Origin of the sequence: Demequina salsinemoris (assembly GCF_000974805.1) — a bacterium.
GTDB classification, from domain to species: Bacteria; Actinomycetota; Actinomycetes; order Actinomycetales; family Demequinaceae; genus Demequina; species Demequina salsinemoris.
The window spans coordinates 655,969-713,639 of sequence record NZ_BBQZ01000001.1; the positions used below are offsets into that span (position 1 = coordinate 655,969).

Here is a 57,671-nt window from a genome sequence, read left to right on the forward strand (position 1 = left end):
TATTGATGCGACCTGCGCGGCTAAGCACCCCTCGTTCCGCGCATCGTTGCGAAGCCGTGACAAAAACTGAGTTGCATTCGGAATTGAAATGATTCACACTTGCGGAGCCGGCGCGACATGAGTGTCCGGTCGACGACACTGAAGTCAGGAACCACAGGAGGACAAAGATGTCTCACAGTGCCCGTATCCGCCGTGGCTCGGCCGCGACGGCAGGCCTGGTCGCGGGAGCGCTGCTGCTCGCGGCCTGCTCAGGATCAACCACCGCCGACACCTCGGCCAGCTCGTCCGGGGAAGGCTCGGCCGAGGCCGCCGGCGCGGTCTCGACGCTGAAGGTCGGCCTTGACTTCGACAGTGCGACGTACGGCTACGACCCTCACACGCTCGCCTCGGGTCTGCGGTTCTTCTACGAGGGCCTCTACGACTCGCTGTTCACCCTCGATGAGGACGGCAACATCGTCCCAGGCCTGGTGACCGACTACTCGTACTCCGAGGACGGCATGTCGATGACGCTCGACCTCGACTCCTCCGCCACGTTCACCGATGGCAGCACCCTGACTGCGGAGCTCGTCAAGGCGAACCTCGACGCCCGAGACGATGCAGAGCTCACCGCGCTGTCGCAGTTCGCCGAGGGCGGGTCCACGGAGATCACGGATGTCGTGGTCGTCGACGAGGACACCGTCACCCTGGAGTTCGCCGAGGCGCAGTCGGGCTTCGAGGGCAACCTCGTGATGCCGAGCGGCGCCATCATCGGCGCCGACGCCATCGCGGACCGTTCCCTGCTGGCCGACCAGGCCGACGGCTCGGGCCCGCTCACGATCGACGAGGCCGCGACGGTCAAGGGCACGTCCTACGTGATGGTGACCAAGGAGGGGCGGGAGGGCGAGCTTCCCTTCGCCTCCTACGAGATGATCCCGATGCTCGACCCCCAGGCCCGCATCAACTCGCTCGCGTCGGGCGACCTCGACGTGGCCGGCATCGAGACGAGCGCCGCTGAGCAGGCAGCCTCGCTCGGAGTGGACCTCGTCCAGAACGGCGGCTCCGTGCAGGAGATGTTCGTGTTCGACAAGACGGGCGCCACCGTCGAGGCCTTCGGGGACCTGCGCGTGCGCCAGGCCCTCATGATGTCGCTCGACCGCCAGGCGATCGTGGACGCGCTCTCGCCTGGCTCGCACGCCACGGCCAACGCGCTCCCGATGGACTCGCCCGGCTACGACACGGCGATCGACGAGCAGTACGCGTACGACCCCGAGGCGGCGAAGGCGCTCCTCGAGGAGGCGGGCTACGGGGACGGCTTCGAGTTCGAGATGATCTCGAACGGCGACGTCCAGACGATCCTCGAGCTCATGCAGGCCTACTGGGCCGAGATCGGCGTCACCATGACGCTCAAGAACGCTTCCTCGACCGAGGAGATCTTCGCTGCGGTCCAGACCATGCCCCTCGGCTCGCCGACCATCACGACGTGGACCAACCCCGCGGGCTTCGTCTTCGGCGCGATGTTCGGCTTCATGAACCCGCACGGCGCGGAGAACCCCGAGCTCGAGGCCGCCGCCGGCGCGCTCGGTGCCGCCGAGACGGATGAGGACGCGGCCGCCGCTCTGCTCGCCCTCAACCACGCGATCACCGACAACGTGTGGCTCATGCCGCTCTACGAGGAGCTCGTCACCTGGGGCTACAGCTCGGACGCCGTCGCCGAGTTCGGATTCCCGGGCATCGAGTCCACGCCTCGCCTGCAGGACATCGAACCCGCAGTCTGACCATTCCTCCCTGTCCCCCAGCAACCACGGCGCTGGGGTCGCTGCAAGGCGGCCCCAGCGCCCGGATGGAGCACGTCCCATGCTGACGTTCATCGTGAAACGGATCGGCTTCGCCGCAGTGACGCTTCTCGTCGCCTCAGGACTCGTCTTCCTGCTCATGCATCTGTCGCCCACCACGCCCGGCGTCGTGGCGCTCGGCACGGGCGGCACCCCCGAGACGATCCAGGAGTACAACGAGAGCATCGGCTGGTACGACCCGTTGTTCGTCCAGTATCTGCGGTGGCTCGCGGACCTCGTGCAGGGCGACCTCGGAACGTCCCTGACGGACGGACGCGACATCGCGACCGACATCGGGAAGCGACTGCCGGTGACGGCCGCGGTCGCGGCCGGGGCCGTCCTCCTCAGCTCGATCGTCGGCATCGCGCTCGGCGTCACCGCCGCCGTCCGGCGCGGGATCGCCGACCGCATGGTCACCGCGATGTCAGGCATCTTCATCTCGATACCGCAGTTCTGGCTGGGCATCGTGCTCGTCTTCGTCTTCGCGGTCCAGCTCGGCCTGCTGCCCGCCTCCGGATTCACGCGCCTCGAGGATGACCCGGCCGCCTGGTTCAGGTCGCTCCTGCTGCCCGTGCTGACGCTGTCCGTCGGATCGGTCGGCTTCATCGCCCGCCAGACGCGCGCCTCGATGGTCGAGGCCCTGACCCAGGAGCACATCCGCACCCTGCGCGCGGTCGGCACCCCGACCTGGCGCATCCTCTACGTCCACGCGCTCCGCTACGCGAGCCTGCCGATCGTGGCGGGCATCTCCATCCAGTTCATCGGACTGTTCGGCGGGTCCGTCATCATCGAGCAGCTCTTCAACCTGCCCGGCGTCGGCCTCGCGATGCAGCAGGCGGTGGGCTACACCGACGTGCCGTTCGTCCAGGCGCTCGTCGTCGTCGCGACTCTCGTGGTCGTGATCGTCAACCTGCTGCTGGAGATCTCCAACAAGCTCCTCGACCCGAAGCTGCGTGCCTCATGACCGCTCAGAAGACCTCCCGCCGGCCCGCCAAGCACGCGGCGCCTGGAGCGATCCGCACGATCGTCAGATCCCCGTGGGGCCTCGCGGCCGCCATCTGGATCCTCGGGCTCCTCATCGCCTCGCTCACGTCCTCCCTGTGGCTTCCCTATGACGTGCTCGAGCAGGACCTCAGCGCCATCCAGCAGGGGCCCTCCGTCGAGCACTGGCTCGGAACCGATCAGCTTGGTCGCGACATCCTCAGCCGCATCGTCCATTCCGCTGCCTCGACCATCGGTCTCGGCGCGATCACAGCCGCGGTCGGGCTGTCCGTGGCGCTCCCCGCAGCGCTCCTCTCGGCCCGCAACGCTCGCGCCGAGACCATGGTCAACCGCGTCTCCGAGGTCATGATGTCGATCCCCGGCATGACCGTGATCCTCGCCTTCATCGCCGTGGTCGGCACCAACATGCCGCTCGTGATGATGCTGCTCGGGCTCCTCATCTCGGCCGGCATCTACCGCATCATCCTCGGCCAGGCGAAGTCCATCCAGACGCAGCTGTTCATCGAGGCCGCCGAGGTCGACGGCCTGCGCAAGAGCTCGATCAGCTTTCGGCACGTGCTGCCCAACATGATGACCACGATCACGGTGCAGGCGATGCTCCTGCTCGCGATGGGAATCATGACCCAGGCGGGCCTGGCGTTCATCGGCTTCGGCCCGCAGCCGCCCGAGCCCACCTGGGGTGGCCTGATCCAGGACGCCTCGAAGTACCTCTACACGTTCCCCTGGATGATGGTGCCGACCGGCCTCGTGCTCGCGCTCACCGTGATCGCGTTCAACAGCCTTGGCGACCTCCTGTCGCAGGGACAGGCCTCGCCGCCTCCGCTCGTGCAGCTTCGCCAGCGGGTCTCGCGCGCTGCCAAGGCGCACCGTCGCGAGAGCCTGGCCCAGGCATCGTCCGGTGAGCGCGCGAGCGCCGCGAACGTCCTCGAGGTCCGCGACCTCGTCGTCGGTGTCGAGGACGGGCCGGACATCGTCACCGGTGCATCTCTGAGGGTCGAGCCGGGTCGTGTGATGGCGCTCGTGGGCGAGTCCGGCTGCGGAAAGTCGGTCACCTCCTTCGCGCTGCTGGGTCTGCTCGCGCCGGGACTCGAGGTGCGTGGCGGCTCCGCGACGTGGAACGGCATGAACATCGCGGCCTCGACCGACGCGGAGATGGCCACGATCCGTGGACGTGAGATCGCCTTCATCTCCCAGGAGCCGATGCGGGCCCTGGACCCCATGTTCACGATCAGCTCCCAGCTCACCCAGGTGATCCGGCGGCTGCGGGGCGTCGACAGGGCCGCCTCGAAGCGGATCGCGGCCGAGCTGCTCGAGCAGGTCGGAATCGTCGACGTGCCGCGCGTGCTGAAGTCCTACCCTCACCAGATCTCGGGAGGGATGGCCCAGCGCATCGCCATCGCGCTCGCGCTGGCCGGAGAGCCGCGCCTGATCGTCGCGGACGAGCCGACCACAGCCCTCGACGTCACCGTCCAGGCCGAGATCCTCGGTCTGCTCAAGCACCTGGTCGACGAGACCGGGATGTCCATGGTCCTCGTGACCCACGACCTCGGCGTCGTCGCCGACATCGCCGACGACGTGTCGGTCATGTATGCGGGACAGATCGTCGAGGTCGGTTCCGCGGAGGCGGTGCTCGTCTCCCCGGAGCACCCGTACACGATGGCGCTGCTCGCAGCGGACCCGCACCTGACGGTGGTGTCGGACGGCAGGGACCGCCTGGCATCGATCCCCGGCCAGGTGCCGACGCCCGAGGCATGGTCGACGGGCTGCCGCTTCGCGGAAAGGTGCCTCTTCGCCACCGACTCGTGCCGGAAGCCGGTCGAGCTGTCCGAGCGCGCCAAGGACGAAGGGCTGGTGAGGTGCGTCCACCGCGACGCCGTCGCCGGTCGCCAGAACGCGTGGCGTGAGCCGGCCGTGGTCGGCTCCGTCGTTGAGGAGGCATGATGAGCGCCATTCCGCTGCAGGAGAACGCCGCACCCGCCCAGGCTGAGGCCGGGACCCCGATGCTCGAGGTGGAGAACCTGACCCTCCAGTACTCGCGCAAGGGTCCGGTCATCGTCGACGACGTGTCCTTCTCGGTCGCGCCCGGCGAGACCGTGGGCCTCGTGGGAGAGTCCGGCTCGGGCAAGACCACGATCGGCCGCTCCGTCCTGGGGCTGCTCGGCGCCAGGTCCGGTGCCATCCGCTTCCAGGGCGAGGACATCACGCACCTGTCGCCGCGTGCCCGGCGCAAGCTGCAGGGCGAGCTGCGTGCGGTGTTCCAGGACCCGTACTCCTCGCTCAACCCGCGTCGCACGGTCGGCGAGTCGCTCGCCGAGCCGCTCAAGGTCGCGAAGGTGCCCTCGGAGCAGATCGGTCCGAAGATCGCTGCGACGCTTGAGGCCGTGGGGCTCCCCGCGAACGCGGCGGGCCGATTCCCGCGGCAGTTCTCGGGAGGCCAGCGTCAGCGCATCGCGATCGCGCGCGCCCTCATCACCGACCCGCAGCTCGTGGTCTGCGACGAGGCGGTGAGCGCGCTCGACCTGTCCACCCAGGCGCAGGTGCTGAACCTGCTCGCGGACCTGCGCGAGGAGCGCGGGCTGAGCTACCTGTTCATCGCGCACGACATCTCAGTGGTGGAGTTCCTGGCCCAGCGAGTCGTCGTGCTCTACCGGGGACAGGTGATGGAGTCCGGGCCGTCGTCGGAGGTGGTGCGCAACCCGCGGCACCCGTTCACCAAGGTGTTGATCGCGGCCTCTCCCGTGCCGAACCCGGCCACGCAGAAGGAGCGACGCGCGCAGTGGTCGAGCCTCAAGGCGGCGTCCGCGGGCGCCGCGCCGGCGGACGCGGGCGGCTGCCCGTTCGCCGCACGGTGCCCGCTCGCGACCGACCTGTGCCGCAGCGTGCGGCCGAAGCCTCGTCGGCTAGGCGAGGCCGACGTCGCCTGTCACTTCGCGGAGGAGTGAGCAGGGCGAAGACCTGACAACCAGGCAACGGCTTCCGGCGTCTCTCCTCAGGGGCGTCGGGGGAGCGGGGTCCGGCGTCTCTCCTCAGGGGCGTCGGACCCCGGGCATCGCGCTATTCCTGAGGGGCGCTGAAACTCTTCGACGACAAAGGAATTTCTCGGGCGTTGGTGTTCACAGCTCCACGGTGAGGAACTGCTGCATGTGCAGGCGGGCGCCCTCGGCCATGTCGATCTCGTTGAAGCCCGACAGCCACAGCAGCTGAAGGCCCTCAGTCTGGGCGATCGAGCTGAGCGCAGCGTCACGGGGCGTCACGCCCTCCTTGAGGAGCCCGAGCTCGGCGGCCTGGGCGAAGGCCTGCTCGGTCCCCGACACCACGCGGTCGAACCGTCGCTGGAAATGCGCGTGCGCGGGGTGGTCGGGGTTCGTCGCCTCGGCAGCGATCACGGTGTAGAGCCTGATCAGGTCGCGCTTCTCGTGATTCCTGCGCGAGATCTCCACCAGTCCGCGCAGGAACTCGAGGTCCCGGCGGCCGGAGAGGATGTCGAGGGCCACCTGGTCGCGACGTTCGAAGACGGCCTCGAGCATCGCGAGCTTGCCGTCGTAGTGGTGAAGCAGGCCCGGCTGGCTCATGCCGACCTCGCGGGCGATCTCGCTCACGGTGGCGCCGGTGAAGCCGGAGCGCGAGAACACGGTGAAGGCGGCGTCGAGGATCTCCTCGCGCCGCTTCGCGCTCTTGGCGTACTCGCCTCGTTGGCCTGCCACGGGAGGAGCGTATCAGAATCGTGATCTAAAATCTTTGCAGGTTAAGATTTTGCGTGTTAGCGTCATCGCAGCGTCAAAGTTGACGTCACCTGAGGAAAGGGAAGCAACGATGCTCCGCACTGCCAAGTTCGGCGCCCTTGTCGGCGTCGCCGCACTCGCCCTCGCGGCCTGTTCGTCGGGAGGGACCGACGATTCGACCGCCTCATCCGACTCGTCATCGTCGGCCACCGCCGCCGAAGGTCGGGCCGAGCAGCTCACGATCGGCGCGGTCGTCGACGTCAGCACCTGGTCCGCGCAGGACGCAGCCTGGGGCAACACGGCGACCTACATGATGGCCGTCTACGACACGCTCCTGCGGCAGAACGCCGACGGCACGATCGAGGCGGGGCTCGCGACCGACTGGTCGTACGACGACTCGATGACGGTCCTCACGCTCACCCTGCGGGACGACGTCACCTTCACGGACGGCTCGGCGCTCGACGCCGACCTCGTGGTCGAGAACCTCACCCGCTTCCAGAACGGTGCCTCGGAGAACAGCGGCAACCTGTCCTCGATCGACTCCGTCACCGCGGTCGACGCCACGACGGTCGAGATCGCGCTGTCGGCACCGGACCCGGCGCTGCTGAGCTACCTGGCCCAGAACTCGGGCCTGATCGAGGCCGAGTCCGCCTTCGACTCCGCGGACATCCAGACGGTCCCTGTGGGCTCCGGCCCGTACGTGCTCGACGCCGACTCGTCCACGATCGGCTCGTCGTACACCTTCACGGCGAACGACGACTACTGGGACCCGGACAGCCAGCACTACGACACCATCGTGATCAACTACTACGCCGACGCGAACGCGCTGCTCAACGCGCTGCGTGACAGCCAGGTGGACATCGCGAACCTGAACTCGACCTCGCAGATCCCCGACGCCGAGTCCGCGGGCTACACGATCAACACCCAGACCCTGAACTGGAAGGGCCTCATCCTGGCCGACCGCTGGGGTGTCGTGGACGAGGCGCTCGCCGACGTCCGCGTGCGTCAGGCGATCAACTACGCGCTCGACCGCGAGGGGCTCCTCGCGGGCATCGAGTCCGGCTACGGCGAGGTGACGACCCAGATCTTCGGTACCGGCACCACCGCGTACGAGGAGGACCTCGACAGCTACTACACGTACGACGTCGACAAGGCGAAGGAGCTGCTGACCGAGGCCGGCTACCCCGACGGCATCACCATCACGATGCCGCTGTCAAGCTTCGTGCCCGAGTCCGAGGCGCAGCTCATCGCGGGCAACCTGGCCGAGGCCGGGATCACGGTCAACTACGAGACCGCGGGCGAGTCCTTCATCTCCGACCTCCTCGGCGGCAAGTGGGCGGCCTTCGAGTTCGGCCTCAACCAGGAGTCCGAGTCCTGGGCCACCTACAAGCTCTCCGTCTCGGTCGACTCCGCGTGGAACATCTACCACCAGAGCACCGACGAACTCGACGCGTTGGCCGACCGCATGCGCATGGGTGGAGAGGACGGCGACGCCGCGGCCCAGGAGATGAACGAGTACCTGGTCGAGAACGCCTGGTTCGCCCCGTTCTACCGCGTCGAGGGCGTGATCGTCACCAACGACGCCACCTCGGTCACCCTCAAGAACGGCCAGGCCGTGTCCAACCTCTGGGACATCGTCCCGACCGCCTGACCCTGATCACCGCCGGCGGGGCGGGGAGTCCTCGCCCCGCCGGCACCACCACCCCGCAGCTACCCCCAAGCAAGGAGAGCCATCGTGCTCCGATTCATCGGAAGGCGCATCGTCACGGGAGTCGGCCTCATCGCGACGCTGGCGACTCTGACGTTCTTCCTGCTGCAGTTCGGCAGCACGGACACCGCGCGCCGCATCGCCGGACAGTCGGCCACCGAGGACGCGGTCCAGGTGGTCGAGGAGAGGCTCGGCCTCGACCAGCCCGTCCTCGTGAGGTTCTGGGACTGGGTCGTCGCGGCGCTCCACGGAGACTTCGGCCTCTCATGGTTCTCGGGCCAGGACGTGCTCGAGGCCGTGACGACGCGCATGCAGGTGACCGTCACCCTCGCCGTGGGGTCGGTCTTCCTCACCGCCATCATCGCCATCGTGCTCGGCGCGTACGCCGCCACGAGGCGCGGCTGGCCCGACCGTGCCGTGCAGATCCTCTCCGTCATCGGCCAGGCCATCCCCGGCTTCCTGGTGGCGCTGGTCCTGGTGCTCGTCTTCGCGATCCAGCTGGACTGGTTCCCCGCGACGGGCTACACCAAGCCGTCCGACTCCGTGCCCGAGTGGCTGCTGAGCATCACGCTGCCGGTCATCGCGCTCACGATCGGCTCGATCGGCGGCGTGGCGCAGCAGGTCCGCGGCTCGATGCTCGACGCATTCGAGCGCGACTACGTCCGCACCCTGCGCAGCCGTGGGCTCGCGCATCGCAGCGTCGTCTACAAGCACGTGCTCCGCAACGCCGCGGGCCCCGCGCTCAGCATCCTGGGGCTTCAGTTCGTGATCCTCCTCGGCGGTGCCGTCATCGTCGAGACGCTCTTCTCGATCCCTGGCCTCGGCCCGCTCGCCCTGTCGAGCACGTCCAATGGCGACATCCCTGTCGTCATGGGCATCGTCGTCATCACCGGCGTGATCGTCATCATCGTCAACACCCTCGTCGACGTCGCGCAGGCGTGGGTCAACCCGAAGGTCCGACTCTCATGAGCTCCGCATCCGCACCCTCCGCCGCGGACACCCGTGCGCCGCGCGCGGGCCTGCTCCGGCGACTGGTCACGCACCCGCTCGGCGGGATCTCGATCGTCTTCCTGACCCTGATCGCGATCATCGCGATCATCGGCCCCTTCATCGCGCCGTTCGACCCGACCGCGACCGACCTCAAGATGATCTTCGCGGCTCCCGGCGACGGCCACCTGCTCGGCGGCGACTCCGCGGGTCGTGACATCTTCTCGCGGCTCCTCGTCGCGACGGGACTGTCGCTCGCCGGTGGTCTGCTCGTCGCCGCGGTCGGCACCATCATCGGCGTCAGCGCCGGCCTCGTCGCCGGCTACTACGGCGGCTGGATCGACACGATGGGCTCGTGGTTCACGGCCCTGACCATGTCGATCCCGTCGATCATCGTCCTCATCGCCGCGCGTTCCGTGATGGGTCCGTCCATGTGGTGGACGATGGCGATCTTCGGCGTCTTCATCTCTCCCGTGTACTACCGCGTCGTCTACAACTCGGTCAGGTCGGTTCGGGGCGAGCTCTACGTCGACGCGGCGCGCACCTCGGGTCTGGGAGACGGCCGCATCATCGGTCGCCACGTCCTCATGGCGGTGCGCGCGCCGGTCATCCTGCTCACCGCGGGCACGATCGCCGCCGGTATCGGGATGCAGGCCGGCTTCGACTTCCTCGGACTCGGTGATCCCGAGAACCCGACATGGGGCCAGATGCTCAACGAGGGCTTCTACAACATCACCCGCGCCGGACAGCTCGTCCTGTGGCCCGCGCTCGCGCTCGGCCTCACGATGATCTTCCTCACGCTGCTCGGCACGGCGCTTCGCGACGAGCTCGAGGGCACGTCGGACCTCAAGAAGGTCAAGGGCCAGGCGCCCTGGGCCCTCGAGTCCCCGGCGCCGGAGATCATGCGTCACGAGGACGATGCGGCCGCCGAGGTGCTCCTCGAGGTCAAGGACCTCGCGGTCGCGTACCCCGCGGGGACCGAGTGGGCCACGGTCGTCAAGGGTGCGAGCCTCGAGGTCCGCAAGGGCGAGACCCACGGCCTCATCGGGGAGTCCGGCTCGGGCAAGACCCAGACCGCCTTCTCGGTGCTCGGCCTGCTGCCCCAGGGTGGCAGGGTGATGGCCGGTTCGATCGTCTTCGAGGGTGAGGACATCACCGGCGCGAACGACGCGATCATGAACAGGTACCGGGGCAGCAGGATCGCCTACGTCCCGCAGGAGCCGATGTCCAACCTCGACCCCGCGTTCACGGTCGGCTCGCAGCTCACGGAGCCGCTGCGCTCGGTGCTGGGGATGTCCAAGGCTGAGGCGCGCGAGCGGGCCATCTCGCTGCTCGAGAGGGTCGGCATCCCCGACCCTCAGCGGACCTTCGACTCGTACCCGCATCAGCTCTCGGGAGGCATGGCCCAGCGTGTGCTCATCGCTGGAGCCGTCGCCTCGCACCCCGCGCTGCTCATCGCGGACGAGCCGACGACCGCCCTCGACGTCACCGTCCAGGCCGAGGTGCTCGACCTGCTGCGGGACCTGCAGGCGGAGCTCGGCATGGCGGTGCTCATCGTCACCCACAACTTCGGCGTGGTCGCCGACATCTGCGATCGCGTCTCGGTGATGCGTCGGGGCGTGATCGTCGAGAACGGCCCCACGCAGTCCGTCTTCGACGATCCTCGCCACGAGTACACGCAGGCGCTGTTCTCCGCGATCCCGACGGGGGCGCCGCGCGTGCCTCTGCCCGGGGCCGCGAACACCGGCACCCTCGGAATGGAGAAGCTGTCATGACCGAGTCCCTGCTCAAGGTCGACGACCTCGTCGTCGAGTACCCCGGTCGCGGGATGCGAGCCAAGCCCATCCGCGTCGTCCACGGGGTCGACTTCGACATCAAGCCCGGCGAGACCGTCGGACTGGTGGGGGAGTCCGGCTCGGGCAAGACGACGATCGGCCGCGCGATCCTCGGACTCGCCCCGGTGGCCGGAGGCGCCATCACCTTCGACGGCGAGGACATCAGCCACCCGACGAAGAAGCGTCGCCGCGAGCTCACCCGCGACATCCAGGTGGTCTACCAGGACCCCTACTCGTCGCTCAACCCGTCGCTCACGATCGGCGACTCGCTGACGGAGCCGATGATCATCCGCAACACGTCGAAGACGGAGGCCGCCGCGCGCGTGAAGGAGCTGCTCGACACCGTCGGGCTTCCCTCCGACGCCGCGGATCGCATGCCGCGCGAGTTCTCGGGTGGCCAGCGCCAGCGCATCGCCATCGCCCGGGCGCTCGCCCTCGACCCGAGGCTGATCATCTGCGACGAGCCCGTCTCGGCGCTCGACCTGTCCACGCAGGCCCGCGTGCTCGAGCTGTTCCTGGAGATCCAGGAGCGTACCGGCGTCGCCTACCTGTTCATCTCGCACGACCTCGCGGTCGTGCGCGAGATGTCCCACCGGGTCGCCGTCCTGTACCACGGCGAGCTCGTGGAGTGGGGGGACGGCGACACCGTCACCTCCGCCCCCGAGCACCCCTACACGCAGCGCCTGCTGCTCGCCTCGCCCGTTCCCGACCCGCTCGCTCAGGAGCAGCGCCGCGCGGACCGGCTGAGGCTCAAGGAGATCCAGGCGCAGCAGCAGGAGCAGGCCGGAGCGGCCTGACCCCGCGCATCGATGTCGGCGCCGACCTGCTCGGCGCCACGGAAGGAGCACCACCCATGACGAGCGCACGCCTGCCCGAGGACTTCCTGTGGGGAGTCGCGGTCTCCGGTCACCAGACCGATGGAGGCGACACCACGTCCGACACCTCGTTCCTCGAGAACGTCCAGCCGACGGTCTTCGCCGAGCCCTCGGGCACGGCGTGCGGCAGCTGGGAGCGCTGGGAGGAGGACCTGGACCTCACCGAGGCGATGGGTCTCAACGCCTACCGCTTCTCGATCGAATGGAGCCGCGTGGAGCCCGAGCAGGGCACGATCGACGAGTCCGCGCTCGACCACTACGAGGCGGTCGTCGACGGCTGCCTCGCCCGGGGCCTCGCTCCGGTCGTGACCTTCAGCCACTTCACCTCGCCGCACTGGTTCGGGGCCCGCGGCTCGTGGCTCGCCGAGGAGGCCGCCGACGACTTCGCGCGCTTCTGCGGCGTCGTGATGGACCGCATCGGAGACCGCATCGCGGTCGCGGTGACCCTCAACGAGCCCAATCTCCAGCGCCAGCTCGCGGGGGGCTTCCTGCCTCCGCAGGCATGGGAGGGTCACAAGGCGACCCTCGAGGCCGCGTCGAAGGCCGCCGGGGTCGAGCGCTACCGCGCGGGCAACGTGCAGCGCCTCGACGAGCTCGACGCCTTCGAGGAGGGCTTCGAGAAGGCGCACCTCGCCGCGAAGGCCGCCATCAAGGCGCGCCGCGCCGATCTCCCCGTCGGATTGTCGCTCGCGGTCGCCGACGACGTCGCGCTTCCCGGCGGCGAGGCGGCTCGCGACCAGGTGCGCGAGGACTGCTACGGCCGCTGGCTGCGGCTCGTCAAGGACGACGACTTCGTCGGCGTCCAGAACTACGAGCAGCTCCTCTACGGTCCCGAGGGACGCGTGGACACGCACGCAGGCGAGCAGGAGATCGAGCCGCGCTCGCTCGGTGGCGCGGTCCGCTACTGCTACGAGGCCTCGGGCGTGCCGGTGCTCGTGAGCGAGCACGGCCTCAACACCCAGGACGACGAGGAGCGCTGTGCGTTCCTGCCCGCCGCGCTCGCGAGCCTCGACGAGGCCATCGCGGACGGCGTGCCCGTCCTCGGATACTGCCACTGGTCCCTCTTGGACAACTACGAATGGATCTTCGCGTTCGGGCCCCGCTTCGGTCTGCATTCCGTCGACCGTGCGACCCTTGAGCGCACCCCCAAGGCCTCCGCGAGCGTGTTCGCTACCGAGGTCGCCAAGCGAGCCACCGTGGAGGTGCCGGCATGAATCAGACAGCCATCGCAGCGAAAGCCGCGCTCTTCGACCTCGACGGCGTGATCGTCGACACCGCCAAGCACCACTTCATCGCGTGGCGGGCGATGGCCGCCGGTCTGGGCTTCGAGCTCGCCGACGAGGACGAGGAGCTGCTCAAGGGCGTCGGCCGCATGGACGCGCTCCGCATCGTCTTGAGGGTAGGTGGGGTGGAGGTCTCCGAGGAGGAGGCCGTGCGCCTCGCGACCGAGAAGAACGCGCAGTACGTCGAGGCGATCTCGACGCTCGCGCCCGAGGACATGCTCCCCGGCGCGCTCGCGTTCCTGCAGGACCTCCAGCGCCGCGGCGTTCCCACGGCGCTCGGCTCCGCGAGCCGCAACGCGCCGCTGATCCTGGACCGCCTCGGCATCCGCGACCTGTTCGACGCGATCATCGACGGCTCCATCGTGACCCAGGCCAAGCCCGACCCTGCGGTGTTCCTCGCGGGAGCCGAGGCGCTCGGCGTCGACCCGGCGGACTGCGTCGTCTTCGAGGACGCGATCGCCGGCGTTCAGGCGGCTCATGGCGGCGGCATGACGGCGGTCGGCATCGGCGACCCTGCCGTGCTCGGCGAGGCTGACACCGTCATCCCCGGACTTCACGCCGTAGGCTCGCTCGCCGAGCAGGGCATCATCTTCGTGGGGTCACCCGCAACCGGCTCCAAGGAGGAGACCATGTCCGACACCGCTCCCGTGCGCCTCGATCAGGCGCCGTTCCACCTGGATGCCGACGCCGAGGCGTGGGTCGTCGCGACGCGCGACGCGATGTCGGTCGAGGACAAGGTCGGTCAGCTGTTCTTCCTCATGGCGAACGACCCCGCCGGCGTGGACGCCGATATCGCGGTGAGCCAGCCCGGCGGCTTCATGCGTCGTGGCGCGCCGATCGACGAGGCCGTGAGCCTCAACCGCTACCTTCACGAGGCGAGCTCGGTGCCGCCGCTGATCGCGGGCAACCTGGAGAACGGCGCCGATGGCGCGAGCTTCATGGCCACGCAGGTCGGCACTCCGTTGCAGGCCGCCGCGACGGGCGACGACTCGTGCGCGTACCGCATGGGCGAGGTCGCCGCGGTCGAGGGACGCGCCCTGGGCGTGACGTGGGACTTCGCGCCGATCATCGACATCCAGGTCAACCCGCGCAACCCGATCGTCCTCAACCGCGCGTTCGGCTCGGACCCCGAGCGCGTGGCGCGCATGGGCGTCGAGTTCGTGAAGGGCCTGCAGGATCACGGAGTCGCCGCGTCCATCAAGCACTGGCCCGGGGACGGCGTCGACGACCGCGACCAGCACCTGGTCACGACCGTGAACACGCTGAGCGTCGAGGAGTGGGAGGAGACCTTCGGGGCCGCCTACCGCGCATCGATCGATGCGGGCGCGCTGTCGGTCATGGCCGCGCACATCGCGCTGCCTGCCTACACCCGCGCGCTGCGCCCGGGCATCAAGGACGAGGACATCATGCCTGCGTCGCTCGCGCCGGAGCTGACCACCGAGCTGCTGCGCGAGCACCTGGGCTTCAACGGTGTCGTCATCACCGACGCCTCGCTCATGGGCGGCATGCTCATGAAGATGCCCCGCGCCGAGCTCGTGCCCGCCGCGGTCGCGGCCGGCTGCGACATGTTCCTCTTCACCCCTGACTACGCGGTCGATCACGCGCACATGCTCGCGGGCGTGCGCGAGGGCGTAATCTCCGAGGCTCGCCTCGACCAGGCGGTTACCCGCGTCCTCGCCCTCAAGGCGGCGCTCGGCCTCCACGCGGGACAGTCTCCCGAGGAGATCGTCCCTGGCCTCGACGGCATCGACACCGCCAAGCACCGCGCCTGGTCTCGCGAGCAGGCCGACGCGGGCATCACCCTGGTCAAGGACAAGGAGGCCGGCCTCCTGCCGCTGGATGTGGAGCGTCACAAGCGCGTGCTCGTCTACTCGCTGCGGGGGCTGCTGTCCTTCACCGGTCCCGCCGAGCGCTTCACCGCGCAGCTGAACGAGCGTGGCTTCGCCGCGACGCTGTTCGAGGACGGACCTCCCGGATCGACGATGTTCAAGCGCGTGGGCGTCGACGGCGGCGTCAACGGCGCCGACCTGCTCGACAGCTACGACGCGGTGATCTACGTGGCCGACGTGCAGCCGCGCTCGAACGAGACTGTCGCGCGTATCCACTGGGCGACCTTCACTGCGGGCAACCTGCCGCGCCACCTCACCGAGCTCCCGACGCTGTTCGTGTCGCTCGGCAGCCCTTACCACCTGCAGGACGTGCCGTTCGCGCGCACCTATGTCAACGCGTACGCCGCCAACAACGAGACGGTCGATGCGGTCGTCGCCAAGCTCACGGGCGAGGACGACTTCCGTGGCGTCAGCCCCGTCGACCCGTTCATGGGATACGAGGACGCCCGCTGGTGATGTCAGTCCCGGGTGAGAAGGTGACGGGGTGAGCGCGACCCCGATACTGCCCGGATTCCACCCCGACCCGTCGATCTGCCGGGTCGGGGAGGAGTATCTGATCGCGACCTCGACGTTCGAGTACGTTCCCGGCGTCCCGATCCACCGGTCCACGGACCTCGTGACGTGGGAGCTCGTCGGGCACGTCCTGGCGGATCCCGAGGTCGTCAACGCCGCGCCCGGAGCGGCCGGCGCGAGCCAGGGCATCTTCGCCCCGACGCTGCGCCACCGCGACGGACTGCTGTGGATGACGACCACGAGCATCCGCGACGTGGGCGCCGGCCAGCTGATCACGCACGCCGAAAGGCCCGAGGGGCCGTGGTCGGAGCCCGTGCGCGTGCCTGGCACGCTCGGCATCGATCCCGACCTCGCGTGGGACGACGACGGCGCGTGCCTGCTCACGTGGCGCGGCTTCGCGCCCCCAGGCATCCACCAGGTGCCGATCGACCCGGCGACGGGGGAGCGGCTGGGCGAGGAGGTCGTCGTCTGGCAGGGAAGCGGGCTCGCCGACACCGAGGGGCCGCACCTGATCCGGCGCGGCGACTGGTGGTACCTGATCGTCGCCGAGGGCGGCACCCACCTGGGACACGGGGTCTCGGTCGCGCGTTCGCGCTCGCCGCGGGGTCCGTTCGAGTCCCACCCGTCCAACCCGTTCTTCACCCACAGGTCCACGGACGATGCGGTACAGGCGGTCGGGCATGCCGACCTGGTCGAGCTCGCGGACGGGTCCTGGGCGATGGTGCACCTCGGCATCCGCCAGGCGGGCTCGCACCCGGGCTTCCACGTGCTCGGACGCGAGACCTTCCTCGCGGGCGTCGACTGGGTCGACGACTGGCCGGTCGTGGTCCAGGACCGCTTCGAGGTTGCCGAGGCCGATCGGTCATGGTCCGACGACTTCGCAGCGACGATGCTCCACCCTCGCTGGGTCGCGCCGTCCGTGACCCCGTCGTCGTTCGCGACGCCGGGAGACGGCCTCGCGCTCGGGCATGGCCGAGGACCGAGCGAGGCCGAGCAGAGCAGCGTCCTGTGCGCCCGCATCGGCGACCGCTCCTGGGACGCGAGCGCGAGCATCGTCCAGGGAGACGCCTGCCTGTCCGTCCGCCTGGACGCGGGCCGCTGGTACGGAGTCGAGCGCGTCGGCGATGTCGCGCGGGCGCGCGCCGTGAGCGCGCCGTTCGACCAGGTGATGGGCGAGGCGGCGCTGGGTCCGGACGATGCGCTCGCGATCAGGGTGCGCGCGGCCGAGCCCAGGCTGGGCGAGAGCAGCGGACCCGACCTCGTGTCGCTCGGGCTCGCGCGTGACGGCGAGTTCGTGGAGATCGCGACGCTCGATGGGCGGTACCTCTCGACGGAGGTCGCCGGTGGGTTCACGGGCCGGATGCTCGGCCTCGAGGCGCTCGGCGCTCCCGCGCGCATCGCTCGCGTCGCCTACCGCGCGTGCGACGCGGGGAGCGCTCAGTCGTGAGGTGCCCTCGGGGGCATGAAGCGGGTGGCCCGCGCCGACAGTAGGCTGGAACCCATGCGCATTCTGGTGACGGTCAAGTTCACGCCGGACCTGCAGTCGCAGCGGTCCTTCACCGACGGCTCGGTGACGCGTACCGCGGACGACGGCTCCATGAACGAGCTCGATGAGAACGCGGTCGAGGCCGCGCTGCAGCTCGTCGAGGCGGCAGGGGAGGGCGAGGTCTACGCCCTCACGGTCGGCGGTCCCGACGCGGTCGCGGCCGTCCGTAAGGCGCTCCAGCTCGGGGCGCATCACGCGATCCACGTCTCGGACGCCGAGATCGCGGGAGCCGACGTGTTCGGCACCGCCAAGGTGCTGGCCGCCGCGATCCGCAAGGTGCACGACGAGCAGCCGCTCGACCTCGTGATCACGGGCATGGCGGCCCTCGACGGCCTGACGTCGATGCTCCCCACGGCGCTCGCGGCCGACCTCGGGTGGGCGCAGCTCACGCTCGCGTCGTCGCTGAGCGTCGCCGACGGCACGGCGACGATCGTGCGCCACATGCCCGACGCTCACGAGACGATGTCGGCCCCGCTGCCCGCCGTCGTGTCCGTGACGGATGAGGCGAACACGCCGCGCTATCCCAACTTCAAGCTCATCATGGCCGCCCGCAAGGCGCCCGTGACGCAGTGGTCGCTCGCCGATCTCGGCGTCGACGGCGCGTCCGTCGGAGCGATCGCCGCGCGCACCGAGGTGGTCGATGCGTCGGAGGTCCCCCCGCGCGAGGGACGCCAGGTCGTGACCGACACGGGCGACGGTGGAGTCGTCCTCGCCGACTTCCTGATCGAGAGGGGCCTCGCATGAGCGCCATGACGGTGGCGGTGCTCGTCGAGCACCGGGACGGACAGGTCGCGGGCCCGACGCTCGAGAACCTGACGCTGGCGCGGAGCCTCGGGCGCCCGGTCGCCGTGTGGATCGGCGAGGAGCCCGCGGACGATGCGGTCGCCTCCCTGGGTGCGCACGGCGCCGAGGAGGTCCGCTGGGTCGAGCTCGGCGGTACCGCACGTCTGCCCAAGGTGCGCTCCGCGGCGCTCGCCGCCGCGACCACCGACACCCGCATCGTCCTGCTGACGTCCACGTTCCTGAACAAGGAGCTCGCGGCCCTGCTCGCGCTCGCCACCGGTGCCGGAGTCGTCGTCGACGCCTCTGGCGCCCGGATCGTCGACGGCCGCGTCGAGACCGAGCAGACGGTCTTCGCGGCGACGTGGAACGTGACGACGCGCATCGTCGCGGAGGACGCGATCGTCGCGCTTCGTCCCAACACGACACAGGCCGTCGCGCTCGACGCGCCCGCCACGGCGGTGCTTGAGAAGGTGGCGTTCGAGGCGCCCGAGACTCCCGAGAGCCTCGTCCACGTCGACCCCGTGGAGCGCGGCGAGGGGGTCCCGCTCTCGGAGGCCCGCGTCGTCGTGTCCGGCGGCCGTGGCACCAACGGTGACTACACGCTCGTGCGTGACCTGGCGGAGGTGCTCGGCGGCGCGGTGGGCGCGACCCGCGACGCGACCGACGAGGGCTGGATCTCGCACGAGCACATGGTCGGCCAGACCGGCACCACCGTGACGCCCGCGCTGTACGTGGGATGCGGCATCTCGGGTGCGGTCCACCACCGCGGAGGCATGCAGGCCTCGGGCACGATCGTCGCCGTGAACCTCGACCCCGACGCCCCGATCTTCGAGATCGCGGACCTCGGCATCGTGGGCGACCTCAACGACGTGCTGCCTCAGGCGATCGAGCGGCTCAGGGAGCACAAGGGCGCCTGAGCCGTCCCCGCCGCATCGGCGTACCCTGAAGAGGTGAGGACCGCGCGCGGCCTCGGACCCCGCTGAGGCTGTGCGGCAGCACCGGAGCGATGATGGCGTCGCCCCGGGGGAGGCGAGGGTGTCATGCAGAAGGAACAGGTCTACACCGACGAATGGGCCCGTTTCGGGCCATGGATCGATCCGGTCGAGACGCCCGAGGACGTCCCCCGGCTCTTCCGCGACCATCCCCTGGACCTCGATGCGGCGAGGCTCGTGCTCAAGGTGCCTCGCGACATCGCCCATCGCGACGCGAAGCCCGGCATGGACCTCTATGACCACCTCGTCGTGGTCAACGACGACGCGGTGACCGTGCTGACCCGTCGCGGCGCGGAGGGCGGCCACGCTGACATCACTCACGGCTACTCCGAGGACCGGATCGCGCTCGACGACCTTGTCGCGATCCACGACTCCGTGAACCTTCTGCACGGCCGGGTCGCGCTGCACGCGCGCGACGGTCAGGTCATCTCGATGCGCCACTCGGGATCGCCGCGCGGCGGCGTCGGGAGGCTCGTCGAGGAGCTGCGTCCTGAGTTCCAGGCCCGTGAGCCCGGGATGTGGGGCGCGTCGGTGCTCGAGGCGACGCGAGGGCGCGAGGTGGACCTCGCCGCCGTCGAGCAGGGCATCGCGAGCGAGCTTCAGGAGCTGCGCGCCGTGCACCGCGAGGTCAAGGCGTGGGCGTGCCACGGGCGCAGGCGGCTCTGGCCGGACGCGTCGGGCCTCGATGGTGCGGTCGTGCGCATGCGGCACGTGCTCTCGCCCGTGAGGCTGAGCGGCGGGATCCTCGCCGGGGATGACCGCGTGCTCGAGCTGCTGGGGCGCCACGCGTGGCTCATCCAGGGCACGACCCCCACGCTGTCGTCGTCGCGGCTCACGATGCCGCTCGCGGCAGTGGACGGTGTCGAGAGCGCGCCGCATCCCCTCTATCCGGACGCGGTGAACCTGACGATCGTCGCGGGGAGGTGCAGGCTTCCCCTCGTCGTGCCTCGCGATGCGTCGATGGTGGGCCTTATCTCCTGATCTGACCGAATTCGCCCCATCGTCAGGTTTGCTCTCTCGTAAAGGTTTTGCAGGAACATTTCACGCAATGTTCATTTGATCGACATCTTCGCGGCACCGCGTGACCCTAGGTTGTTATGCGTCCATGGAGGACGCCAACTGCCACTCTCACGACGGGGGAACCACCCATGCGTGCACGCGCATTGCTGTCCGTCGGCCTGCTGACCATGGGGGGACTGGCGGCTGTCGCCGTCCCAGCCACGGCAGCGACCGGCGACCCAATCACCGATCTGCTGATCACCGAGTATCTCGAGGGATCGAGCAGCAACAAGGGCTACGAGATCTACAACGGCACCGCTGACAGCGTCGACCTGTCCGGCTACACCGTCGAGATGTACTCGAACGCCAACACGTCAGCGACGACGCAGGCGCTGTCGGGCACCCTCGCCTCGGGCGAGACGCTGGTCGTGCGCCACTCGAGCGAGGCCCTCGGCCTCAGCTCGCTCGGCGCCATCGCCCTCACCAGCGGCACCGCGAACTTCAACGGCAACGACTCGATCGTGCTCAAGTACGGTACCGACGTCGTCGACTCGATGGGGCAGATCGCCGGCAACGTGTACTGGTCCTCCGCCGCGGCGAACATGACCAACATGACGATCCACCGTGACGCCGACGTCTGCACCGGCGACACCGACCCGACCGACGAGTACGCGCTCGCGGGCTGGACCGCGACGTCGTACGACGACATCTCGGGCTTCGGCTCGCACACCACCGACTGCACCGCGGGCGCGTGGGCGCACGCGAGCGGCTCGGGTGACTCGGGCGACGGTGACGCGTCGTCCGAGGTCACCGCGATCCACGACATCCAGGGCTCGGGAAGCGCCTCGGCGATGACCGGCCAGACGGTCACGATCGAGGGTGTGGTCGTCGGCGTCTACCCCGCGCTCAAGGGCTTCTACGTCCAGGAGGAGGACGCCGACGTCGACGCCGACACGGCGACCTCCGAGGGCATCTTCGTGTACTACGGGTCCGCGACGCTGCCCGTCGAGCTCGGCGACGCGGCGTCGGTCACCGGAACGGTGTCCGAGTACTACGACGTGACCGAGCTCGGCTCGATCTCCGACGTTACTGTCGCATCGTCCGGGAACGTCGTCTCCCCCGCCGAGGTGAGCCTCCCGCTCGACTCGACCGACGACCTCGAGCGCTACGAGGGCATGCTCGTGACGTTCCCGCAGGAGCTGTTCGTCACCGAGTACTACAACCAGGCGCGCTACGGGCAGCTGCTGCTCAGCTCGGGCGGTCGCCTCGACCAGCCGACCACGGTCGCGATGCCGGGCACGGCCGCGAACGCGGTCCAGGCGGCGAACGACCTCAACCAGATCACCCTGGACGATGCGACCAACGCGCAGAACGTGTGGCCCATCGCGTACGGGATCGGCGGCGCGAACGCGACGTCGAGCACCTCGCTGCGCGGCGGCGACTCCGTCACCGGCCTGGTCGGAGTCATGGACTACTACTCGTCCGGCGGTGGCTACCGCGTGCGCGCGGAGGGCTCGCTGGGCGCGTCGTACGACTTCGTGTCGAACAACTCGCGTCCCACGGAGCCGGAGGATGTCGGCGGATCGCTCAAGGTCTCGGGCTTCAACGTGCTCAACTACTTCCTCACCGTGGACAACGGCACGGACGACGTCTGCGGCGCCACCGAGGACATGGAGTGCCGCGGCGCCGACAGCGCGTCGGAGCTGTCGAAGCAGCGCGCGAAGCTGCTGCTGGCGCTCGAGGCCCTCGACGCCGACGTCATCAGCCTCGCCGAGCTTGAGAACACGCCCGGCGTGGACCCGGCGGCCGACCTCGCAGACGGCCTCAACGACCTCCTCGGCGAGGACGTCTGGGCATCGGTCGACACCGGTGTGCTCGGCACCGACGCCATCCGCGTCGGCATGATCTACCGCACGGACGCGGTCGAGCTCGCGGGCGACTTCACGGTCATGGACTCGAGCGTCGACGCGCGCTTCGACGACGACCGCAACCGCCCCTCGCTCGCTCAGTCGTTCACGGACCTGCGCACCGGCGAGGACTTCACCGTCGTCGCCAACCACCTCAAGTCCAAGGGTTCGTGCCCGTCTGACGGTTCCGCTGACGAGGACCAGAGCGATGGTGCGGGCTGCTGGAACGCCACCCGTGCGGCCGCGGCCGAGGCCATCGTCGACTGGATCGACGCGGGCGAGGCCGGCAACGGCGACCCCGACGTCATCCTCATGGGTGACTTCAACTCGTACGCCAAGGAGGACCCGATCCAGGCCTTCGTCGACGCGGGCTTCGTCAACCTCAGCGAGGGCGACTACTCGTACGTGTACGACGGTCAGTGGGGCACGCTCGACTACGCGCTCGCGTCGTCGTCGATGGCCGAGCAGGTGACCGGCGCGACCGAGTTCCACATCAACGCGGATGAGAATCCGGCCCTCAGCTACAACGAGGACTACATGACGACGGACGCTATCGCGGGTCTGTACTCCGAGGACATGTACCGCACATCGGACCACGACCCGGTCCTCGTGGGACTCGAGCTCGGCGACACCACGACGGTCCAGGTCCTCGGCACGAACGACTTCCACGGTCGCATCCTGCCGACGCTCAGCAGCGGTCAGGCCGGTGCCGCCGTGATGGCGGGTGCGGTCTCGACGCTCGAGTCGGAGTACACCAACTCGGTGTTCACCGCCGCGGGCGACCTGGTCGGAGCCTCGACCTTCGAGTCCTTCGTGGCCCAGGACCGCCCGACCATCCAGGCGCTCAGCATGATGGGCCTGGACGTGTCCTCGGTCGGCAACCATGAGTTCGACCAGGGCTACGACGACCTCGTGAACCGGATCATGGCGGAGTACGACGAGGTTGAGAACCCGTACGGCGGCGCGACCTGGGAGTACCTGGGGGCCAACGTCCGCAACGAGGACGGCTCGGCTGCCCTGCCCGAGACCTGGAAGGTCACGTTCGACAACGACACGACCGACACCTCGGACGATGTGACGATGGGCTTCATCGGAGTCGTCACCGAGGACACCCCGTCGCTCGTGTCGCCCTCCGGCATCGCGGGCCTCACGTTCGAGGACGAGTCCATCGCGGCCAACCGGTCTGCGGCAGTGCTCGAGGAGGAGGGCGTCGACGCGATCATCCTCCTGGTGCACGAGGGCGCGCCGACCACGGCCTACGCGGACGCGGTCGACACGTCGAACAACTTCGGCGACATGCTCTCCAAGCTCGACCCGAGCATCGACGCCGTGATCTCCGGCCACACGCACCTCGCGTACAGCCACATGGTCCCGGTGCAGGAGTGGATCGACGAGGGTCGCATGGTCACGGAGCGCCCCGTCGTCTCCGCCGGCCAGTACGGCATGTACCTCGATCAGCTGATCTTCACCTTCAACAACGAGACTGGTGAGATCTCCCACATCGAGTCCACCACGGTGAACCTCACCGAGCAGGCGGATCCCGAGTGCACGGAGGACTGTGAGCTCCTGTACCCGGCCGACGCGGACGTGCAGGCGGTCGTGGATGCCGCGGAGGAGGCAGCCGACGACCTCGGCGCTCAGACGATCGGTGAGATCACCGAGCCCCTCTACCGAGGTCGCACCGAGGGCGGCTCGTACGGTGGCACCCGCGGTGCCGAGTCGACGCTCGGCAACGCCGTGGCCGACGCCCAGCTGTGGGCGACGGAGGACGTCGGTGCCCAGATCGCCTTCATGAACCCGGGTGGTCTGCGTGCGGACATGCTCGGAGCGGCGGCCGGCACGGGAACCTACCCGTCGACCGTGAGCTACAAGGAGGCCAACACGGTGCAGCCGTTCGGCAACACCCTGTGGACCGAGACCCTCACGGGCGCACAGATCAAGGCCGTGCTCGAGGAGCAGTGGCAGCCTGACGGCTCGTCGCGTCCCTTCCTCAAGCTGGGTGTCTCGGAGGGCTTCGTGTACACCTACGACCCGGACGCCGACCGCGGTGAGCGCATCCTCCAGATGTGGCTCGACGGTGAGGAGATCGACCTGGAGGCGGAGTACACCGTCGCGATGAACTCGTTCCTCGCGAGCGGCGGCGACAACTTCACCACCTTCGCGGAGGGGACGGACGCCAAGGACTCGGCGCGAGTCGACTTCGACTCGATGGTCGACTACCTCATGGCCGGCAACGCGCTCGGCACCGATTACGGCCAGCGCGCGATCGGTGTGAGCGCCGACTCGCTCGAGGTCACGGCCGGGGAGGCGTTCTCCTTTGACCTCAGCTCGCTGATGTTCACGGCGGAGCCCGACCTCACCGACGCCAACGTCGTCGTGAGCCTCGGTGGCACCGTGCTCGGCACCTTCCCGGTGACGAACGCCCTGCCGACCGACGCGTACGACGAGCAGGGCACGGCCTCGGTGACCGTCACGATCCCCGAGGGCCTCTCAGGTGAGCAGCTGCTCACCGTCGCGGGCGACACGACCGCGACCGAGTTCTCGGTGGCGATCACCGTGCAGGCGCCCGCGGGCGGCTCGGATGGTTCGGGCGGCACGGGCGGCACGGGCGGCACGGGAGGCACGGGCGGTCAGCTCGGCGCCGGCGCGACGTCGGGCGTGGGCGAGCTCCACGCCGCGGTCGGCTCGGCCGTCGCGCTCCGCGACGCCCACCTGGCGCGCTTCCTCAGCACGAGGCAGATCGCGAAGCTCCGCGAGGCGATCGCCGAGGCACGGGACGTGCGCGTCGACGGTACCCCGGAGGAGCGTCTCGCGGCGGCGAAGAGCCTCATCAGCAAGGTGGACAAGCTCAAGGCCAAGGCGGTGGCCAAGCGCACCGCCTACCGCGAGCTGCGGAGCACCATCGCCACGGCGGTGAAGTTCCGTCACAGCAACCTGGCGAGGAACAACCTCACGCTCAACCAGAGGCTGTACCTCAAGGATGCGGTGCTCGACGCCAAGGCGCTCTCGCCGGCCGCGTCGGTCGACAGGATCGACGAGACGAGGCATGACCTCGCCAAGACGGTCAAGCGGCTCAAGGCGAAGGCCAAGGCCGCGCGCGACAGCTGATCCGTCGCAGCAGGCTGGGCCCGGCGATCGTGCGATCGCCGGGCCCAGCCGCCACGTGAAGGAGCCCGGGACCGACCGTCGGTCCCGGGCTCCTGTGCGTCCTGGGTGGACCGCTCGTCCGAGGTGGACGGCGCTGCAGGGCCCGTGGCTCCGGGCCCTCCGACTAGCCCTTCGGCCGGTCCACGGAGATGGTGAGGTCCTGCCACGCATCGACCTCCGCGCCGAAGCGCTCGAGCTTGGCTCGGGTCTGGGTCAGCGCATGCTGGCCGGCGATGAAGTGGCGGGGCGGCACGTCGGCGTCGACGAGGGTCAGCATCGCCTCGGCGAGCGCCTCGGGCGAGCCGGGCTGGTTGCCGGGCAGCGCGTGGATGCGTGCCCAGAAGGGCTCCATCACGGGCGCGTAGTCGGGCAGGATGTCCTCGTTCTTGGCGCCCGAGGGGATCCACAGAGAGCGCACGGGTCCGGGCTCGATCAGCGTCACCTTGATCCCGAGGTGCTCGACCTCGGCCGCGAGGGCCTCCATGAAGCCCGACACCGCGAACTTCGACGCGCAGTAGTAGCCGAGGCCCGCGGATCCGCGCACGCCCGCGATCGACGAGATCGTGAGGATGTGGCCGGCGCGACGCTCGCGCATGTGGGGCAGCAGCGCCGTGGTGACCTTGGCCGCGCCCCAGAAGTTGGCGTCCATGACCGCCTGCGCGTCCTCGTCGGAGGTCTCCTCGATCGTCGAGAAGACGCCGATGCCGGCGTTGTTGAGCAGCACGTCGATGCCGTCCACGAGCTCCAGGGCGGCCGTCACGCAGGCCGCGACGGACTCGTCCGACGTGACGTCGAGCGGCAGCGCGTGAATGCGGCCAGGGTAGGCGGCGACGAGGTCGTCGAGGGTCTCGGGACGACGGGCGGTCGCGATCACGGTGTTGCCCGCGAGCGCGGCGGCCTCGGCGGCGGCGCGTCCGATGCCGCTCGAGCAGCCGGTGATGAGCCAGGTGGCCATGGGTCTCCTCTTCTGGCCGGACGATGCGCTCGCGTCTCTCGCCGCGCCTCGCTCCGGCGTATCCGTCCACGCTACCCGCGGGTCCGGGCCGTCGACCGGGACGGACGGCCGATTGTGCGTGCCGGTGCAAGGTGGTGGACTCGGAGCATGAACACCTTCGCCAACCTTCGCGACGTCGCCAGCATCGTCCCCGGGGTCAGGTCGGGAGTGCTGTGGCGATCCGACGCCCCGCATCACGGTGACGTGCAGCCCGAGGGCCACGAGCCCTGGCCGCCGGCGCTCGTCGTCGACCTCAGGGACGATGCCGAGCGCTCGCACGGTCACCCGCTCGCGTCGACGACGACGGTGGTAGCGGTGCCCGTCTTCGCGAATGCGGCGATCCAGGCCCAGTCAGCCGGCGGGACGATGCGGGGGCTCTACGCCCGCATGCTCGAGGACGATGCCGCGGCACGGTTCGTCGAGGCCGTCACCTTGATCTCGGAGTCCGACGGTCCCGCGCTGGTGCACTGCTCGGCGGGCAAGGACCGCACGGGCGTCACGGTCGCGCTCGCGCTCGCGCTCATCGGGGTCGAGCGGCGGCACATCGTCGAGGACTACGTGCTCACCACCGAGGCGATGCCTGGCGTGATCGAGCGCATGTCGCGGCAGTTCGGCATCGGCGACGCCGCCGCGAACCTCGCGTCGATCCCGCCCGAGGTGCTGCAGGCGCCCGCCTACGCGATCGAGCAGGTGCTCGACACGTGGGACAGCCACCCCGGAGGCGTCGAGGCGTGGTGGACCGAGGCCGGCGGATCGTCCGCCGTGGTGACCCGCCTCAAGGAGCGCCTGCTCGACGGCTGATGGCCTCGGGTGCCTGGGCGTCGTCCTCAGACGTAGGGTTCCGGTGTGCACTATCTGGATCACGCCGCCACCTCGCCGCTGCGCCCCACCGCGCGCGAGGCATGGCTCAAGGCGGCCGACGCGGTCGGCAACCCCTCCGCGCTTCACGGTGAGGGGCGGCGTCGCCGCGCGATCGTCGAGGAGGCGCGCGAACGCATCGCCGCCGCGCTGGGGGCGCACCCGGGAGAGGTGATCCTGCTCAGCGGCGGCACCGAGGCCGACAACCTTGCGATCAAGGGCCTGTGGTGGGGGCGCGGCGGCGCGGGACGCGTCGTCTCCACGGCCGTCGAGCATCACGCGGTCCTGGACCCCGTGCGGTGGCTGGGCGACATGGACGATGCGGTGGTCGCGGAGGTGGGCGTGTCGCGCGACGGCGTCGTGGACGTGGACGCCTTCGCGGCCGCGCTGCCGGGCGCGTCGCTCGCGACGGCCATGTGGGTCAACAACGAGGTGGGCGCGATCCAGCCCGTCGCCGCGCTCGCGGCCGCCGCGGCCGAGGCGGGCGTGCCGATGCACTGCGATGCGGTGCAGGCGGTCGCCTACGAGGACGTCTCGTTCGCCGAGTCGGGGCTCACGACCATGGCGGTCAGCGCGCACAAGCTCGGCGGCCCGGTGGGGGTCGGAGCCCTGCTCGCGCGGCGGGGCGCGCCTGTGGCGCCGCTGCTGCACGGCGGGGGACAGGAGCGCAAGGTGCGCTCCGGTACGGTCGACGCGGCGGGGGCGGCGGCCTTCGCCGCCGCGCTCGAGGAGGTCGTCGCCCATCGCGAGTCTGAGCGCGAGCGGGTCTCCGCGCTCGCGTCCCGCCTGGCTGATGGCATCCGCGACGCGGTCCCCGACGCGGTGGTCAGGGGAGCGTCGTCGGAAGGCGCCCCCCACATCGTCCATGTCGTGGTGCCCGGTGCGTCCTCGGAGGCGATGCTCATGCTCATGGACGCGGCAGGTGTGGCGGTGTCGTCGGGCTCAGCATGCACCGCGGGCGTCGTCGAGCGCAGCCACGTGCTGCAGGCGATGGGGCACGACGCGGAGGAGTCCCGTTCGGCGGTGCGGTTCAGCCTGGGGTGGACCACGGCCGGCGCCGATGTGGACGCGGCCCTGGCGGCCCTGCCTGAGGCGGTGAGCCGCGCCCGCGCCGCGGGTGGCATGCGCTGAGCGCGCGGCGACGGCCTAGGCCGACTCTCCCAGGCAGGACAGCGCGCTGCGGTCCGCCTCGACGGGAAGCGGGGCTCTCAGCGCTTCTGGTGTCTGAGCATGATCCGCATGCGATCGGAGCGGTAGGCGCGCACGTGGTACGTCAGCGGGGTGCCGGCGGGGTCGACGTTCGTGCCGGAGCGACGCAGGAGCGGCGCGCCCTGCTCGACCCCGAGGAGGGTTCCTTCGTGCCGCTCGGCGGCGATCGCGTCGAACGCGCGCCACGCGCTCGACACCTCGGTGCCGAGGATCGCGGGGAAGGCCGTCGGGATCCACGGGGACGAGCAGCGCCGGCGGACCTCGTCCGCGCTGAGGTCCGTGACGAGGGCGTAGACGGTGTGCATCACGGGGGAGCCACCCATGCTCGCGAGCGTCTCGATCTCCACGCCCTCGTCGATGCCGAGCTCGCGACGGGCCTCGCCGTGGAGCACGACGCGTCGCACGTCCAGGATCTCCTCTGAGAACGACGGGTCGAAGCCCTCTGAGGTGGTGTCGGTCGGGAGCCCGGCGGGGTCGACGTCCACACGCATCGGCGGCTGGGCGACGAATGTCCCCGCTCCCTGGCGCGCGACGAGGTGACCCGTGCGTCGGAGGGAGGCGATCGCCTCGCGCACGGTGAGGCGGTTCACTCCGAAGCGCGCGGCGAGCTCGGGCTCGGTGGGCACGCGCTCGCCCGGCGCCCAGGTCCCCGCGTCGAGGTCCTCGAGAAGCGCCTGCTCGACCTGGACATGCAGGGGGGTGGACAGGGTGCGGTCGACCGTCATGCCGTCACCCTAGGTCACGTTCTGAGAATTCATCTAGATGACAGATTCGCGTCACGTGATGTTCGGATCGCGTCACTACGTTCCTGACCTGTCGGAGTCATCTAGACGACCGAGCTGGAATCACGACCTGAAGGCAGGCAAGTCATGAACACCACGAAGAAGATCGCCGGCGCCGCCGCCGGCGCCGCGCTGTCCGTCGCGGCCCTCACGGGCTGCACCGCCGCCACGGCGAACGAGACACCCGAGATCCTGAGGCTCGGCGTCCCCCCGGGGGAGGCCGACGCCGAGTACCTCGAGATGCTCGAGCCGCTCGCGGGGATCCTCGAGGAGGCCACCGGCATCCCCGTCGAGCTCACCGAGACGGGCGACTACCTCGGCATCGTCGAGGCCATGCGCTCCGACCTGATCGACCTCGCGATCTTCAGTCCGTTCCCCGCGGTCCTCGCGGAGAAGGTCGCGGACGTCGAGATGGTCGCGGCCGCGACCGGCGCGCCGTACTCGTCGCTCATCATCTGCTCCACGGCCTCGGGCGTCACTGACCTCGCGGACATCGACGACGAGACCATCGCGTTCGTGGACCCGGGCTCCACCTCGGGAAACTTCATCCCCAAGCTCATGCTCAAGGACGCCGGCGTGGACGTCGACGCGCTCAACGAGACCTACGCGGGCGGCCACGACACCGCCGCGATCGCCGTGATGCAGGGGTCCGCCGACTGCGCCGCAGTGGCATCCCAGCTGTGGGACTACATGGTCGAGGCGGGCGCGCTCGACGAGTCGCTCGTGCAGAAGGTCGCCGAGTCGGACCCCATCCCGATCTCGACCGTGATCGTCGGCCGCGAGGGCCTCTCGGACGAGATCCTCGAGCAGATCGGCGGCGTGTTCGTCGGCAGCACCGACGCTGACGTGCTCCAGGTCATGGGCGGCGCGACCGAGGTCATCGACCCGACCGAGGCCGACTGGACCATCTTCGAGGACGCGGCTCGCGAGCTCGGCGTCAACCTCGAGGACGTCGAGTGAGCGTCCTCGAGGCCAGGGCCGTCTCCTTCACCTACCCCGACGGCACCCGGGCGCTCGCCGAGGTGAGCGTCGCGGTCGAGCACGGCGAGATCGTCGCAGTGCTCGGCCCCTCGGGGGCGGGCAAGTCCACGCTCTTCAAGTGCTTCGCGGGCCTCGAGCGGCCCACCGCGGGTCAGGTCGTCGTCGAGGGGACCGACCTCGCCACGTTGCGAGGCAAGGCGCTCCGTCTCGCCCAGCACCGCATCGGGCTCGTGTTCCAGGAGTTCCACCTCGTGGGCCGTGCCTCGGTGCTGTCCAACGTGCTCGTGGGACGCCTCGCGACGGCGAACCCCGTGACGAGCCTCGTGCACTGGATGAGCCGCGCGGACCGCACGGTGGCCGTCGAGCTGCTCACCCGCGTGGGACTGTCCGAGCAGGTGCGCAAGCGCGCCGACTCGCTCTCGGGTGGCCAGCGTCAGCGCGTCGCCGTGGCTCGGGCCCTGTCTCAGCAGCCCGAGCTCCTGCTGGCCGACGAGCCCGTCGCCAACCTGGATCCCGTGCTCGCCGCGGGGGTCATCGACGACATCGTGCGCATGGTGCGCGAGGAGGGTCTCACCGCCGTCCTCAACCTGCACGACGTGACGCTCGCCCGCCGCGTCGCCCAGCGCATCGTCGGCATGCGCGAGGGGCGGGTCATGTTCGACCTTCCCGTCGCCGAGGTGACGGATGCGATCCTCGCCGACCTGTACGCCAACGAGGGCCTCGCGGCGGACGCCGCTGCCCGTGAGGAGGTGGCGGCATGACCGCGACCCAGGAGAAGACGCCCCGCGAGGCGCCCGCGCAGGCGTCAGGAGAGCACGCGGACCGCGCCGCGGTCCGCCGCGAGGAGATCGATCGGCTCGCGCGCCTGCGCCGGCCCAGCTGGGGAACCATCGCGGGCGCCGTCGGAATCGTCGCGCTGCTCGGCTGGTCCTCGTCGTCCACCGGCTTCAACGCGCCGGCGCTGATCGCGGGCGGGCCGCATATCGCGGACTTCGTGTCGCGCATGTTCCCGCCGAACCTCGAGGAGCTGCCCGTCGCGATCGAGCTCATGATCGAGACGCTCGGCATCGCGATCACGGGCACCGTGTTCGGCGTGCTGCTCGCCGTCCCGCTCGCGCTGCTCGCGTCGCGGAACATCTTCCCGCAGCCATGGATCCGCGACACCGCGCGCGTCGTCATCAACGTGGTGCGAGCGATCCCCGAGCTCATGTGGGCGCTGCTGTTCGTCTCCGCGGTAGGCCTCGGAGCCTTCGCAGGAACGCTCGCGATCATGGTCGGCACCACGTTCGGCGTCGCCCGCCTGTTCGCGGACATCTTCGAGACCGCCGACATGCGTGCCTGGGACGCGGCCGCCGCCACCGGCGCCCGCAAGTCCCAGCGCGTCACGTGGGTGCTGCTCCCGCAGCAGCTCCCGACCATGGCGAGCTACACGCTGCTCGTGCTCGACGGCAACGTCCGCGCGGCGTCGCTCCTGGGACTCGTCGGCGCGGGCGGCATCGGCATGGAGCTCAACCAGCAGCTGCGCCTGTTCGAGTACGGCTCCGTCATGACGATCGTGCTCGTCGTGCTCGTCGTCGTCATGTCGCTCGACTTCGTGTCCTCCTACGTCAGGAAGAGGTTCGTATGACCGACCCCGTGCTGAACGCCCTGGCCAACGTCCGCGACGTCGCCACCGCATCGTCCCTGCTCGCTCCCGGGTTCCTGTGGCGCTCCGATGCGCCCTACCCGGGCGACGAGGCACCCGAGGGTCTCTCGCCGTGGCCCCCGGCCACGGTGCTCGACCTGCGTGACTCCCGAGAGTTCAGGGGCGATCACCCGTTCGCGGACGATGCGGCGATCCACGCGGTCCCCGTGCTCGCCGACGCCGCCTTCGAGCCCGCGCAGATGATGCGATCGCTCGCGGACCTGTACCGCGGCATGATCACCGGAGCGTCCGCCGACGCGCTGGTCCGGGTCGTGAAGGCCGTGGCCGGTGAGCCTGGCCCGGTGCTCGTGCACTGCACCGCGGGCAAGGACCGCACCGGCGTCTCCGTGGCGCTCACCTTGGCGCTGGTCGGGGTCTCCCGCGAGGAGATCGTCGCCGACTATGTCGCCACCGCGGCGAATATGCGGGGCGTCATGGCCCGCTCGCGGCACGACTGGTCAGGCGAGATGCCCGAGCTCCCCGACGGGCTCGACCTCGAGGCGCTCATGAAGGAGATGCTCGATGCTCCGGCGGCCGCCATCGAGGCGGTCCTCGACGCGTGGGATCAGGCGGGGGGTGCCGAGCCGTGGTTCCTCGCCCACGGCGGGAACGCGACGGACGTCGCCGCGCTCAAGGGGCGTCTGCTCGGCTGACGCCGACGGACGCGCGCGGGCCGGTCGCACCTTCGAGGGCGGCCGGCCCGTCGTCGTGTTCGGGGGATCGGCGCGCGCCTCGCGGTCGATAGGGTGAACGAGGTCCCTCACCGACGCAGCAGAGGAAGGCACCGTGGCCAGCTTCGAGATCCGACCCGACGGCGTCGTCTGGCGCGGTGACGGGGAGACCGTCTCCGTCCAGGCGTGGGGAGCCGACAGCCTCCGCACGCGCAGCACTCGCGCGGGGGAGCTCGTCGACACCGACTACGCGCTGCTCGCGCCCGAGCCGACCGAGGCCACCATCGTCGTCGACGGTGACATTGCCTGCGTGACGAACGGACGCATCGTCGCGACCCTCACCGCGAGCGAGTCCTTCGACTTCCAGGCCGGATACAGCGTTCGACAGTGCCGCATCGACTACTCGGACACGGACGGCAGGACCCTGCTGCGCGAGCTCGAGCCGGGCGGCTCGCTCAAGCAGGAGGCGCGCCGTCTGAAGGGGATCCCGGGCGGCGCGCACAGCATCACCGCCTCATTCGAGGCGAACGCGGGGGAGCGGCTGTATGGCATGGGCCAGTACCAGCAGCAGTTGATGGACCTCAAGGGCACCACTCTCGAGCTCGCTCACCGCAACTCGCAGGCGAGCGTCCCGTTCGTGCTGTCCAGTCGCGGCTACGGCCTGCTGTGGCACAACCCCGCGATCGGGAGGGTGACGTTCGCGACGAACCGCACCGAGTGGACCGCCGAGTCGGCGCTCCAGCTCGACTACTGGATCACCGCCGGCGCGACGCCCGCCGCGATCACGGCCGCGTACGCGGACGCGACCGGCCACGTGCCGATGATGCCCGAGTACGGGCTCGGGTTCTGGCAGTGCAAGCTGCGGTACTGGAACCAGGAGCAGCTGCTCGAGGTCGCGCGCGAGCACAAGCGGCGCGGCCTGCCGATGGACGTGATCGTCGCCGACTTCTTCCACTGGCCGAGGATGGGCGACTTCCGCTTCGAGGAGGAGTTCTGGCCCGACCCCAAGGCCATGGTCGACGAGCTGCGCTCGCTCGGGATCGAGCTCATGGTCTCCGTGTGGCCTCAGATCTCCACCGAGTCCGAGAACTTCGACGAGCTCGCGCGCGCGAACTCGCTGGTGCGGGTCGAGCGAGGGATGAACGTCCACATGTCCTTCGAGGGGCCCAGCGCGTTCCTCGACGCCACCAGCCCGGCGGCCCGCGCGAAGGTGTGGGAGCTCTGCAAGCGCAACTACGCCGACCACGGCATCAGGCTCTTCTGGCTCGACGAGGCCGAGCCCGAGTACGCGGTCTACGACTTCGACCACCAGCGCTACCACCTGGGTCCGGCGGTCCAGGTGGCCAACATCTACCCGCAGCTCTTCTCGCGAGCGTTCTACGACGGGCAGATCGCGGACGGCCTGGCCGCTCCCATCAACCTGGTGCGCTGCGCCTGGGCGGGCAGCCAGCGGTACGGCGCGCTCGTGTGGTCGGGCGACATCCATTCGTCCTGGACCGACTTCCGCCGCCAGATCACCGCGGCGATCCACATGGGCATCGCGGGCATCCCGTGGTTCACCACGGACATCGGAGGCTTCCACGGCGGCAACATCGAGGACCCCGAGTTCCGCGAGCTGCTCATCCGGTGGTTCCAGTTCGGCGCCTTCTGCCCGGTCATGCGACTGCACGGCGACCGGCAGCCCGGCGAGCAGGTGAGCGCCGCCGACGGCGGGCATCGGATGGGAAGCGGCGCCCCGAACGAGCTCTGGAGCTACGGCGAGGAGGTCTACGAGATCCTTGCGGCGTACGTGCACCTGCGCGAGGACCTGCGCCCGTACGTGCGCGAGACGATGCGGCAGGCGCACGAGCACGGCCAGCCCGTGCTGCGGGCGATGTTCCACGACTTCCCGGACGATGCGGTGTGCTGGGACCTCGCGGACCAGTTCATGCTCGGCGACGACGTCCTGGTGGCCCCGGTCACCGAGCCGGGCGCGCGAGCCCGCAAGGTGTACCTGCCCGAGGGCGTGCAGTGGCGCGGTCTTCACGACGGGTCCGTGCATGAGGGCGGAGCGTGGGTCGAGACAGACGCTCCGCTCGAGGCGATCCCGGTCTACGCGCGCGGCTCGGGCTCGGGCGCCGGCCTGCTCGGCGAGATCAGCCTGCCCGGTGGGTTGATGGCCGGTTGAGCGCCGGAGTCGGTGGCAAGCGGCGAGCGTTCTCCCCAGAGGCTCGGCGCAACCGGCACCCGGTGCCTGCCGTCGCTACGATGCGAGCATGCCCACGCTCGTGCATTCCAGGAAGGCGGCGCTCGCCGCAGGCATCACGGTCGTCGCGGGGGTGATCACGGTCGCGGCCGCGGCTCTCCTCGAGGTGCCGACGCAGTCTGTCGCGATGCCTGCGGACGACGCGTCCGCGGAAGCGGTCGTGCAGGCCTACCTGGAGGCGCTGAACGGCCACGACTGCGACACCGCGGCGGCGCTCGCTGATGCAGACTTCGCCTCGACCGCGCTCCAGTGGTGCGATGCCGTCGCCGGCCTCGACGACATCGACGTGTCGCAGGCGACCGAGGAGGACCCCTTCTGGAGCGGCCTGCCCTCAGACGTCGAGACCGTCTCCGTCGCCGTCGAGTTCGACCTCGACTGGCGGCTCTTCCACGACGACGGCTCGATGCCTGAGGGGCACACCGTGTGGGGTTACCTCCTGAGCCGCGACTCCGCTGATGCGCCCTGGCGCATCTACGACAACGGCCTGGGCTGACTGGGGCATTCCGTTCGGTCCGTTCCGGGCTCGATCCCTGACGCTGCTCTCCGCGGGCTGGAAAAGGTGGCGTAGCGTGCTCGTGAGAGGTAGCGTCTCGCTGCTGCGATGGCTGCCCTGGCTGCATGAAGTCCCTGATCAGAGCCGTCGAGCGTGAGCTTGACGAGCTCCTGAGCATGGCTCCCGCCGTCGCGCTGCATGGACCCCAGGGAGTGGGGCAGGCGGACGCCGTACCTCGTCGCGCAGATTCCGTTCGGCTGCTGGACGGCGCGGTGCTGCGACGCGTATCGCAGGCCGGACGGTGTCGCCGTGGTGCCGCTTGCGCTCCTCGGGCTCCGACGCGGTGGCGTTAGGGCGCCGGCTCCGGTGTGTGCGGGGCCGCTCATGCCGGCTCGCTGGGCTTCTCCGCGCTTGCGCGGACACTTTCTGACACATCGCGTGGTGGCTCCGCGGCGTGTTGCGAGAGACACGCCGCCCGGCGCGGCCCCCTTGTGTCAGAAAACGTCCCGACGAGGTGCACAGCGACCCCGCTGGGTGGATTGAGAGCTAGCGGGCTTGCTGATTGATGTCTCGCTTGGCGGACGCTCCGACACCACCCGGTGTACCCACACAACCCGGCTTGTTCGCGCGAACTCCTCCTGGTCAGCCCGCCCGGTGCTCCCAGCGGTCGGTGACGACGCCGTCGCGCCACACGCGCGACACGAGCGGCACGCCCGGGCGGTAGGCCAGGTGAACTGGGTCGGGGGCGTCCAGCAGGACCAGATCGGCTCGCGCACCAGGGACGATGCGGCCCACGTCGATCCGGCGCAGCGCCTGGGCGCCGCCCAGGGTCGCGGCCCTGATCGCCTCGGACGGGGTCATGTGCATGTCCCGCACCGCGAGCGCGATGCAGAACGGCATCGACGTCGTGAACGACGAGCCGGGATTGCAGTCCGACGCGATCGCCCAGGTCGCGCCGGCGTCGCGCAGGCGGTCGATGCGCGGGTAGGGCTGGCGGGTCGAGAACTCGGCGCCCGGCACGAACGTCGCGACGGTGTCCGAGGCGGCGAGCGCGTCGACGTCCTCGTCCGACAGGAACGTGCAGTGGTCGATGCTCGCCGCGCCCAGCTCGACGCCGAGCGCCGCGGCGCCCGACTGCGTGAGCTGGTTGGCGTGCAGACGCAGCCCGAGCCCGGCACCGCGCCCGGCCTCCAGGATCCGGCGCGTCTCCGCGACGTCGAAAGCGCCCTCCTCGCAGAACACGTCGATCCAGCGAGCCAGGGGAGTGGCCGTGTCCAGCATCGTCCCTGCTACCAGGTCGACATACTCCGCGCGACGCTCCGCCATCTCGGGCGCGACCACGTGCGCCCCGAGGAAGGTGACCTCGTCGGTGAAGCGGCCCGCGACCTCGAGCAGCCTGCGCTCGGTCTCGACGTCAAGGCCGTAGCCGGACTTGATCTCGGCGGTGGTGGTGCCCTGGCGCAGCGCCTCGTCGAGCAGGCGCTGCGTGCGGGCGGCGAGCTCCTCGGAGGAGGCCGCACGGGTGGCGGCGACCGTCGAGCGGATGCCGCCCGCGGTGTACGGGGCGCCGGACATGCGCGCGTCGAACTCCGCGGAGCGGTCGCCCCCGAAGACCGCATGGGTGTGCGAGTCGACGAAGCCGGGGATCACCGCGGCGCCCTCGGCGTCGAAGGCCGTGTCCGACGCGGGAGCCTCGGAAGACGGACCGACCCACGCGATCCGTCCGTCCTCGATCACCACGGCGGCGTCGCGGATCAGCCCCATGAGCCCCTCGCCGTCGTCCATGGTGGCGAGCAGGCCGATGTTGACGATCGCCTCAGACATGCGTGGCCTCCGTCACCAGGTAGGCGGCGACCGCGCGGGCGCGCAGGTTCGCCGATTCGCGATACGTGCCCCTCACGACGGTGCCGATCACGTCGTCAGCCGCGGCGGACAGCACGAGCTCGTGAGGCTCCGACCCGACCGTGCGGGCCGACTGCGCGTTGAGGATCACGAGGTCGAGCGGATGGCCCACCCGCAGTGCCTGCGCGCGCGACGACAGCGAGGACACCGAGGCGTGGCCGTCGATGCCGCCCGCGCGCCACAGCGCGGCGGGGGAGAAGACCCCGCGACGATGCGACGCGAGCCGCGCGCCGCCCTCGAGGCCTCGCAGCTCGGCGAATGGGTCGACCACCACGTTCTGGTCCGAGCCGATCGTGACCCTCGCACCGGCATGGCGCAGGTCCGCGGCACGCCCGAGCCCGTCGCCGAGGTCCGCCTCGGTCGTGGGGCACATGGACACGGATACCCGAGCGGCTCCGAGCAGCGCGACGTCCTCGTCGGTCAGGTGGGTGGCGTGGACGACGGTCGTGCGCTCGGTCAGTGCCCCTGCCTGCGCGAGCAGCGCGGTCGGGGGCATCCCGGTGGCGGCGAGGCAGTCGTCGTTCTCCGCGGTCTGCTCGGACAGGTGCACATGAAGCGGCGCCTCGGGGGGCAGGCCCGCCACGGCGTCGCCGAGGTCCTGCTCGGACACCGCGCGCACCGAGTGGATCGCCGCGCCGAGCGTGACGCCCGGATGTGCGGCGGCGAGCGCCTCGCGAAGAGAGTGCCACCGCCTGAGCCACCCGAAGACGGAACCGTCCGTGAAGCGCTGCTGGGCGCCCTCGAGAGGTCGCCCGAAACCACCCTGGAGGTAGAGCGTGTCGAGCAGCGTGAGCCTGATCCCCGCGGCCTCGGCCGCCTCCGCGAGGGCGATCTCCATCGCGTGATCCTCGTAGGGAAGGCCGTCCGGCCGGTGGTGCAGGTAGTGGAACTCGCCGACGGCCGAGTAGCCGGCCGCGACCATCTCCGCGTAGACCGCCGCGGCGACCGCGCGCAGGCGGTCGGGGTCCATCGCCGCAGCCTCCGCGTACATGACCTCGCGCCAGCGCCAGAAGTCGCCGCCTCCGGAGTTGGTGCGGCCTCGAAGCCGACGGTGGAAGGCGTGGCTGTGGGTGTTCGCGAACGCGGGCGCCGCCAGTGCGACCGTGAGGTCGGCGGGCGTGCCGGGGGTGTCCTGCTTCCAGGTCGTCACGACGCCCGCATCGTCCAGGTCGATCACGACGTCGCTGAGCACCTGCTCCGGCAGGACCAGGCGGCGGCAGGCGATCCTCATGAGGTCTCCGCGGTCAGCGCGCGCAGCGCATCGGTGAGCGCGTCGACGCCCGCGCGGATGTCGTCGTCGGAGGCGCCTTCGTGGGGCGAGTGCGAGACCCCGTCGGGGTTGCGGACGAACAGCATCGCCGTCGGGATGTACGCGGCGAGGATGCCCGCGTCATGGCCGGCTCCTGTGGGGATACGAGGGACGATGCCGGCGCGGGGGGCGATCGCCTCGTGCAGTCGGTCGGTGAGGCCGGAGTCGAACGTCACTCGCGTGCTGAAGGACTCCTCGGAGAGCTCGATCTCGCAGCCCTCCCCGCGCGCGGCCTTCCGCGCGTCCGTGAGGATCCCGTCCACGAGCGCGCGCACGTCGGCGTCGTGCTCGGCGCGGGCGTCGAGCCACAGGCGCACCTCGGAGGCGATCGCGTTCGAGCCGCCGGGGACCACCTGGAGCTTGCCGACTGTCGCGCGCGCCTTGGTGGACGGGTCCGCGAGCAGTGCGCGGGCGCGTGCGGCCTGGATCGTCGCCGCCGCGACGAGCATGGGGTCGTGGCGCGAGTCCAGCTCGGTGGCGCCCGCGTGGTCGCCGCGGCCGTTGATCGTGAGCCGCCAGCGGCCGTGCGCGAGGATCCCGGTCGCGAGGCCCACGGGCGCGCCCAGCGGTTCGAGCTGACGGCCCTGCTCGACGTGCAGCTCGACGTACATTGCCAGGTCTGCCAGGCACTTCGGGTCGGCGCCGATCGCGTCCGGGTCGAAGCCCGCCTCGCTCAGCACCTCGCGCGCGGTGGTGCCCGAGTTGTCCGTGAGCGCGCCCACGCGCTCGGCCGTGAGCTCACCGCACAGCAGCTGCGAGCCCAGGCATGGCACGCCGAAGCGCGCGCCCTCCTCCTCGGCGAAGTTCGCGACGCGAATCGGTCGGGTGGGACGGTGGCCCTCCGCGATGAGGCGCGAGACCGCGGCGAGGGATGAGACGACGCCGAGTGGTCCGTCGAGCGGGCCTCCGCCGGGCACCGAGTCCAGATGCGAGCCGGTGCCGACCGCGGGACCTGTCGCGCCCTCGGGACTCCACACGGCCCACTGGTTCGCGTTCCTGTCGCTTTCGACGCCCAGACCCAGCCGCAATGCCGTCTGGAAGAACCACTCGCGCATCTTGAGGTCCGCATCGTCGAGGAGGTGACGCGACCAGCCGCCCCTCAGATCATCGCGTCCGATCGGCGCCACCTCCTCCAGCGCCGCGACCGGATCGAGCGCGCGCGCATCGCGCGCGGCGTCCGCGTGAACGATGCTCCCCGTCTCGACGGTGGTCACTCGCCCTGCTCCATCATGGGGACGCGCAGGCCACGCTCGCGGGCGACGTCCTTCGCGTGGTCGTAGCCCGCGTCGACGTGGCGCATCACGCCGGTACCAGGGTCGTTGACCAGCACGCGGGCGATCTTCTCGGCCGCCAGATCGGTGCCGTCGGCCACGATGACCTGGCCCGCGTGGATCGAGCGGCCGATGCCGACGCCGCCGCCGTGGTGCAGCGACACCCAGGTGGCGCCCGACGCGGTGTTGAGCAGGGCGTTGAGCAGCGGCCAGTCGGCGATCGCGTCCGAGCCGTCCTTCATGCCCTCGGTCTCGCGGTACGGCGAGGCGACGGAGCCCGAGTCGAGATGGTCACGGCCGATGACGATCGGCGCGGACAGCTCGCCGCTCGCGACCATCTCGTTGAACTTGAGCCCCGCGAGGTGACGCTCCTGGTAGCCGAGCCAGCAGATGCGCGCGGGCAGGCCCTCGAAGTGCACCTTCTCGCCCGCGGCCTTGAGCCACCGGTGGAGCGACTCGTGCTCGGGGAACAGCTCCATGAGCGCGCGGTCGGTCTTGGCGATGTCCTCCGGGTCGCCCGAGAGGGCGGCCCAGCGGAACGGCCCGCGGCCCTCCTCGAACTGCGGGCGGATGTACGCGGGCACGAAGCCAGCGAAGTCGAAGGCTCGCTCGTACCCGCCCAGCTTCGCCTCGGCGCGGATCGAGTTGCCGTAGTCGAACACGTCGGCCCCCGCGTCCTTGAAGCCGACCATCGCCTCGACGTGGCGCGCCATCGCGTGGCGGGCGTCGATCGTGAACTGCTCCGGGTCGGCGGCCGCGCGGTCGTGCCACTCCTCGACCGTGTAGCCGATCGGCAGGTAGGACAGCGGGTCGTGCGCCGAGGTCTGGTCGGTGACCAGGTCGATCGGCACCCCGCGGCGCAGCAGCTCGGGGAAGACCTCCGCGGCGTTGCCGACCACGCCCACCGACAGGGCCCGGCCCTCGGCGCGCGCCGAGACCGACTGGGCGATCGCATCGTCCAGGTCTGACGCGACGACGTCGAGGTAGCCGTGGTCCACGCGGCGCTTGAGGCGCGAGCGGTCCACGTCGACGATCAGGCATGCGCCCTCGTTGAGCGTGACCGCGAGCGGCTGCGCGCCGCCCATGCCGCCCGCGCCGCCGGTGAGCGTCAGCGTGCCGCGCAGCGTGGCGGTCGAGGGGTCGCGTCCCTCGCGCTCGGCACGCTGGCGTGCGGCCGCGGCGAAGGTCTCGTACGTGCCCTGGAGGATGCCCTGCGTGCCGATGTAGATCCACGACCCGGCCGTCATCTGGCCGTACATCATGAGGCCCTCGGCCTCGAGGCGGCGGAACTCGGGCCACGTGGCCCAGTCGCCCACGAGGTTCGAGTTCGCGATCAGCACGCGCGGCGCCCACTCGTGGGTGCGGAACACGCCGACGGGCTTGCCCGACTGGACCAACAGCGTCTCGTCGGACTCGAGGTCGCGCAGGGTCGCGACGATCGCGTCGTACGCCTCCCACGAGCGGGCCGCGCGGCCCGTGCCGCCGTAGACCACGAGGTCCTCGGGCCGCTCCGCGACCTCGGGGTCCAGGTTGTTCATGAGCATGCGCAGGGGTGCCTCGGTCTGCCAGGACTTGGCGGTGAGCTCGGTGCCCCGGGCGGCACGGACGATGCGGGAGGTCTCGGTGGCGGTCATCATCTCTCCTGGTATCGGGCTGGCTTGTACGTTGTCTGGATTAGGCGTGCGCGAGGCGGCCGATGCGGGACTCGACCGCAGCGAGGACGTGACCCTCGCGGACCGCGGTGGCCGCGGCGTCGATCTCGGGGGCGAGGAAGCGGTCGGCTCCCGGGGCTGCGGCCTCGGCCACGAGCGCGGAGGCCGCGGCGGTCGCGGGGGAGGGCTCGAGAGGGGCGCGCAGCGCCTGGGCGCGAGAGGCCGCGAGCAGCTCGATGCCGAGCACGCGGGCGAGCCCGTCGATCGCCGTGCGGAGCTTGCGGGCGGCGTGCCAGCCCATCGACACGTGGTCCTCCTGCATCGCGGACGACGGGATCGAGTCGGCCGACGCGGGAACGGCCAGCCGCTTGAGCTCGGAGACGATGCCCGCGGCCGTGTACTGGGCGATCATGAGGCCCGAGTCGACGCCGACCTCGTGCGCGAGGAACGGCGTGAGGCCATGGTTGCGCGACGGGTCCAGCATGCGGTCGATGCGGCGCTCGGCCATGCTCGCGAGGTCCGCGACCGCGATGGCGAGGAAGTCCAGCACGTAGGCGACCGGGGCGCCGTGGAACGAGCCGTTGGACTCGACTCGACCGTCGGGCGTGACCACGGGGTTGTCGACCGCCGAGGCGAGCTCGCGGCTCGCGACAAGCCACGCGTGCGCCATCGTGTCGCGGACCGCGCCCGCGACCTGGGGTGCGCAGCGCAGCGAGTAGGCGTCCTGGACGCGCGTGCACTCGGGTCCGCGGTGGCTCGCGACGATCCCCGAGCCCTCGAGGATGCGGGTCAGGTTGTGCGCGGAGGCGCCGATGCCGGGGTGCGGGCGCAGCGCCTGGAGGTCCTCGGCGAACGGCGCGTCGGTGCCGAGCAGCGATTCGACGCTCATCGCCGCGGTGACGTCGGCGGTCGTGACGAGGCGGTCCAGGTCGGTGAGCGCGAGCAGCAGCTGCCCGAGCATCCCGTCGGTGCCGTTGATGAGGGCCAGGCCCTCCTTCTCCTCGAGCGCGAGCGGCTCGATCTCGGCCGCCTTGAGCGCGGTGGCCGCGTCCATGAGGTAGCCGTAGCCGTCGCGGACCTGGCCCTCGCCGATCGCGGCGAGCGCGACGTGCGACAGCGGCGCGAGGTCGCCCGAGCAGCCGAGCGAGCCGTACTCGTGGACGACGGGGGTGATCCCGGCGTTGAGCATCGCGGCATAGGTCTCGGCGACCACGGGGCGCGCGCCGGTGCGCCCGGTGAGCAGCGTCGACAGGCGCAGCATCGTGAGCGCACGGATCACCTCGCGCTCGACCTCGGGGCCCGAGCCCGCGGCGTGCGAGCGGACCAGGCTGAGCTGGAGCTGGCGGCGGCGGTCGCTGTCGATGAACGTGGTCGCGAGAGCGCCGAAGCCCGTGCTCACCCCGTAGTGGGGCTGGGGGTCGGCGGCGAGCGCCTCGATGACCGCGCGGGACGCGGCCATCGCCTCGAGGGCGGCAGGGTCGATCACGAGGCGCGCCTCGTGGCGCGCGACGCCGACGACGTCGGCGGGGGACGGGGCGCCGGAGCCGAGCGTGACGGTCGGGGCGGCCGGGTTGATGGAGGCGACGTCGAGGAGGGTCATGCGTTCATGAAACGGCCGCGCGCCTCGCTCGCGGCCTCGCTTCGTGACGGTTGTGTCTCATATGTGAGACTGGTGACGTGGTGGAAACGCATGAGGCTCCCGGCGGCGCGCGTCCCGCGGCGCCCGCGGTGGACCAGGCGCTCACGATCCTCACCCACCTCGCGCGCCAGCGTGGCCCCGTGACCGCGGGACATCTCGCATCGTCCCTGGGCATCCCCAGGGCCTCGCTGTACCGGCAGCTGGCCGCGATGGTCGAGCACGGCTACGTGGTCCACCTGCCCGAGGAGTCGCGCTACGGGCTGGGCGTCGCGGCGTACGAGCTCGGATCCGGCTACTCGCGGCAGCAGCCGCTCGCCCGGCTCGGAACTCCCGTGCTCGCGGGGCTCGTGGACCGCATGGGGGAGTCCGCGCACCTCGCCGTCCTCGAGGGTCGCGACGTCGTCTACATCGTCGAGGAGCGCGCGCCCCGCAGGCCGACGCTCATCACCGACGTGGGGGTCCGGCTCAGCGCGCTCTCGACCGCCTCGGGGCGCGCGATCCTGTCGGCCCTGCCCGACGCTCAGCTGCGGGCCACCTTCCCCTCGCGCGCGGCGTTCGAGTCCGCGCCAGAGGGGTCGCCGAGGTCCTACCGCGACCTCAAGGAGCTCGTGCGCGTCACCCGGCGGCGCGGGTACGCCTGGGAGGACGGGTCGGTCACCGCGGGGCTCGCCTCTGTCGCGGTGCCCGTGCGGGACCACGCGGGCTGGCCGATCGCGGCGATCGCGGTCACGTTCGGTTCCCGGCGCGGCGACAGGCCCTGGCTCGCGATGATCGTGGAGTCCGTGCAGCGCGACGCCGCCGAGCTGGGTCGCCGCATCGGCGCGCGGCGGGCGTGACGCGCGTCGGAGGGGCCTGCCGCTCAGGGCGCGCTCTAGGCTCCATGCAGGGGTGACATCGATCGGGGGCTCTGATGGTGCAGCTGTGGCGCGCGTTCGGCGGCGAGGTGCAATCGATGCTCGTGCTGAGCGGCTACGCGTTCGCGCTCGTCGCGCTCGTGGTGGCGGGCGTCCCCGGTCTTCGACGGCGACCCCGGCCTGTCCTCCGCATCCTCCGCGCCGGCGGCCTTCTCGCGTGGGCGGTCTGCGTCGCGTCGGTGACGCTCACGGGCACGGGGGACGTGGGGCGGCGCTCCGTCTCGCTCGTCCCCTTCGCCGAGATCGTGGAGCTGATGACCAACAGCGTGTGGTGGCAGGTGCCGTTCGTGCAGATCGGCGGCAACGTCGCGATGTTCGTTCCGTTCGGACTCCTGCTGGCGATCCACCCGAGGTGGGGAGTCGGCCGCAGCGTGCTCGTGGGATTCGTGATCGTGACCGCGATCGAGACCGCGCAGTTCGCGCTCGCGACCGGTCGTGTCGCCTCGGTCGATGACGTGATTCTCGCCGTCGTGGGCACCCTGCTGGGTGCGCTGCTCGCGAAGGGTGCGGTCCGGGTCGTGCGGTGGGCGAGGCCTGGCAGCACCGAGGGAAATGTGGGGACGCTGGAGAGCGCGGAGGCCGCAGCGAGCGGAACGTAGGGCGCGGAGCGAGGAGCCACCGCCGCGGTGCGCTGCTGTCGGGCACTGCCGAAGAGGAACGCGGGGCGCCACGTAGACTTGTCGGGTTCCCGACGCTCCAGTGAGGTCCCCATGCGCGTGCTCGCCGCCCTGTCCGGCGGAGTCGACTCCGCCGTCGCGGCCGCGCGTGCCGTCGACGCGGGTCATGACGTCACCGGTGTCCACATGGCGCTCAGCCGCAACCGGGATCTCTACCGCTCGGGAAGCCGCGGCTGCTGCTCGATCGAGGACGCGAACGATGCGCGCCGCGCCGCCGACATCCTCGGCATCCCGTACTACGTATGGGACCTGAGCGACGAGTTCCACGACACCGTCGTCTCCGACTTCCTGTCCGAGTACGAGGCGGGACGCACGCCCAACCCGTGCGTGCGCTGCAACGAGCACATCAAGTTCGACACGCTTCTCGAGCGCGCCTCGGCGCTCGGCTTCGACGCGGTCGCGACCGGTCACTACGCGCGCATCGACCTGCGCGAGGACGGCGTGCGCGAGCTGCACCGGGCCGCCGATGCTGCCAAGGACCAGTCGTACGTGCTCGCGGTCATGGGCCCCGACAAGCTCGCCCGCTCGATGTTCCCGCTGGGCACCGTCGCCTCGAAGACCGAGGTGCGCGCCGAGGCCGCCGCGCGCGGGCTCGGAGTCTCCAACAAGCCCGACTCGTACGACATCTGCTTCGTCGCCGACGGCGACACGAAGGGCTTCCTCGAGCGCGAGCTCGGAGAGCGCCCCGGCGAGATCGTCGACCAGGACGGTGCGGTCGTCGGCGCGCACAGCGGCGCGTACTCGTACACGGTCGGACAGCGCAAGGGGCTCGGGCTCGGCAACCCGGCAGCCGACGGGAAGCCGCGGTACGTCACCGGCGTCGACACGGTCCGCAACGTCGTCACGGTCGGCCCCGAGACGCTGCTGTCGGTGTCGACGCTCGTGGGTGACAGGGCGGTCTGGCTCGCCCCGGACGTCCCCGCCGACGAGGCGACCCGCTGCGAGGCGCAGGTGCGCGCGCACGGTGCCCCGCTGCCCGGCGTCGTCACGCGTGAGGGCGACCGGCTCGTCGTCCAGCTCGACGAGCCCACCCGCGGGATCGCGGCGGGCCAGAGCCTCGTGGTCTACGCGGGCACGCGGGTCCTGGGCCAGGCGACGATCGTTCGCTGACCCGCGCACGCCGCCCCGCTGACGCGCGCTCGCCTGCTCACTGACGCGCGCACGCGGGCCCGACGCCTGTCGCGGGTCGCTCACCGTCGCTTCGAGGGTGAGGTCCGCCGTTCGGGGTCGCTCGCCGTCGAGACCCCGTGCGCGGATCGTTCTCAACCTTTACAGTGGACGTGTCAACAGGGGGAGGCGCAAGGGGCGCCGCGACTGGGGGCGATCGTGGTCGAAGTCGTCGAGGCGTACGCCGACACGGGTGCGGTCGCGCCCTCGATCGAGCTGTTCGAGGACGTCCGCGTCGTCCGCGACGGCACCCCCATCCCGGTCCAGGGCGACGGAAGGCGCGCCCTCGTCGCGCTCCTCGCGAGCCACGCTGGCCGCATCGTCCCCGTCGACCGGATCCTCGACGCTCTCTGGGACGACGAGCCCCCTCTCACCGCGCCCAAGATCATCCAGACCTACGTGTCGCAGATCCGGCGGCTCCTCGAGCCCGAACGTCAGGACTCCTGGCAGACGCTGCTCACGCGGCCGTCGGGCTACGTGCTCGCGCTCGAGCAGGAGGCGACCGATGTCGGTGCGTTCGAATCGGCGGTCGTCGCCGCGGTCCATGCCCGCGACGGCGCGACCTTCGCCGACGCGCTCGCGCGCTGGGGAGGGGAGCCCTACGCGGGCATCGGCCAGACCTTCGCGCGCGCGGAGGCAGAGCGCCTCGCCGGCCTGCACCGCGAGGCCCGGAAGGGGTGGTGCACCGAGCGGATCGCTGCGGGCGCGCCCCACGAGACGCTCACCGAGCTCGAGATCCTCGCGCGCGACGAGCCGAACGACGAGAGGGTCGCAGCGCTGCGGATGGAGGCCCTGTGGCGGGCGGGGCGGCGCTCGGAGGCGTTGCGCGTGTTCGAGGAGCTGCGCGAACGCCTTGCGGACGAGCTCGGACTCGATCCCGGCCCCGACGTCTCCGCGCTGCACCTGCGGATGCTGCGTGAGGAGCTGCCCGCGCCGTCCGCGCCGCAGGCCGCGCCCGCGGTCGGGGCGGCGCAGCCTCCACGCGCGCCGCTGCCGGTCGAGCGCACCGAGCTCATCGGTCGGGAGGAGCACGTGCGGGGGCTCGTGCGGCTGATGGCGACGGAGCCGCTCGTCACGATCGTCGGCCCGGGAGGGGCTGGCAAGACCCGTGTGGCGCTGCGCGTGGCCCACGAGCTCGCCGACGCGGGAGACGCGGGAGACGTCTGGTGGGTCGGGCTCGCTGGACTGGCCGACCCCGCGGCCATCCCCCTCCACATCGCTCGCGCGGCGGGGATGCCCCTCCAGCTCGACGGGGCGCCCGCCGAGGCGCTCGCGGCCTGGCTGTCCGCGCGGCCGGGCATGCTCGTGCTCGACAACTGCGAGCACATCGTCGAGCCCGTCGCGCGGCTCGTGGACGAGCTGCTGACGCGATGCCCCAGGCTCCGCGTGCTCGTGACCACCCGTGTGCCGCTCCATGTCCACGGCGAGCGGCGGTGGCGGATCCCCGCGCTCGGGCTGCCCGAGGGCGACAGTCTCGAGGCGCTCGCCGCGAGCGCCTCGGGCCGGCTGCTGCTCGAGAGGGCGGGGCGCGCGGGCGAGTCGTTCGCGCCGGACATGGACGACGCCGCGCACCTCGCACGCGTGTGCAGGAGCCTTGACGGCATGCCGCTCGCGCTCGAGCTCGCGGCAGCACGCCTCGCGGGGATGTCCGCGTCCGCGCTCGAGGCGGGGCTGAGCGCCCGCTTCCGCCTGCTGACCGCGGGTGAGGTCGGGGCCCCGTCGCAGCATCGGACCCTGCGCGCGACGACGGAGTGGAGCTATCGACTGCTGGACTCGCATCAGCGGGAGCTCCTCGACCGGCTCTCGGTGTTCGTCGGACCGGCTGAGGCGTCAGCGGTGATCGCGGTGTGCGCCGACGACGTCGTGGCCGCTGACGACATCCCCATGATCCTCGCCGACCTCGTGGAGCGGTCCGTCCTCGAGCACGATCGCGACCGCTACAGCCTGCTCGAGACGGTGCGCGAGTTCGGCCGCGAGAACCTCGGGGACGACGCGGGTCGTTGGGAGGAGCGGCACGGAGCCTGGATGGCCGACGTGGTCGAGCGCGTGGGCGCGGGGGTCCAGGGGGCGACCTCGGAGTGGATCCGCGAGCTCGAATGCCACCTGCTCGATGCGCGGGTCGCCTTCGATCGCGCGCTCGCGCGCCGCGACGTCGAGCTCGCGATGCAGCTCGCGGGCCGTGGCAACTGGGCGCTGCTGTCGATCGGTCGGCTCCCGCTCCTGAGGTCATGGGTGTCGCGCTCGCTCGACGCCGCGCAGGGGCGCGAGGTCCCCGCGGTCCTGCGCGCGGAGGTCGAGCTCATGGCCGGGGCCCTCGCGGGGCTGAGCGGGTTCCCGGCCGAGGCCCACCGTCACCTGGGGGCAGCGCGGGAACGATTCGAGAGGGCCGGCGACGCGTCCCAGGTGCTGTGGGTCGACTACTGGACGGCGACCGTGCTGGGCGAGCAGGGGCGCTTCTCCGAGGCGGTCGAGCTGGGGCTGCGGGCCGCGGACGAGGCTCGGCGACTCGACGAGGGGGCCATCGAGGCGAATCTCAGGGCGGGCGTGGCCGAGGTCGCGCTCGTGGGCGCGCTCGACCCGTCGGGAGAGGACCTTCTGCTCGCCGTGGCCGACGAGGAGTCCGTCAGAGGGTTGGCGCTGTGTCGCGGTCGCCGCTACGAGGAGGCCGAGCTTCGCCTCGAGTCCAACGCGGTGCTGTTGAGGGCCCTCGATTCGTCTGACGACGCAGCGCTCGACGAGTGCCTGGCGCTGCCGGCGCGGTGGCGCGTGTTCGGGCGCGGACCGCGGCTCGCGGTGGCGCTGTCCGCGGTGGCGTCGATCGCGTTCAAGGCGGGGCGCGAGGACGTCGCTGCCGCCCTCGCGGGCGAGACGCTCGAGGTGCTCGGCTTCCTCGGTTGGGAGGGGCCGTTGCCGGGGGTCCTCAGGGTGGCCGCGGTGGTCGGCCATCGGGACGATGCGGAGGAGTGCGCGCGTCTCCTGGGCGCCGCGAGCGCGCGCTGGTCCACGTACCGCTGGAGGCTGACGCCCGACTCGACGGCCGCGGAGGAGACGATGCGGGTGTCCCTCGGCGACGAACGCTACGAGGCGCTTCTCGCCGAGGGGCGCGCACGTCCGGCGGTGGTGACGGTCGAGGCCGCGGCCCGCGTGCTACGGACCGCGGCCTCTCGGGACGCCTGAGCCGTCCGCTCGGTCAGCAGACGGTGACGCCCGCGACCGGCGACAGGTTGTCGCACACAGGGGCGATGTCGTCGGAGCTGGCGGCGAAGGCGAAGCCGACACCCGCGGCGAGCGCGGCGGCCGCGCCGAGCGTGATGACCGGGGTGGCGATGGCGCCCAGGTCGAACCTGAACGACGGGTAGCCCTGCGGGCTGTGGCTGAAGTTGACGATGCTCATGGCTCTCTCCCCTCGAGTTCGTGCTCATGCACGTGCTCCGAGCATGGGAGGGGCCGGTATACCGCTGGTATACGTCGAGTATCCGGGAGCGCGGCGCTCGTGTCCCCCGCCTCCGAGCGTGCCGTCGTCGGGCGTCAGCCGGCCGGTTCGAGCGAGGTGTCCTGGACGGCGACGACGTCTCCCCACGCGTCCGCCTCGCATGCGTCCGGGATCGTCATGCTCGCGGTGGGCTGGATCCAGCCGCCGCCGGCCTCGACCCAGTCGCCGATCTTGTACCTGACGCCCGCGTAGGTGAGCGTCTCGCTCGCCGCGTCCCACGCGGCGAGCGCCCGCGAGAACACAGGGAGGGCCGCTGACGACGCGTCGCCCTCGTCCGCCGCCACGTAGAGGCAGCCGTCGCGCAGCTGGAGCGTGCCCGACATCAGCGCCTCCATGCCGCCGGAGCCGGGATCCCAGTCGTACCGAGCGACCGGGCTGTCGGACGCGTCCAGGTCGCCGTTGTCGATGGGTGCCGCGCACCCGGCGACGGCTCCTGCGCAGGCCAGCGCGAGCATCGTCCGTGTCCCTGCAGCGCGTCGTCGCATGCCGACACGATGCCATGGCGCGAGGCGGTGCGGAAGGGGAGGGGCCGGGGCGGGCGCACGGACGGTGGCGATGCGGTGTCCGGCCAGTGGCGAGTGGCCGACCGCCCCAATGTGAGAGCGCTCTCCGGAGCACGTGAACGCGCTCTCACGAAAAAACCGGTTGCGCGCGCAGTTTTGGTAACGATTGTGTTTCGACACGCGTATGCAAACGCTTGCAACGTTTGACGGGCATATCCCCGGGGCGTACGTTCAAGGCGGTTCGTGAGAGCGCTCCCACAGAGGGGTTGGGCGTTCTCGGGAATCGTCATTGCACCTACTTCACAAGGGAGTGAAAGTGAGCCTCACACCACGCACCAGGAAGGCGGGGATCGCTGCGGGTGCAGCCGTCTTCGCCCTGACCCTCGCCGCCTGCTCCGGCGGCGGCGACTCCGACCCGTCGGCTTCTGACTCGGCGATGGCCGAGGGCTCGAGCAGCGGCGACAGCGAGGAGCCCATCACGCTGACGATCTCGACGTTCAACGACTTCGGCTACACGCAGGACCTGCTCGACGAGTACACGGAGCTGCACCCGAACGTCACGATCGAGGCGAACGTCGCCGCAACCTCCAACGACGCGCGCACCAACTACTTCGCCAAGCTGGGCGCCGGCGGCCTCGCCGACGTCGAGGCGATCGAGGTGGACTGGCTGCCCGAGGTCATGGAGTACGCGGACCTGCTCGCGGACCTCACGTCTGACGACGTCGCCGGTCGCTGGCTCGACTGGAAGACCGAGGCCGCCACCGACGCCGACGGCCGCCTGGTCGCCTACGGCACCGACATCGGCCCCGAGGCCGTCTGCTACAACGCGGACCTCTTCGAGGCGGCCGGTCTGCCGACCGACCCGACCGAGGTCGCGGCCCTCCTCGAGGGCGACTGGGACACCTTCTTCTCCGTCGGCGAGGACTACGTCGCCGGTGGCGGCGGTGCCTGGTTCGACAGTGCTGGCGCGATCTACCAGGGCATGATCAACCAGGTCGCGGACGCCTACGAGGACCCGGACACGGGTGACATCATCGACATCGCCAACTCGGACGCCGCGGGCGTGTTCACCTCGGTGACCGACGCCTCGGCCGACCTCTCGGCGCACCTGTCGCAGTGGTCGGACGACTGGTACGCGGCCCTCGCCAACGAGGACTTCGCGACGATGCTCTGCCCGGGCTGGATGCTCGGCGTGATCCAGGGTGCCGCTCCTGACAGCACCGGCTGGAACGTCGCGGACGTCTTCCCCGGCGGCGGCGGCAACTGGGGCGGTTCGTACCTGACCGTTCCCGCCGACGGCGCCAACGTCGAGGCTGCGACCGAGTTCGCCGCCTGGCTGACCGCTCCCGAGCAGCAGCTCAAGGCTCTCGCCAACGCGGGTACCTTCCCGAGCCAGAACGAGGCCCTCACCGACGAGACCGCCCTGAACGACGCCTTCGCGTCGGGTGACTCGCCGACCAAGGCCGAGTACTTCAACACCGACTCGCTCGGCACGATCTTCTCCAACCGTGCCAACGCGATCACCGTGTCGCCCTACAAGGGCACGTCCTACTTCGACGTGAACGACATCATCCAGAACGCGCTGACCCGCGTCGAGGACGGTTCGCAGGACGCCACGACGTCCTGGGACCAGGCCCTCAACGAGATCGCCGCTCTCGGCTAACCACGCCGCGGTCCCGGGCCGCCTCCGCAAGGGGGCGGCCCGGGTCGCAGCGGTCACCTCGAAGGACCCCTCATGACCACCACCCTGCAGCGCCCTGACCGTCCCACGGACGAGCAGCGGCAGTCCGGCGGAAAGGCCAAGCTGACCCTCCGTCAGCGCCTCGGCCGCTGGGACGTCAAGTATTCGCCGTACCTCTACATCGCGCCGTTCTTCATCGTCTTCGGCATCACGGGACTCTTCCCGATCCTCTACACCGCGTTCATCTCGATGATGGACTGGGACCAGGTGCGCAACACCGGTGAGTTCATCGGCCTCGACCAGTTCGCGTTCGTCCTGCAGGACCGCGAGTTCTGGATCGCTCTGCGCAACACCTTCTCGATCTTCCTGCTGTCCTCCGTCCCGCAGCTGATCGTCGCGACCTTCATCGCCGCGATGCTCGATCAGAACCTGCGCGCGAAGACGTTCTGGCGCATGGGAGTCCTGCTGCCGTACGTCGTCGCCCCGGTGGCGGTGGCCCTCATCTTCTCCAACATGTTCGGCGACAAGTACGGGCTCGTGAACTCGGTCCTCAACGACCTCGGGTTCCAGTCGATCCTGTGGCACACGGACGTGATCCCCAGCCACATCGCGATCGCCACGATGGTGAACTTTCGCTGGACCGGCTACAACGCCCTGATCCTGCTCGCGGCGATGCAGGCCATCCCGCGCGACCTCTACGAGGCCGCCGCGCTCGACGGCGCGGGAACGTCCAGGCGGTTCTTCTCCGTGACGATGCCGCAGATCCGCCCGACGCTGGTGTTCGTCATCATCACCTCGACGATCGGCGGTCTGCAGATCTTCGACGAGCCGCGCATGTACGACACGTACGGCCTCGGCGGAGCCAACAAGCAGTGGCTCACGATCACGATGTACCTCTACAACACCGGTTGGGTGAAGTTCAACTTCGGTCGCGCGGCAGCGGTCGCGTGGATCCTCTTCCTCATCATCGTGACCATCAGCCTCGTCAACTTCTTCCTCACGCAGAGGCTCATCGCCAGCGACACCGTCGCCAAGAAGGCGAAGCCGAAGCAGAAGCAGCTCTCCGCCTCGAAGGGAGGCAAGTGATGGCACGCCGCAAGACCTCCACGTCCATCAGCTCAGGTCGCCCGTCCTGGTTCGTCTACGGCGCGCTGGCCGTGGTCCTCGCCACCGCGATCTTCCCGTTCTACTGGTCCTTCCTCATCGGCTCGGGCGACCAGTCGACCATCTACGACCAGAACATGTCGTGGTGGCCGGGGGGCAACTTCCTCGCGAACGCGGCCGCCGTGATCTCGAACCCGGCCGTGAGCTTCTGGAAGGCGCTGTCGAACTCGATCATCGTGTCGACGACGACCGCCGTCAGCACGGTCGTGCTGTCCACGCTCGCCGGATTCGCGTTCGCGAAGCTCCGCTTCAAGGGCTCGGGCCCTCTGCTCGTCGCGGTCATCGCGACCATGGCGGTGCCGGTGCAGCTCGGCGTCGTCCCGCTGTACATCCTCATGCAGAAGTTCGGCTGGACCGGGTCGCTCGGCGCGGTCATCATCCCCGCGCTCGTCACGGCGTTCGGCGTGTTCTGGATGACGCAGTACCTGTCCCAGTCGCTGCCCACGGAGCTCATCGAGGCGGCGCGCGTCGACGGATGCTCGATGATCCGTACCTTCTGGCACGTCGGCCTTCCGGCGGCGCGCCCCGCGGCCGCGATGCTCGCGCTGTTCACCTTCGTGACGACGTGGAACAACTTCTTCTGGCCGTTCATCGTGCTCGACCCGAAGAACCCGACGCTGCCGGTGGCGCTGTCGCTGCTCCAGGCGAACTACTTCGTGGACTACTCGCTCGTACTCGCGGGCGTGCTGCTCGCCACGCTGCCGCTGCTGCTGCTGTTCATCTTCACGGGCAAGCAGCTGGTGTCCGGCATCATGCAGGGCGCGGTCAAGGGATAGTCCGGTGATCGCTTCCTCGTTGGTCAGGCGTGGGGCCTCTGGAATCATGACCCCATGCCCGACCCCGGAGAAGAGACCGACATGAGCGCCGTGCGTCACGTGGCGCCGACCCTCGAGATGGTGGCCGCGCGGGCCGGGGTGTCCCGGGCGACCGTCTCGAGGGTGGTCAACGGCTCCGACAAGGTGAACCCTGCCTCGGTCGAGTCGGTGCGAGCCGCCATCTCCGAGCTCGGGTACGTGCCCAACCGCGCGGCACGCTCGCTCGCCTCCGCGCAGAGCCACGCGATCGCTCTCGTGGTGCCCGAGGACATCACGAGGTTCTTCGGCGACGTGTTCTTCGCGTCGATCGTGGCGGGCATCAACGATCGGCTCGAGCAGTCGGACTACGTCCTCAACCTCATGGTGGCGAGCTCCGACCCTGGTGCGAAGAACTCCCGCTACCTCATGGGCGGCGCCGTGGACGGCGCGGTGGTGGTCTCGCACCACACGTCGGACCACTTCCTGGAGCGCATCGGCGACGCGATCCCCCTGGTCTTCGGAGGCCGTCCGGGCCTCGACAAGATCGACACCTGGGTGGTCGACGTCGACAACGAGGAGGGCGGCGCGGTCGCGGCCTCGCGTCTCGTCGAGCGCGGCTGCAGGCATGTCGCGACGATCAGCGGCCCCACCGACATGCAGTCGGCCAACGAGCGCACGCGAGGCTGGCGCCGCGTGGTCGCTGCCGCGGGCCTCGAGCCGGGCCCCGCCATCAGCGGAGACTTCACCGCGCTGGGCGGCGCCCAGGCGATGCGCGAGCTGCTGGCCCGGTATCCGGAGGTCGACGGGGTGTTCGTCGCGTCGGACCTCATGGCGTCGGCCGCTCTGCCCGTGCTCCTGGACAGCGGACGTCGGATACCCGAGGACGTCGCGGTGGTCGGCTACGACGACAGCCCTCACGCGGTGCAGGGCCCCGTGCAGCTCACGACCGTCAAGCAGCCGTCCGAGGCGATGGGGCGCGAGATGGCCGACATCCTCCTCGACGTGCTCGCGGGCAACGAGCGCCCGTGGTCGACGATCCTGCCGATCGAGCTCGTGGAGCGCGACTCCGCCTGACGGGTCGTCCGGGCGCGCCCGGGGTTCGGAGTAATGTCGCCCTCGTCCCCCCAGATCGACGAGGAGAACAGCGTGACGCTGGTGCTGAGGTCCGTCCGGCTCGTGGGCGGGGGAGACCTGCCCATGGACGTCGTGGTCGAGGGTGACCGCATCGCGGGGATCGTGCCGGCGGGGCAGGCCCCGACGGACGATGCGGAGGCGATCGACCTGGCGGGCCGCTGGGTCATGCCGGGTCTCGCTGACAATCACGCGCACTTCACCACGTGGGCGCACCACCTCGCGCGCCTGGACGTGTCGGGCACACGCGAGCCCGAGGAGGCCGCGGAGCGGGTCCGGGAGGCGCTGTCGGCGTCGCCTCCGTCGGAGGCGACGTTCGTGGGCCGCGGTTTCCAGGACGCCCTGTGGTCTCGCGAGGCCACGGGGACGATGCTGGACGACGCGGCCGGCGACGCGGGGCACGCGGGGCGCCCGGTGGTGCTGTACGCGCACGACCTTCACACGGTGTGGATCAACGCGGCTGCTGCCGAGCGATTCGGGGCGCCGCACGCCGGCCTCGTGCGCGAGGCCCCGGCGTTCGCGATCGAGAAGGCCGCCGACCTCGAGGCTTCGGCCAGGGACGATGAGGTGGTCGCCGCGGCGCTCGCGGCAGCGGCCGCGCGCGGGGTCACCCGGGTCAGCGACATGCACATGGCGGACAACCCGCTCGTGTGGCAGGGGCGGTTCGCGCGGGGCATGGACTCGGTGCGGATCGTCGCGAACGTCTACCTTGAGCACCTCGGGGTCGCGGCGGGTCGTGGCCAGCGCACGGGCGACGTCGTCCCCGGTACCGCGGGGATGGTGACCGTCGGCTCGCTCAAGCTGATCTCCGATGGGGCGCTGAACTCGGGCACGGCGCTGTGCCACGACGCGGACCTCAACGGCAGCCATGGCCACGCGGAGTACACCGAGGAGGAGCTGCACCGCATCCTGCGGGATGCGGACGCGGCGGGCTTCACGATCGCGCTGCACGCGATCGGCGATCTCGCTGTCGCGCGCGCGCTCGACGCCTTCGAGGCCACCGGCGCCCGTGGCACGATCGAGCACGCGCAGCTCGTCGCCGACGAGGACCTGGCGAGATTCGCCGAGCTCGGCGTGATCGCGGCGGTGCACCCCGAGCACCTGCTCGACGATCGCGACGTCACCGACCGGCTGTGGGCGGGCCGCACCCGGCGTGCCTTCCCGTACCGGGCGCTCCAGGAGGCCGGCGCGACCCTCACCTTCGGCTCCGACGCTCCGGTGGCGCCCCTGGACCCGTGGCTCGCGATCGCGGCGGCGGTCTTCCGCACGCGCGACGGCCGCGAGCCGTGGGAGATCGACAATGCGCTGGACGTGCGCACGGCGCTCGAGGCGTCGTGGGTGGCCCCGGAGCTCGAGGTGGGTGGAGCAGCCGACCTCGTCGTCACGGACGTCGATCCGTTCGTCGCGGACGTCGAGACGATGCGCGCGATGCCGGTCGCGCTCACCGTGTGCGCGGGCCGGGTGACCTACCAGGCCTCCTAGAGCCCGGGTCAGGGTGCGCCGCGACGGCGGACGCGCGGTCTCCCCGTTCGCGGGGTCAGCGCCCCGAGAGCCCTCGCTCGAGGATCTCCCAGGCATGCTCGGCGCTCGTCTCGCGCTGCTCGGGAGGGACCGAGCACGTCAACGCCGTGACCATCGAGAGGGTCATCACGAGGTCGTCCACGGTGACGTCCTCGCGGAGCCGGCCCGTGGCCTGCGCGTGCTCGCGCGCGGCGGTGAGCAGGACGCGCATGCGAGCCTCGAGCGATGTGAGGCGCGGATCGTCTGGCGAGCTCGTGGCGAAGGACATCAGGGGCGCGATGCCTTGGACGCGGTGCGAGACCTCGTGGCCGAGCCTGCGCAGTGACATAGGGCTGTGCTGCGCGGCGAGGGTCTCGAGCTGGGTCATGTTCTCGTCGAACACGGCGAAGGCCAGCGAGGCCCTGTCGGGGAAGTGGCGGTAGAGCACTCCCTGGCCCACGCCCGCGCGGCGCGCGATCTCGACGAGCGGCACGTCGATGCCTCGCTCGTCGAAGAGGACGCGGGCGGCGTCGATGAGCGCGCGGCGGTTCGCCGCGGCGGCGCGCGGGCCGGGGTTGGCGCGAGGGGTGGCCATCCCGCTAGGCTAGCAACCGGACAACGATGTCCGGTTGCGGAGGGAACGCGCACATGCCCGGTTGGGACAGAGAGGTCGACCTGCTGGTCGCCGGGAGCGGCGCCGCAGCGCTGTCCGCGGCGGTGACCGGCGCGAGCGAGGGTCTCGAGGTCCTCGTCGTCGAGAGCACGGACAGGTGGGGCGGCACCACGGCCATCTCAGGCGGGGGATTGTGGATGCCGGGTCACCCCGGGATGGCCGCCATCGGCAAGCAGGACTCGACCGACGACATCCTTCGCTACATGCAGGAGACGATCGGCGACGTCGGGCCCGCGTCGTCACCCGAGCGTCGGCGCGCGTTCGTCGAGTCCGTCCCCGCGGTGTACCGCCTCTTCGAGGGCCTCGGACTGGAGTGGGCGCCTTCGAAGGACTACCCCGACTACTACCCGGACAAGCCGGGCGGCATGGCGGGCGGCCGTTCGATCGAGGCGAAGCCCTTCGACGCCAGGCTTCTCGGTGAGGACGCGAAGACCTGGCGCACCGCGGACATGCTTCCGCCGATCCCGATCAAGACCGACGACGTGTGGCTCATCTCGCGCGCCTGGTCCACCGCTGACGGCTTCATCCGCGGCGCGAAGTTCTTCTTCCGCACGGTCGGCGGCTTCGCGACCGGCAAGAAGCTGTTCGGTCTGGGCGGCGGCTACACCGGCGGGCTCATGGCCATCGTGAAGGACCAGGGGACCGAGGTGATGCTCTCGAGCCCCGTGACCTCGCTCATCAAGGAGGGGGACGCCGTCGTCGGCGCCGAGGTGACCACCCCGTCGGGCGTGCTCCGCGTCAAGGCGCGCAAGGGCGTCGTCCTGGGGACCGGAGGGTTCGCGCGCAACAAGGGGTGGCGCCTCGAGCACCACGGCATCGAGGGCTACACGTCCGCTCCCGAGGGCGACGTGGGCTCCGGCATCCAGGTCGGCATCGACGCGGGAGGCGCGGTCGCGCTCATGGACGATGCGTGGTGGGGCGCCTCGATCCCCGACCCCGAGGGCGGCGATGCGACCTTCCTTGTGGCCGAGCGGTCGATGCCGTTCACGATCTTCGTCGATCAGGAGGGGCGCCGCTTCACCAACGAGTCCGCGAGCTACATCGACGTCGGTCACGACATCCTCGAGCACCACAGGACCGTGCCGAGCATCCCGTGCTGGATGATCATCGACCGCCGGCACCGTCACCGGTACCTCTTCAACGCCTTCCTCACCGGCACCAAGAGGTACAAGGAGGCCGGCATCCTCGTCGAGGCCGACACGATCGAGGAGCTCGCTCCGAGGATCGGCGTCGACCCGTCCGTGCTCGCCCAGACGGTCGAGCGCTTCAACGGGTTCGCCCGCGC

Annotated in this window: 44 protein-coding genes (1 of these 44 running past the window's edge); 33 read left to right on the forward strand and 11 right to left on the reverse strand. The window is 70.6% G+C overall.

What is annotated here, in order from left to right; all coding sequences use genetic code 11:
* Window positions 1-167: 167 nt before the first annotated feature.
* The 4 genes from AOP78_RS02985 (at window position 168) to AOP78_RS03000 (ending at window position 5,755) form a co-directional block, all read left to right on the forward strand.
* Window positions 168-1,754: an ABC transporter substrate-binding protein gene (locus AOP78_RS02985; protein ID WP_062201367.1), complete on the forward strand. Its 1,587-nt coding sequence runs from the start codon at window positions 168-170 to the stop codon at window positions 1,752-1,754.
* Between the two features lie 79 nt (window positions 1,755-1,833).
* Window positions 1,834-2,775 carry an ABC transporter permease gene (locus AOP78_RS02990; protein WP_062201370.1) on the forward strand — a complete coding sequence of 314 codons (942 nt, stop codon included), beginning with the start codon at window positions 1,834-1,836 and terminating at the stop codon, window positions 2,773-2,775.
* Window positions 2,772-4,754 carry a dipeptide/oligopeptide/nickel ABC transporter permease/ATP-binding protein gene (locus tag AOP78_RS02995; protein ID WP_062201374.1) on the forward strand — a complete coding sequence of 661 codons (1,983 nt, stop codon included), beginning with the start codon at window positions 2,772-2,774 and terminating at the stop codon, window positions 4,752-4,754. The genes AOP78_RS02990 and AOP78_RS02995 overlap by 4 nt, the downstream gene beginning before the upstream one ends.
* Complete coding sequence (locus AOP78_RS03000; RefSeq protein WP_062201377.1) at window positions 4,751-5,755, forward strand: oligopeptide/dipeptide ABC transporter ATP-binding protein; 1,005 nt, start codon at window positions 4,751-4,753, stop codon at window positions 5,753-5,755. Before AOP78_RS02995 ends, AOP78_RS03000 begins: the two co-directional genes overlap by 4 nt.
* 171 nt (window positions 5,756-5,926) lie before the next feature.
* Here the strand turns inward: AOP78_RS03000 and AOP78_RS03005 are convergent, their stop codons facing one another.
* Complete coding sequence (locus tag AOP78_RS03005; protein WP_062201381.1) at window positions 5,927-6,517, reverse strand: TetR/AcrR family transcriptional regulator; 591 nt, start codon at window positions 6,515-6,517, stop codon at window positions 5,927-5,929.
* 109 nt (window positions 6,518-6,626) lie between these two features.
* On the opposite strand from AOP78_RS03005, the gene AOP78_RS03010 reads away from it, so the two are divergent.
* The 11 genes from AOP78_RS03010 to AOP78_RS03060 all read left to right on the forward strand — a co-directional run bounded on the left by AOP78_RS03010 (window position 6,627) and on the right by AOP78_RS03060 (window position 24,960).
* The gene (locus AOP78_RS03010; RefSeq protein WP_062201386.1) at window positions 6,627-8,186 is read left to right on the forward strand and encodes an ABC transporter substrate-binding protein; all 1,560 of its coding nucleotides are present in this window, start codon (window positions 6,627-6,629) and stop codon (window positions 8,184-8,186) included.
* A gap of 84 nt (window positions 8,187-8,270) precedes the next feature.
* Window positions 8,271-9,212, forward strand: coding sequence for an ABC transporter permease (locus tag AOP78_RS03015; protein WP_062201390.1), 942 nt, complete (start codon window positions 8,271-8,273; stop codon window positions 9,210-9,212).
* The gene (locus AOP78_RS03020) at window positions 9,209-11,005 is read left to right on the forward strand and encodes a dipeptide/oligopeptide/nickel ABC transporter permease/ATP-binding protein (RefSeq protein ID WP_062201394.1); all 1,797 of its coding nucleotides are present in this window, start codon (window positions 9,209-9,211) and stop codon (window positions 11,003-11,005) included. The genes AOP78_RS03015 and AOP78_RS03020 overlap by 4 nt, the downstream gene beginning before the upstream one ends.
* Window positions 11,002-11,862 (forward strand): ATP-binding cassette domain-containing protein, encoded by an 861-nt coding sequence (locus AOP78_RS03025; protein ID WP_062201397.1) that lies wholly within the window; start codon window positions 11,002-11,004, stop codon window positions 11,860-11,862. Before AOP78_RS03020 ends, AOP78_RS03025 begins: the two co-directional genes overlap by 4 nt.
* 56 nt (window positions 11,863-11,918) lie before the next feature.
* Entirely contained in the window at window positions 11,919-13,154 is a 1,236-nt protein-coding gene (locus AOP78_RS03030; RefSeq protein WP_062201401.1) for a glycoside hydrolase family 1 protein, read from the forward strand.
* Window positions 13,151-15,568 carry a beta-phosphoglucomutase gene (gene pgmB / locus AOP78_RS03035; protein WP_062201404.1) on the forward strand — a complete coding sequence of 806 codons (2,418 nt, stop codon included), beginning with the start codon at window positions 13,151-13,153 and terminating at the stop codon, window positions 15,566-15,568. Before AOP78_RS03030 ends, pgmB begins: the two co-directional genes overlap by 4 nt.
* A 28-nt stretch (window positions 15,569-15,596) precedes the next feature.
* The gene (locus AOP78_RS03040) at window positions 15,597-17,072 is read left to right on the forward strand and encodes a glycoside hydrolase family 43 protein (RefSeq protein WP_062201406.1); all 1,476 of its coding nucleotides are present in this window, start codon (window positions 15,597-15,599) and stop codon (window positions 17,070-17,072) included.
* A gap of 54 nt (window positions 17,073-17,126) precedes the next feature.
* Window positions 17,127-17,915 (forward strand): electron transfer flavoprotein subunit beta/FixA family protein, encoded by a 789-nt coding sequence (locus AOP78_RS03045; protein WP_062201409.1) that lies wholly within the window; start codon window positions 17,127-17,129, stop codon window positions 17,913-17,915.
* Window positions 17,912-18,871: an electron transfer flavoprotein subunit alpha/FixB family protein gene (locus tag AOP78_RS03050; RefSeq protein WP_062201413.1), complete on the forward strand. Its 960-nt coding sequence runs from the start codon at window positions 17,912-17,914 to the stop codon at window positions 18,869-18,871. Before AOP78_RS03045 ends, AOP78_RS03050 begins: the two co-directional genes overlap by 4 nt.
* A 123-nt stretch (window positions 18,872-18,994) precedes the next feature.
* Complete coding sequence (locus tag AOP78_RS03055; RefSeq protein ID WP_062201417.1) at window positions 18,995-19,927, forward strand: hypothetical protein; 933 nt, start codon at window positions 18,995-18,997, stop codon at window positions 19,925-19,927.
* Between the two features lie 167 nt (window positions 19,928-20,094).
* A complete protein-coding gene (locus AOP78_RS03060) occupies window positions 20,095-24,960 on the forward strand; it encodes an ExeM/NucH family extracellular endonuclease (RefSeq protein WP_062201420.1) in 4,866 nt (1,621 codons plus the stop codon).
* A gap of 163 nt (window positions 24,961-25,123) precedes the next feature.
* Here the strand turns inward: AOP78_RS03060 and AOP78_RS03065 are convergent, their stop codons facing one another.
* Entirely contained in the window at window positions 25,124-25,954 is an 831-nt protein-coding gene (locus tag AOP78_RS03065; protein ID WP_062201422.1) for an SDR family NAD(P)-dependent oxidoreductase, read from the reverse strand.
* Between the two features lie 147 nt (window positions 25,955-26,101).
* Here AOP78_RS03065 and AOP78_RS03070 point away from each other — a divergent pair, with 147 nt between their 5' ends.
* Together AOP78_RS03070 and AOP78_RS03075 are read left to right on the forward strand one after the other, a co-directional pair.
* Window positions 26,102-26,794: a tyrosine-protein phosphatase gene (locus AOP78_RS03070; RefSeq protein WP_062201425.1), complete on the forward strand. Its 693-nt coding sequence runs from the start codon at window positions 26,102-26,104 to the stop codon at window positions 26,792-26,794.
* Between the two features lie 45 nt (window positions 26,795-26,839).
* On the forward strand, window positions 26,840-27,982 hold the full coding sequence (locus AOP78_RS03075; RefSeq protein WP_062201427.1) for a cysteine desulfurase family protein: 1,143 nt from the start codon (window positions 26,840-26,842) through the stop codon (window positions 27,980-27,982).
* 77 nt (window positions 27,983-28,059) lie between these two features.
* Here AOP78_RS03075 and AOP78_RS03080 read toward each other — a convergent pair whose 3' ends face one another.
* The gene (locus tag AOP78_RS03080; RefSeq protein ID WP_062201429.1) at window positions 28,060-28,785 is read right to left on the reverse strand and encodes a GntR family transcriptional regulator; all 726 of its coding nucleotides are present in this window, start codon (window positions 28,783-28,785) and stop codon (window positions 28,060-28,062) included.
* Between the two features lie 144 nt (window positions 28,786-28,929).
* Between AOP78_RS03080 and AOP78_RS03085 the strand changes: the two genes are divergently transcribed.
* From AOP78_RS03085 to AOP78_RS03110, 6 genes are all read left to right on the forward strand, one after another.
* Window positions 28,930-29,802, forward strand: coding sequence for a phosphate/phosphite/phosphonate ABC transporter substrate-binding protein (locus tag AOP78_RS03085; protein ID WP_062201432.1), 873 nt, complete (start codon window positions 28,930-28,932; stop codon window positions 29,800-29,802).
* On the forward strand, window positions 29,799-30,584 hold the full coding sequence (gene phnC, locus AOP78_RS03090; protein ID WP_062201434.1) for a phosphonate ABC transporter ATP-binding protein: 786 nt from the start codon (window positions 29,799-29,801) through the stop codon (window positions 30,582-30,584). Before AOP78_RS03085 ends, phnC begins: the two co-directional genes overlap by 4 nt.
* Window positions 30,581-31,450, forward strand: coding sequence for a phosphonate ABC transporter, permease protein PhnE (gene phnE / locus AOP78_RS03095; protein ID WP_083979739.1), 870 nt, complete (start codon window positions 30,581-30,583; stop codon window positions 31,448-31,450). Before phnC ends, phnE begins: the two co-directional genes overlap by 4 nt.
* Window positions 31,447-32,160: a tyrosine-protein phosphatase gene (locus tag AOP78_RS03100; RefSeq protein ID WP_062201436.1), complete on the forward strand. Its 714-nt coding sequence runs from the start codon at window positions 31,447-31,449 to the stop codon at window positions 32,158-32,160. The genes phnE and AOP78_RS03100 overlap by 4 nt, the downstream gene beginning before the upstream one ends.
* Before the next feature lie 133 nt (window positions 32,161-32,293).
* Window positions 32,294-34,345, forward strand: coding sequence for a glycoside hydrolase family 31 protein (locus AOP78_RS03105; protein ID WP_062201439.1), 2,052 nt, complete (start codon window positions 32,294-32,296; stop codon window positions 34,343-34,345).
* An 88-nt stretch (window positions 34,346-34,433) separates the two neighbouring features.
* Entirely contained in the window at window positions 34,434-34,916 is a 483-nt protein-coding gene (locus tag AOP78_RS03110) for a hypothetical protein (protein ID WP_062201441.1), read from the forward strand.
* Between the two features lie 642 nt (window positions 34,917-35,558).
* On the opposite strand, the gene hutI is transcribed toward AOP78_RS03110, so the two are convergent.
* From hutI to hutH, 5 genes are read right to left on the reverse strand one after another with little or no spacing between them, the layout of a single operon-like run.
* On the reverse strand, window positions 35,559-36,740 hold the full coding sequence (gene hutI, locus AOP78_RS03115; protein ID WP_062201443.1) for an imidazolonepropionase: 1,182 nt from the start codon (window positions 36,738-36,740) through the stop codon (window positions 35,559-35,561).
* Window positions 36,733-38,049: a formimidoylglutamate deiminase gene (locus AOP78_RS03120; protein WP_062201445.1), complete on the reverse strand. Its 1,317-nt coding sequence runs from the start codon at window positions 38,047-38,049 to the stop codon at window positions 36,733-36,735. The genes hutI and AOP78_RS03120 overlap by 8 nt, the downstream gene beginning before the upstream one ends.
* The gene (locus AOP78_RS03125) at window positions 38,046-39,341 is read right to left on the reverse strand and encodes an allantoate amidohydrolase (RefSeq protein WP_236685270.1); all 1,296 of its coding nucleotides are present in this window, start codon (window positions 39,339-39,341) and stop codon (window positions 38,046-38,048) included. Before AOP78_RS03125 ends, AOP78_RS03120 begins: the two co-directional genes overlap by 4 nt.
* Window positions 39,338-41,032, reverse strand: coding sequence for a urocanate hydratase (gene hutU, locus AOP78_RS03130; RefSeq protein WP_062201700.1), 1,695 nt, complete (start codon window positions 41,030-41,032; stop codon window positions 39,338-39,340). Before hutU ends, AOP78_RS03125 begins: the two co-directional genes overlap by 4 nt.
* Before the next feature lie 40 nt (window positions 41,033-41,072).
* Entirely contained in the window at window positions 41,073-42,650 is a 1,578-nt protein-coding gene (hutH, locus tag AOP78_RS03135; RefSeq protein ID WP_062201448.1) for a histidine ammonia-lyase, read from the reverse strand.
* 77 nt (window positions 42,651-42,727) lie between these two features.
* On the opposite strand from hutH, the gene AOP78_RS03140 reads away from it, so the two are divergent.
* The 4 genes from AOP78_RS03140 (at window position 42,728) to AOP78_RS03155 (ending at window position 48,624) form a co-directional block, all read left to right on the forward strand.
* Window positions 42,728-43,525 (forward strand): IclR family transcriptional regulator, encoded by a 798-nt coding sequence (locus AOP78_RS03140; RefSeq protein ID WP_236685271.1) that lies wholly within the window; start codon window positions 42,728-42,730, stop codon window positions 43,523-43,525.
* Window positions 43,526-43,599: 74 nt separating this feature from the next.
* Window positions 43,600-44,202 carry a VanZ family protein gene (locus AOP78_RS03145; protein ID WP_062201450.1) on the forward strand — a complete coding sequence of 201 codons (603 nt, stop codon included), beginning with the start codon at window positions 43,600-43,602 and terminating at the stop codon, window positions 44,200-44,202.
* A gap of 111 nt (window positions 44,203-44,313) precedes the next feature.
* Entirely contained in the window at window positions 44,314-45,390 is a 1,077-nt protein-coding gene (gene mnmA / locus AOP78_RS03150; RefSeq protein WP_062201453.1) for a tRNA 2-thiouridine(34) synthase MnmA, read from the forward strand.
* 216 nt (window positions 45,391-45,606) lie between these two features.
* Complete coding sequence (locus tag AOP78_RS03155; RefSeq protein WP_062201455.1) at window positions 45,607-48,624, forward strand: AfsR/SARP family transcriptional regulator; 3,018 nt, start codon at window positions 45,607-45,609, stop codon at window positions 48,622-48,624.
* Between the two features lie 13 nt (window positions 48,625-48,637).
* Here the strand turns inward: AOP78_RS03155 and AOP78_RS03160 are convergent, their stop codons facing one another.
* Both AOP78_RS03160 and AOP78_RS03165 read right to left on the reverse strand, forming a co-directional pair.
* Window positions 48,638-48,841 (reverse strand): hypothetical protein, encoded by a 204-nt coding sequence (locus tag AOP78_RS03160; RefSeq protein WP_062201457.1) that lies wholly within the window; start codon window positions 48,839-48,841, stop codon window positions 48,638-48,640.
* A 134-nt stretch (window positions 48,842-48,975) separates the two neighbouring features.
* Window positions 48,976-49,395, reverse strand: coding sequence for a hypothetical protein (locus tag AOP78_RS03165; RefSeq protein WP_062201459.1), 420 nt, complete (start codon window positions 49,393-49,395; stop codon window positions 48,976-48,978).
* 364 nt (window positions 49,396-49,759) lie between these two features.
* On the opposite strand from AOP78_RS03165, the gene AOP78_RS03170 reads away from it, so the two are divergent.
* From AOP78_RS03170 to AOP78_RS03190, 5 genes are all read left to right on the forward strand, one after another.
* Window positions 49,760-51,106, forward strand: a complete 1,347-nt coding sequence (locus AOP78_RS03170) for an ABC transporter substrate-binding protein (protein WP_062201462.1) — start codon at window positions 49,760-49,762, stop codon at window positions 51,104-51,106.
* Window positions 51,107-51,178: 72 nt separating this feature from the next.
* Window positions 51,179-52,210, forward strand: coding sequence for a carbohydrate ABC transporter permease (locus tag AOP78_RS03175; RefSeq protein WP_062201464.1), 1,032 nt, complete (start codon window positions 51,179-51,181; stop codon window positions 52,208-52,210).
* Window positions 52,210-53,064: a carbohydrate ABC transporter permease gene (locus tag AOP78_RS03180; protein ID WP_062201467.1), complete on the forward strand. Its 855-nt coding sequence runs from the start codon at window positions 52,210-52,212 to the stop codon at window positions 53,062-53,064. Before AOP78_RS03175 ends, AOP78_RS03180 begins: the two co-directional genes overlap by 1 nt.
* A 54-nt stretch (window positions 53,065-53,118) precedes the next feature.
* Window positions 53,119-54,156, forward strand: a complete 1,038-nt coding sequence (locus AOP78_RS03185; protein ID WP_236685272.1) for a LacI family DNA-binding transcriptional regulator — start codon at window positions 53,119-53,121, stop codon at window positions 54,154-54,156.
* Window positions 54,157-54,228: 72 nt separating this feature from the next.
* On the forward strand, window positions 54,229-55,695 hold the full coding sequence (locus AOP78_RS03190) for an amidohydrolase (RefSeq protein ID WP_083979799.1): 1,467 nt from the start codon (window positions 54,229-54,231) through the stop codon (window positions 55,693-55,695).
* Window positions 55,696-55,750: 55 nt separating this feature from the next.
* Here AOP78_RS03190 and AOP78_RS03195 read toward each other — a convergent pair whose 3' ends face one another.
* Complete coding sequence (locus AOP78_RS03195; protein WP_062201473.1) at window positions 55,751-56,308, reverse strand: TetR family transcriptional regulator; 558 nt, start codon at window positions 56,306-56,308, stop codon at window positions 55,751-55,753.
* A 53-nt stretch (window positions 56,309-56,361) separates the two neighbouring features.
* Here AOP78_RS03195 and AOP78_RS03200 point away from each other — a divergent pair, with 53 nt between their 5' ends.
* Window positions 56,362-57,671, forward strand: partial view of an FAD-binding protein gene (locus tag AOP78_RS03200; protein ID WP_062201475.1) — the 5' portion only. 337 nt of this gene lie beyond the right edge of the window; the window shows 1,310 of its 1,647 coding nt (coding positions 1-1,310); the start codon lies at window positions 56,362-56,364; its stop codon lies beyond the right edge, outside the window.

Bases quoted from the DNA above. Each gene is read 5' to 3' on its own strand.
- AOP78_RS03110 (WP_062201441.1), top strand. From the start codon at position 34,434: ATGCCCACGCTCGTGCATTCCAGGAAGGCGGCGCTCGCCGCAGGCATC.
- AOP78_RS03050 (WP_062201413.1), top strand. From the start codon at position 17,912: ATGAGCGCCATGACGGTGGCGGTGCTCGTCGAGCACCGGGACGGACAG.
- phnE (WP_083979739.1), top strand. From the start codon at position 30,581: ATGACCGCGACCCAGGAGAAGACGCCCCGCGAGGCGCCCGCGCAGGCG.
- AOP78_RS03010 (WP_062201386.1), top strand. From the start codon at position 6,627: ATGCTCCGCACTGCCAAGTTCGGCGCCCTTGTCGGCGTCGCCGCACTC.
- AOP78_RS03165 (WP_062201459.1), bottom strand. From the start codon at position 49,395: ATGCTCGCGCTGGCCTGCGCAGGAGCCGTCGCCGGGTGCGCGGCACCC.
- AOP78_RS03070 (WP_062201425.1), top strand. From the start codon at position 26,102: ATGAACACCTTCGCCAACCTTCGCGACGTCGCCAGCATCGTCCCCGGG.
- AOP78_RS03160 (WP_062201457.1), bottom strand. From the start codon at position 48,841: ATGAGCATCGTCAACTTCAGCCACAGCCCGCAGGGCTACCCGTCGTTC.
- mnmA (WP_062201453.1), top strand. From the start codon at position 44,314: ATGCGCGTGCTCGCCGCCCTGTCCGGCGGAGTCGACTCCGCCGTCGCG.
- AOP78_RS02995 (WP_062201374.1), top strand. From the start codon at position 2,772: ATGACCGCTCAGAAGACCTCCCGCCGGCCCGCCAAGCACGCGGCGCCT.
- AOP78_RS03080 (WP_062201429.1), bottom strand. From the start codon at position 28,785: ATGACGGTCGACCGCACCCTGTCCACCCCCCTGCATGTCCAGGTCGAG.
- AOP78_RS03120 (WP_062201445.1), bottom strand. From the start codon at position 38,049: ATGAGGATCGCCTGCCGCCGCCTGGTCCTGCCGGAGCAGGTGCTCAGC.
- AOP78_RS03195 (WP_062201473.1), bottom strand. From the start codon at position 56,308: ATGGCCACCCCTCGCGCCAACCCCGGCCCGCGCGCCGCCGCGGCGAAC.
- AOP78_RS03000 (WP_062201377.1), top strand. From the start codon at position 4,751: ATGATGAGCGCCATTCCGCTGCAGGAGAACGCCGCACCCGCCCAGGCT.
- AOP78_RS03100 (WP_062201436.1), top strand. From the start codon at position 31,447: ATGACCGACCCCGTGCTGAACGCCCTGGCCAACGTCCGCGACGTCGCC.
- AOP78_RS02990 (WP_062201370.1), top strand. From the start codon at position 1,834: ATGCTGACGTTCATCGTGAAACGGATCGGCTTCGCCGCAGTGACGCTT.
- AOP78_RS03145 (WP_062201450.1), top strand. From the start codon at position 43,600: ATGGTGCAGCTGTGGCGCGCGTTCGGCGGCGAGGTGCAATCGATGCTC.
- hutU (WP_062201700.1), bottom strand. From the start codon at position 41,032: ATGACCGCCACCGAGACCTCCCGCATCGTCCGTGCCGCCCGGGGCACC.
- AOP78_RS03020 (WP_062201394.1), top strand. From the start codon at position 9,209: ATGAGCTCCGCATCCGCACCCTCCGCCGCGGACACCCGTGCGCCGCGC.
- hutI (WP_062201443.1), bottom strand. From the start codon at position 36,740: ATGTCTGAGGCGATCGTCAACATCGGCCTGCTCGCCACCATGGACGAC.
- AOP78_RS03085 (WP_062201432.1), top strand. From the start codon at position 28,930: ATGAACACCACGAAGAAGATCGCCGGCGCCGCCGCCGGCGCCGCGCTG.
- AOP78_RS03025 (WP_062201397.1), top strand. From the start codon at position 11,002: ATGACCGAGTCCCTGCTCAAGGTCGACGACCTCGTCGTCGAGTACCCC.
- AOP78_RS03185 (WP_236685272.1), top strand. From the start codon at position 53,119: ATGCCCGACCCCGGAGAAGAGACCGACATGAGCGCCGTGCGTCACGTG.
- hutH (WP_062201448.1), bottom strand. From the start codon at position 42,650: ATGACCCTCCTCGACGTCGCCTCCATCAACCCGGCCGCCCCGACCGTC.
- pgmB (WP_062201404.1), top strand. From the start codon at position 13,151: ATGAATCAGACAGCCATCGCAGCGAAAGCCGCGCTCTTCGACCTCGAC.
- AOP78_RS03045 (WP_062201409.1), top strand. From the start codon at position 17,127: ATGCGCATTCTGGTGACGGTCAAGTTCACGCCGGACCTGCAGTCGCAG.
- AOP78_RS03175 (WP_062201464.1), top strand. From the start codon at position 51,179: ATGACCACCACCCTGCAGCGCCCTGACCGTCCCACGGACGAGCAGCGG.
- AOP78_RS03180 (WP_062201467.1), top strand. From the start codon at position 52,210: ATGGCACGCCGCAAGACCTCCACGTCCATCAGCTCAGGTCGCCCGTCC.
- AOP78_RS03055 (WP_062201417.1), top strand. From the start codon at position 18,995: ATGCAGAAGGAACAGGTCTACACCGACGAATGGGCCCGTTTCGGGCCA.
- AOP78_RS03030 (WP_062201401.1), top strand. From the start codon at position 11,919: ATGACGAGCGCACGCCTGCCCGAGGACTTCCTGTGGGGAGTCGCGGTC.
- AOP78_RS02985 (WP_062201367.1), top strand. From the start codon at position 168: ATGTCTCACAGTGCCCGTATCCGCCGTGGCTCGGCCGCGACGGCAGGC.
- AOP78_RS03065 (WP_062201422.1), bottom strand. From the start codon at position 25,954: ATGGCCACCTGGCTCATCACCGGCTGCTCGAGCGGCATCGGACGCGCC.
- AOP78_RS03060 (WP_062201420.1), top strand. From the start codon at position 20,095: ATGCGTGCACGCGCATTGCTGTCCGTCGGCCTGCTGACCATGGGGGGA.